This is a genomic window from Acidobacterium capsulatum ATCC 51196 (assembly GCF_000022565.1).
GTDB lineage: Bacteria > Acidobacteriota > Terriglobia > Terriglobales > Acidobacteriaceae > Acidobacterium > Acidobacterium capsulatum.
Genome location: NC_012483.1, coordinates 1209296 through 1266966 on the forward strand (window position 1 = coordinate 1209296; position 57671 = coordinate 1266966).

Annotated in this window: 52 protein-coding genes (2 of these 52 running past the window's edge); 23 read left to right on the forward strand and 29 right to left on the reverse strand. The window is 61.7% G+C overall.

Translation table 11 applies throughout. The features are described from left to right. Nucleotides 1-6, reverse strand: the beginning of a protein-coding gene (locus ACP_RS05000) for a 3-hydroxyacyl-CoA dehydrogenase/enoyl-CoA hydratase family protein (protein WP_015896206.1). It extends 2448 nt beyond the left edge of the window; only the first 6 of its 2454 coding nucleotides appear in the window; the start codon lies at nt 4-6; its stop codon lies beyond the left edge, outside the window. Nucleotides 7-135: 129 nt separating this feature from the next. Here ACP_RS05000 and ACP_RS05005 point away from each other — a divergent pair, with 129 nt between their 5' ends. Together ACP_RS05005 and glmU are read left to right on the forward strand one after the other, a co-directional pair. Next, nucleotides 136-1137, forward strand: coding sequence for a hypothetical protein (locus ACP_RS05005; protein ID WP_015896207.1), 1002 nt, complete (start codon nt 136-138; stop codon nt 1135-1137). Between the two features lie 193 nt (nt 1138-1330). Next, nucleotides 1331-2734, forward strand: coding sequence for a bifunctional UDP-N-acetylglucosamine diphosphorylase/glucosamine-1-phosphate N-acetyltransferase GlmU (gene glmU / locus ACP_RS05010; RefSeq protein WP_015896208.1), 1404 nt, complete (start codon nt 1331-1333; stop codon nt 2732-2734). A 118-nt stretch (nt 2735-2852) separates the two neighbouring features. On the opposite strand, the gene ACP_RS05015 is transcribed toward glmU, so the two are convergent. After that, nucleotides 2853-3416, reverse strand: a complete 564-nt coding sequence (locus ACP_RS05015) for an RNA polymerase sigma factor (RefSeq protein ID WP_015896209.1) — start codon at nt 3414-3416, stop codon at nt 2853-2855. A 203-nt stretch (nt 3417-3619) separates the two neighbouring features. On the opposite strand from ACP_RS05015, the gene ACP_RS05020 reads away from it, so the two are divergent. After that, nucleotides 3620-4732 carry an HD domain-containing phosphohydrolase gene (locus ACP_RS05020; RefSeq protein WP_015896210.1) on the forward strand — a complete coding sequence of 371 codons (1113 nt, stop codon included), beginning with the start codon at nt 3620-3622 and terminating at the stop codon, nt 4730-4732. Between the two features lie 30 nt (nt 4733-4762). Continuing rightward, the gene (locus ACP_RS05025) at nt 4763-5041 is read left to right on the forward strand and encodes a 4a-hydroxytetrahydrobiopterin dehydratase (protein ID WP_015896211.1); all 279 of its coding nucleotides are present in this window, start codon (nt 4763-4765) and stop codon (nt 5039-5041) included. 697 nt (nt 5042-5738) lie between these two features. On the opposite strand, the gene ACP_RS05030 is transcribed toward ACP_RS05025, so the two are convergent. The 5 genes from ACP_RS05030 to ACP_RS05050 all read right to left on the reverse strand — a co-directional run bounded on the left by ACP_RS05030 (nt 5739) and on the right by ACP_RS05050 (nt 10089). Then, nucleotides 5739-6002, reverse strand: coding sequence for a glutaredoxin family protein (locus tag ACP_RS05030; protein ID WP_015896213.1), 264 nt, complete (start codon nt 6000-6002; stop codon nt 5739-5741). 124 nt (nt 6003-6126) lie between these two features. Beyond that, the gene (locus ACP_RS05035) at nt 6127-6717 is read right to left on the reverse strand and encodes a papain-like cysteine protease family protein (RefSeq protein WP_169305918.1); all 591 of its coding nucleotides are present in this window, start codon (nt 6715-6717) and stop codon (nt 6127-6129) included. 341 nt (nt 6718-7058) lie between these two features. Next, a protein-coding gene (prfB, locus tag ACP_RS05040) for a peptide chain release factor 2 (protein ID WP_148215040.1) occupies nt 7059-8214 on the reverse strand; the annotation gives its coding sequence in 2 pieces (ribosomal slippage) (nt 7059-8144 and nt 8146-8214; 1155 coding nt in all). Nucleotides 8215-8297: 83 nt separating this feature from the next. Then, a complete protein-coding gene (locus ACP_RS05045) occupies nt 8298-9137 on the reverse strand; it encodes a YihY/virulence factor BrkB family protein (RefSeq protein WP_015896215.1) in 840 nt (279 codons plus the stop codon). A 94-nt stretch (nt 9138-9231) separates the two neighbouring features. Further along, a complete protein-coding gene (locus ACP_RS05050) occupies nt 9232-10089 on the reverse strand; it encodes a TerC/Alx family metal homeostasis membrane protein (RefSeq protein WP_015896216.1) in 858 nt (285 codons plus the stop codon). 199 nt (nt 10090-10288) lie between these two features. On the opposite strand from ACP_RS05050, the gene ACP_RS05055 reads away from it, so the two are divergent. The 5 genes from ACP_RS05055 to ACP_RS05075 all read left to right on the forward strand — a co-directional run bounded on the left by ACP_RS05055 (nt 10289) and on the right by ACP_RS05075 (nt 16802). Next, nucleotides 10289-11608, forward strand: a complete 1320-nt coding sequence (locus tag ACP_RS05055) for a BON domain-containing protein (protein WP_169305919.1) — start codon at nt 10289-10291, stop codon at nt 11606-11608. A 242-nt stretch (nt 11609-11850) separates the two neighbouring features. After that, on the forward strand, nt 11851-12723 hold the full coding sequence (locus tag ACP_RS05060) for a metallophosphoesterase (RefSeq protein WP_015896218.1): 873 nt from the start codon (nt 11851-11853) through the stop codon (nt 12721-12723). A 155-nt stretch (nt 12724-12878) separates the two neighbouring features. Next, a complete protein-coding gene (locus ACP_RS05065; protein WP_015896219.1) occupies nt 12879-14861 on the forward strand; it encodes a peptidylprolyl isomerase in 1983 nt (660 codons plus the stop codon). A 79-nt stretch (nt 14862-14940) separates the two neighbouring features. Then, nucleotides 14941-16506 (forward strand): 4-alpha-glucanotransferase, encoded by a 1566-nt coding sequence (gene malQ / locus ACP_RS05070; RefSeq protein ID WP_238525657.1) that lies wholly within the window; start codon nt 14941-14943, stop codon nt 16504-16506. 2 nt (nt 16507-16508) lie between these two features. Further along, nucleotides 16509-16802: a DUF503 domain-containing protein gene (locus ACP_RS05075; RefSeq protein ID WP_015896221.1), complete on the forward strand. Its 294-nt coding sequence runs from the start codon at nt 16509-16511 to the stop codon at nt 16800-16802. A 245-nt stretch (nt 16803-17047) separates the two neighbouring features. Here ACP_RS05075 and ACP_RS05080 read toward each other — a convergent pair whose 3' ends face one another. After that, nucleotides 17048-17899, reverse strand: coding sequence for a class I SAM-dependent methyltransferase (locus ACP_RS05080; protein ID WP_015896223.1), 852 nt, complete (start codon nt 17897-17899; stop codon nt 17048-17050). Nucleotides 17900-18063: 164 nt separating this feature from the next. On the opposite strand from ACP_RS05080, the gene rbfA reads away from it, so the two are divergent. From rbfA to ACP_RS05110, 6 genes are all read left to right on the forward strand, one after another. Further along, the gene (gene rbfA, locus ACP_RS05085) at nt 18064-18435 is read left to right on the forward strand and encodes a 30S ribosome-binding factor RbfA (RefSeq protein WP_015896224.1); all 372 of its coding nucleotides are present in this window, start codon (nt 18064-18066) and stop codon (nt 18433-18435) included. A gap of 7 nt (nt 18436-18442) precedes the next feature. Further along, nucleotides 18443-19459 carry a DHH family phosphoesterase gene (locus ACP_RS05090; RefSeq protein WP_015896225.1) on the forward strand — a complete coding sequence of 339 codons (1017 nt, stop codon included), beginning with the start codon at nt 18443-18445 and terminating at the stop codon, nt 19457-19459. Nucleotides 19460-19521: 62 nt separating this feature from the next. Beyond that, complete coding sequence (locus ACP_RS05095; RefSeq protein ID WP_015896226.1) at nt 19522-21297, forward strand: ArnT family glycosyltransferase; 1776 nt, start codon at nt 19522-19524, stop codon at nt 21295-21297. A 102-nt stretch (nt 21298-21399) separates the two neighbouring features. Further along, nucleotides 21400-22410 carry a GNAT family N-acetyltransferase gene (locus ACP_RS05100; RefSeq protein ID WP_015896227.1) on the forward strand — a complete coding sequence of 337 codons (1011 nt, stop codon included), beginning with the start codon at nt 21400-21402 and terminating at the stop codon, nt 22408-22410. Between the two features lie 157 nt (nt 22411-22567). Further along, entirely contained in the window at nt 22568-22963 is a 396-nt protein-coding gene (locus tag ACP_RS05105; RefSeq protein WP_083770517.1) for a YtxH domain-containing protein, read from the forward strand. A gap of 3 nt (nt 22964-22966) precedes the next feature. Then, a complete protein-coding gene (locus tag ACP_RS05110) occupies nt 22967-23476 on the forward strand; it encodes a hypothetical protein (RefSeq protein ID WP_015896229.1) in 510 nt (169 codons plus the stop codon). Nucleotides 23477-23545: 69 nt separating this feature from the next. Here the strand turns inward: ACP_RS05110 and ACP_RS05115 are convergent, their stop codons facing one another. The 5 genes from ACP_RS05115 to ACP_RS05135 form a co-directional block, all read right to left on the reverse strand. Further along, nucleotides 23546-25777 carry a glycoside hydrolase family 3 C-terminal domain-containing protein gene (locus ACP_RS05115; protein WP_238525658.1) on the reverse strand — a complete coding sequence of 744 codons (2232 nt, stop codon included), beginning with the start codon at nt 25775-25777 and terminating at the stop codon, nt 23546-23548. Nucleotides 25778-26561: 784 nt separating this feature from the next. Then, complete coding sequence (locus tag ACP_RS05120) at nt 26562-27173, reverse strand: response regulator transcription factor (protein ID WP_015896231.1); 612 nt, start codon at nt 27171-27173, stop codon at nt 26562-26564. Continuing rightward, complete coding sequence (locus tag ACP_RS05125; RefSeq protein WP_083770518.1) at nt 27170-28369, reverse strand: sensor histidine kinase; 1200 nt, start codon at nt 28367-28369, stop codon at nt 27170-27172. The genes ACP_RS05120 and ACP_RS05125 overlap by 4 nt, the downstream gene beginning before the upstream one ends. Continuing rightward, entirely contained in the window at nt 28366-29157 is a 792-nt protein-coding gene (locus ACP_RS05130; protein WP_015896233.1) for an ABC transporter permease, read from the reverse strand. The genes ACP_RS05125 and ACP_RS05130 overlap by 4 nt, the downstream gene beginning before the upstream one ends. Next, nucleotides 29154-30119: an ABC transporter ATP-binding protein gene (locus tag ACP_RS05135; protein ID WP_015896234.1), complete on the reverse strand. Its 966-nt coding sequence runs from the start codon at nt 30117-30119 to the stop codon at nt 29154-29156. Before ACP_RS05135 ends, ACP_RS05130 begins: the two co-directional genes overlap by 4 nt. A 196-nt stretch (nt 30120-30315) precedes the next feature. Between ACP_RS05135 and ACP_RS05140 the strand changes: the two genes are divergently transcribed. Continuing rightward, nucleotides 30316-30891 carry a PadR family transcriptional regulator gene (locus ACP_RS05140; RefSeq protein WP_015896235.1) on the forward strand — a complete coding sequence of 192 codons (576 nt, stop codon included), beginning with the start codon at nt 30316-30318 and terminating at the stop codon, nt 30889-30891. Then, the gene (locus ACP_RS05145; protein WP_015896236.1) at nt 30860-31042 is read left to right on the forward strand and encodes a hypothetical protein; all 183 of its coding nucleotides are present in this window, start codon (nt 30860-30862) and stop codon (nt 31040-31042) included. The genes ACP_RS05140 and ACP_RS05145 overlap by 32 nt, the downstream gene beginning before the upstream one ends. Before the next feature lie 114 nt (nt 31043-31156). Here the strand turns inward: ACP_RS05145 and ACP_RS05150 are convergent, their stop codons facing one another. The 5 genes from ACP_RS05150 to murC form a co-directional block, all read right to left on the reverse strand. Continuing rightward, entirely contained in the window at nt 31157-32341 is a 1185-nt protein-coding gene (locus ACP_RS05150; RefSeq protein WP_015896237.1) for a penicillin-binding transpeptidase domain-containing protein, read from the reverse strand. Between the two features lie 279 nt (nt 32342-32620). Further along, nucleotides 32621-34093: a cell division protein FtsZ gene (ftsZ, locus tag ACP_RS05155; RefSeq protein ID WP_015896238.1), complete on the reverse strand. Its 1473-nt coding sequence runs from the start codon at nt 34091-34093 to the stop codon at nt 32621-32623. Nucleotides 34094-34111: 18 nt separating this feature from the next. Beyond that, entirely contained in the window at nt 34112-35329 is a 1218-nt protein-coding gene (ftsA, locus tag ACP_RS05160; protein WP_015896239.1) for a cell division protein FtsA, read from the reverse strand. Further along, on the reverse strand, nt 35326-36492 hold the full coding sequence (locus tag ACP_RS05165) for a cell division protein FtsQ/DivIB (protein ID WP_015896240.1): 1167 nt from the start codon (nt 36490-36492) through the stop codon (nt 35326-35328). Before ACP_RS05165 ends, ftsA begins: the two co-directional genes overlap by 4 nt. Before the next feature lie 179 nt (nt 36493-36671). Then, on the reverse strand, nt 36672-38048 hold the full coding sequence (gene murC, locus ACP_RS05170; protein WP_015896241.1) for a UDP-N-acetylmuramate--L-alanine ligase: 1377 nt from the start codon (nt 38046-38048) through the stop codon (nt 36672-36674). Between the two features lie 246 nt (nt 38049-38294). Here murC and ACP_RS05175 point away from each other — a divergent pair, with 246 nt between their 5' ends. Both ACP_RS05175 and ACP_RS18430 read left to right on the forward strand, forming a co-directional pair. After that, entirely contained in the window at nt 38295-38696 is a 402-nt protein-coding gene (locus tag ACP_RS05175) for a hypothetical protein (protein WP_015896242.1), read from the forward strand. A 217-nt stretch (nt 38697-38913) separates the two neighbouring features. After that, entirely contained in the window at nt 38914-39729 is an 816-nt protein-coding gene (locus ACP_RS18430; protein ID WP_238525720.1) for a hypothetical protein, read from the forward strand. Between the two features lie 62 nt (nt 39730-39791). Here the strand turns inward: ACP_RS18430 and murG are convergent, their stop codons facing one another. The 11 genes from murG to ACP_RS05240 form a co-directional block, all read right to left on the reverse strand. Further along, nucleotides 39792-40877, reverse strand: coding sequence for an undecaprenyldiphospho-muramoylpentapeptide beta-N-acetylglucosaminyltransferase (gene murG / locus ACP_RS05190; protein ID WP_015896244.1), 1086 nt, complete (start codon nt 40875-40877; stop codon nt 39792-39794). Further along, nucleotides 40874-41965, reverse strand: coding sequence for a putative lipid II flippase FtsW (ftsW, locus tag ACP_RS05195; protein WP_015896245.1), 1092 nt, complete (start codon nt 41963-41965; stop codon nt 40874-40876). Before ftsW ends, murG begins: the two co-directional genes overlap by 4 nt. Next, nucleotides 41944-43329: a UDP-N-acetylmuramoyl-L-alanine--D-glutamate ligase gene (murD, locus tag ACP_RS05200; protein ID WP_015896246.1), complete on the reverse strand. Its 1386-nt coding sequence runs from the start codon at nt 43327-43329 to the stop codon at nt 41944-41946. The genes ftsW and murD overlap by 22 nt, the downstream gene beginning before the upstream one ends. Nucleotides 43330-43387: 58 nt before the next feature. Further along, nucleotides 43388-44521: a phospho-N-acetylmuramoyl-pentapeptide-transferase gene (gene mraY, locus ACP_RS05205; RefSeq protein ID WP_015896247.1), complete on the reverse strand. Its 1134-nt coding sequence runs from the start codon at nt 44519-44521 to the stop codon at nt 43388-43390. 212 nt (nt 44522-44733) lie between these two features. Continuing rightward, entirely contained in the window at nt 44734-46131 is a 1398-nt protein-coding gene (locus ACP_RS05210; RefSeq protein WP_015896248.1) for a UDP-N-acetylmuramoyl-tripeptide--D-alanyl-D-alanine ligase, read from the reverse strand. Beyond that, a complete protein-coding gene (locus ACP_RS05215; RefSeq protein WP_015896249.1) occupies nt 46128-47636 on the reverse strand; it encodes a UDP-N-acetylmuramoyl-L-alanyl-D-glutamate--2,6-diaminopimelate ligase in 1509 nt (502 codons plus the stop codon). Before ACP_RS05215 ends, ACP_RS05210 begins: the two co-directional genes overlap by 4 nt. Nucleotides 47637-47702: 66 nt before the next feature. Then, nucleotides 47703-50027 (reverse strand): penicillin-binding protein, encoded by a 2325-nt coding sequence (locus ACP_RS05220; RefSeq protein ID WP_148215042.1) that lies wholly within the window; start codon nt 50025-50027, stop codon nt 47703-47705. 68 nt (nt 50028-50095) lie between these two features. Next, on the reverse strand, nt 50096-50626 hold the full coding sequence (locus ACP_RS05225; protein WP_015896251.1) for an FtsB/FtsL family cell division protein: 531 nt from the start codon (nt 50624-50626) through the stop codon (nt 50096-50098). 163 nt (nt 50627-50789) lie between these two features. After that, a complete protein-coding gene (rsmH, locus tag ACP_RS05230) occupies nt 50790-51683 on the reverse strand; it encodes a 16S rRNA (cytosine(1402)-N(4))-methyltransferase RsmH (RefSeq protein ID WP_015896252.1) in 894 nt (297 codons plus the stop codon). A gap of 26 nt (nt 51684-51709) precedes the next feature. Next, nucleotides 51710-52150 (reverse strand): division/cell wall cluster transcriptional repressor MraZ, encoded by a 441-nt coding sequence (locus tag ACP_RS05235; RefSeq protein ID WP_015896253.1) that lies wholly within the window; start codon nt 52148-52150, stop codon nt 51710-51712. A gap of 330 nt (nt 52151-52480) precedes the next feature. Further along, nucleotides 52481-53020, reverse strand: a complete 540-nt coding sequence (locus ACP_RS05240; protein ID WP_015896254.1) for a DUF2127 domain-containing protein — start codon at nt 53018-53020, stop codon at nt 52481-52483. Between the two features lie 257 nt (nt 53021-53277). Here ACP_RS05240 and ACP_RS05245 point away from each other — a divergent pair, with 257 nt between their 5' ends. From ACP_RS05245 to ACP_RS05260, 4 genes are all read left to right on the forward strand, one after another. Beyond that, complete coding sequence (locus tag ACP_RS05245) at nt 53278-53850, forward strand: SRPBCC family protein (protein ID WP_015896255.1); 573 nt, start codon at nt 53278-53280, stop codon at nt 53848-53850. 281 nt (nt 53851-54131) lie between these two features. Then, nucleotides 54132-56132, forward strand: a complete 2001-nt coding sequence (locus ACP_RS05250; protein ID WP_052294687.1) for a tetratricopeptide repeat protein — start codon at nt 54132-54134, stop codon at nt 56130-56132. Next, nucleotides 56129-57274 (forward strand): dGTP triphosphohydrolase, encoded by a 1146-nt coding sequence (dgt, locus tag ACP_RS05255; RefSeq protein ID WP_015896257.1) that lies wholly within the window; start codon nt 56129-56131, stop codon nt 57272-57274. The genes ACP_RS05250 and dgt overlap by 4 nt, the downstream gene beginning before the upstream one ends. Before the next feature lie 203 nt (nt 57275-57477). Next, nucleotides 57478-57671: the 5' end (the start) of a TadE/TadG family type IV pilus assembly protein gene (locus tag ACP_RS05260; RefSeq protein ID WP_169305920.1), read on the forward strand. Its footprint extends 322 nt past the window's final position; the window shows 194 of its 516 coding nt (coding positions 1-194); the start codon lies at nt 57478-57480; its stop codon lies off the right edge, out of view.

Consider the following 57671-nt stretch of genomic DNA (forward strand, 5'->3'; position numbering starts at 1 on the left):
GGTCATGGCAGGAGTCCTCGGGTGCAACTTACACCGGTTGCGTGCATCGTGGCCACTGGGCGCGAGATTTATCACAAACTCTCATGCATCTATTCCTGCAGCCGGGTTACTCTGGACCGGCGAAGAGGAGGATGCATGCGCCGTCCTGTTGGTGTGATTGTTGCGGGGATTCTGTTGTTGCTCTCTGGCCTCTGCGGGCTGCTGCTCATCGCCGTGCAGATTGCCACCATGCTGATCACTCACTCGGCCAACGCCGCCATGGTGCCGCACGGCGAGCTGGTGCTGCTCATCTTTGACGGATTTATCTTCGCCATCTCCGTGCTCTCCGCCTGGACAGGCATTGCGCTCTTCAGAATGCGCACCTGGGCGCGCTACGTGACGCTTGTGCTGGCCGCCCTGGGAGCCTGCTTTACCGGCCTGGCCATGATGGTTTGCCTGCTGCTGCTCAACACCGCGCCGCCCGTGCCCAACCTCGCTCCGGCCACGGAGCACCAGGTCTTCCTCATCGCGGCTCTGGTTTACGGCGTCATGATGCTGATTGCCGTCTTCTGGATCGTGTACTTCAACCTCGCCAGCGTCCGCCAGGCGTTTGCGCAGGCCGCCGCCGCCCGGCACGGCGAAGATGCCTATGGCCATGTGCTGCTTCAGGGCCAGCACGAACATGCCCCGGTCAGCATCGCGCAGATCGTCGTGTGGATCACCGGCGTGCTCTTCTTTCTCGGCGGCTTCTCGATGGTCTTTCTCGCCTGGCGGCAGTTTCCTGGGTTTGTGCTGGGATGGATAGTCAGCGGACTCGGCGCTCTGCTCTTTGATCTGCTGTGGGCCTGCCTGCTCTTCTACGCAGGCCTCGGGCTGCTGCTGCGCTGGCGCGCGGGCTGGATAGTCGCCGTCTTCCTGCAGCTCTATTCGCTGCTCTCGGTCTTTCTGCTGCTTCTGCCCGGCTATCCGGCGCGCATGATCCACGCCATGCAGATCATCTCCTCGCGCTACTCCTCCATGCCCGGCGGAGCCACCGCCTTTTCGCCGGAGACCAATGCCCGCTTCCTGATGGCTGGCTCGGCCCTCAGCGGAGCCATTGCCCTGGTGATCCTCATCGCGCTCGTCTACTGCCGCCGCCGCTATCTGCGCGCCGCCTGAGCCGCCGCTCTGCTGCTGGCGCAGGCTGGTTGCGTACCGAAATGGCTCTGCATACGTCTCTTGATAGGGACGCGGCTGCGTTCCGCCCTTTTCGTGGGGTCATAATGGAAGCTGACGCTGTGATTTTCCTTCCGCATCCCACAGAAGGAAAAAGAGTTAAAAAACCTATCGAGCACGGAGGCACCACCCAGCTATGCAGATCGCAATCGTCATCCTGGCCGCAGGCAAAGGAACCCGTCTGAAATCGAAGCGGGCCAAGGTCCTGCACGAAATTGGAGGCAAAGCGCTGCTGCAGCACGTGGTGGACGCCGCAAAACAGGTCGTGCCGCCGCATGACATCTACGCGGTCATCGGCCATCAGGCCGAGGCCGTCGAAGCTGCGCTCAAGCCCTGCGGCATCAAGTTTGTGCACCAGGATGAGCAGCTCGGCACCGGCCATGCCGTGCAGTGCGCCGAGCGCGCCACCCGCGGCTATGAGCATGTGATTGTGCTGTCAGGCGATGTGCCGCTGCTCAAGCCGGAAACCATCATCGCGCTGCGCGACTTTCACCTTGAGAAGCGCGCCGCCATGACCATCCTGAGCGCGCATCTGCAAAACCCCGCCGGCTACGGACGAATCGTGCGCAAGTCCGCGCACAGCGCCGAGGTGACGGCCATCATCGAGCAGAAGTCGCTCACCGTGCGCCAGCACTCCATCCATGAAATCAACACCGGCATCTACGCCTTTCGCCGCGAGCCGCTCTTTGAGTCCATCGTGCTGCTGCGCAACGAGAATCCGCACAAGGAGCTTTACCTCACCGACATGGCCAGCATCTTCACGCACTCGGGCAAGCATGTCGTGGCGCTCGAAGCTCCCGATCCCGTCGAAGTGCTGGGCGCCAATACCATTCCCGAGATGATGGAGCTGGACCGCGCCATGCGCATGGAAACCGCGCGCCGCTTCATGCTGCACGGCGTCATCATTCAGCGGCCCGACACCGTCGTGCTCGACTCCACCGTGGAGATTGGCCCTGACACCATCATCGAGCCTTACGTGCAGTTGCTCGGCAAGACAAAGATCGGCTCCGACTGCCGCATCCGCTCTTATTCGGTCATCGAGAATGCCACCGTCTGCGACCACGTCACCATTCGCCAGAGCTGTGTCATCGCCGACTCGCAGATCAACTCACACGCTGTGCTCGGCCCCTTTGCGCACGTGCGCCCGGGCTGCCTCATCGGCGAGGGCGCGCACATCGGCAACTTTGTTGAGACCAAGCAGGTACGCATCGGCAAAGGCTCCAAGGCCAACCACCTCACCTACCTCGGCGATGCCGAGATCGGCGCTGGCGTCAACATTGGCGCGGGCACCATCACCTGCAACTACGACGGACAGCTCAAGCACCGGACGCTCATTGGCGACGGCGTCTTCGTCGGCAGCGACTCCACGCTGATTGCGCCGCTGGTGATCGGCAACGGCGCGTATGTGGCCGCCGCCTCCTGCATCACTGAAGATGTGCCGGAAGATGCGCTCGCCCTGGGAAGGCCCAAGCAGACGCTCAAGCCGGACTGGGCCAAGCGCCGCCGCGCGCAGATGGCCTCTCGCAAGAGCACAACGTAAATAAGTTGCGGCGTCCGGAATCAGGGCATGGAATCGGGACGCCGCGCGGCTCTCTCTCCTGTGGGCGATGTTGTGCAAAACGTCGTCCGGAGCTATCGCCGTCAGGCTGCTATCTGGATCAGGCTGCTTCCTGGCGCTTCTTCTGGATTTTGGCCACTGCCAGCCGCAACTGTAACCGGGCATGCACCACCGTCCGGCGCACTTCCTCCTCCGGGCAGCCCATCAGGCGCGCAATCGCTTCCGGCGCATAGCCTTCCACGTCGCGCAGCAAAAACACCATCCGAAGATTCGGCGGCAGCTGCCGCAGCGCCTCTTCAAGGTCGGTGCGGCGAATGCCTTCACTGCTCACACTCTGCCCGTCACGCGTGACCGTGGGCGGAGCGCTTTGCTGCGGAGCGCAGGCCGGCAAAACGCCCGCTTCGCGCAGCTCCTCGAAAAGAGAGGCATCCACGGCCGGGCCGTCTGGCGCGTCCGGAGAAGAAAAAACCCGCGTAAAGGTGCGAATGAGGATCTGTTCGGCCTCCACCTCGTTGCCTGTCATATAAAAAGCGAGGGCAAAGGCACGGTGCCGGTGGCTGTCGTAGACATCCCGCCGCACCTGCTCAAGGGTCTGCCCGGCAGACTGAGAAGCGATCGTTTTGGGGCCCAGTTGATTGAAGATCTGCTTTTCCAGGTCGAGCAAGGTTTCCTCTTACGAAAGTTTAATTTACGTTGTTACTGTTGTACGGTATCGATCAGATTCGAGCGTAATTTTTCAGCGAGCCTCGGCTATGGTAGGAGCAGTCCGGGATTCACTCAGCATTCCGCGATTCCTGACGATACTCCGGGTAAGATACACACATCGCAGCACATAATCTGGGCATACCAGAATGGAGTGAATGCCGCATGGCATCGGGACGAATCCTTGTGGTCGACGACGAGCCCTACATCCGGGCTGTGATCGCGACGATGCTGGAAAAGTCGAATTATCTGCCCGTGCTCGCCGCCAACGGGCAAGAAGCATTGGAGCATCTGGAGCAGGATGCCCCCTACGATGTCGTTCTTTCTGACATCATGATGAACGGCATGGACGGCATCGGGCTGCTCGAAAAGCTGCGCGAAGTCCATCCCGACACCCCCATGATCATGGTAACCGCGATGCACGATGTTAGCATCGCCATCTCGGCCATGCGCAAGGGAGCCTACGACTACCTGCTGAAGCCCTTTGCCAAGGAGCAGTTGCTGGCCACGGTCGGGCGGGCGCTCGATTATCGCCGGCTGGTGCAGCAGAACTCCATGTACCGGCAGAATCTCGAAGAGCTGGTCTCAGCCCGCACCGAGATGCTGCGCCAGGCCATGAATGATCTCGAACGGTCTTATGACATCACGCTGGAGGCGCTGGGCGACGCCCTCGATCTGAAGGACGCCGAGACCGAGGGCCACTCCAAGCGCGTGACGGCCTACACCATCGCGCTCGCCCGCCACATGGGTGTCTCGGCCCAGCAGATGCGCACCGTGGCGCGCGGAGCCTTTTTGCACGACATCGGCAAGATGGCCATTCCCGATGCCATTCTGCTCAAGCCGGGCCGCCTCAATCCCGAGGAGCAGGCCATCATGCGCGAGCACTGCGCGCGGGGCTACCAGATTCTGCGCAAGATTCCCTTTCTGCGCGAGGCCGCCGAGATCGTCTACAGCCACCAGGAGCACTATGACGGCTCCGGCTATCCGCGCGGGCTGCGGGGCGACCAGATTCCCCTGGGGGCGCGCATCTTTGCCGTCGCCGATACGCTCGATGCCATCACTTCAGATCGCCCCTACCGCCGGGCCAACAGCTTTGACTCCGCCCGGGGAGAGATTCGCCGCTGTGCCGGGTCGCAATTTGACCCGGCTGTGGTGGAGGTCTTCCTGAGGATTCCAGACCAGATATGGCGCGACCTGCAGGCTGAGATCAGCCGGCAGACGCGGTTTTCTCCCCTCTTTTTTATGGGCGAGGGATCAGATCTCGTCCTTCCGACATAACATAGAGGCATCTTCTGAGAGGAATCCCCCGTGGCTCAACTGACCCCCAAAGCGATTGAAGAACGCCTGTCCTCCCTGCCTGCGTGGAAGCTGCAAGCGCCCGAGATTGAGCGCGTCGTCGAGTTCTCCGACTTCGTTGCCGCCATGGCCTTCGTCAACAAAGTGGCCGAGAAGGCGGAGCTGGCCGGGCACCACCCGGACATCGACATCCGCTATAACCGTGTGCGGCTGGCGCTGGTGACCCACGATGCGGGCGGGCTGACCGAGCGTGACTTCGACCTGGCCGCCTCGATTGAAGCCCTGCTCTAAAAACATGTGAATCGGGATTCACATATTCCGCGGCAGTGCGACCGTGGATGCAGATAAGCTCTTTATAAAGAATAGCCTGCGGGAACGTGAATGCAGATTCACTTTCGCAGGCTTTTTCTTTCCGACGCACGACGCGTTTCTGATACTCTTCAGCATCCCATTGATAATAAACAGCTTATCTCCCAAGATAAATGTGAACATAAAATCACATTTACAGCTTCACGGGAGGCCGGGCTCGCTCGGATCGCTGCAAGCTGTTCATTGCAGATGACTTATGGAGATGCTGCGCAAGCTGATTCTGCCTGCGTTCGCCGTCCTACTCCTGACTCCATGATACCGGGATGGGGGATAATTCCCGGCAAGCTTGACCGCTAAAGGCTTTGTTTCCAGCATTTTGCAGGTCCCCCGCTATTCTGGAATCGGGGAATGAGATCGAATCGCGCAACAAGCGCGAGATTCCGGAGAAATGTGAATCGGAATTCGCATTTCTTGACCCTTATAAATCAATGACTTGCAGAAATGCCGGCTACCCCGGAGAAAAAACTCCGCAGACGTGAATCCGCATTCACATTTTCTGCGCGGGGCTTGAACTGGTCTCATAAATGGTTGACGCCTGATTGCGGAAAGTGTGAGACCCGCCGCCGAAGCGGGGCTCATGCTGCCGGCCGGAGCCTGGAATCTATATATGAGACCAGTTCTAGGCCTCTTCCTGCACCAGACCGAGGCGCAGGCTCATTTCCTCGTAGAGAAAGCCGCGTCCCGGGCGGTAGGGCTGCACCCATTCGCCATCGATGACGAACTGGGGAATCGCCCGCTTGCCCACGTGGCGCAACACTTCCTCGGCGGCGCCGGGGGCCTCTTCAATATCGATCTCGGTGAAAGGGATGCGGTGCTGCTCCAGGAAGCGTTTGGCTTCCCGGCAGTCCCGGCACCAGCTCGCGGAGTAGAGAACCAGCTTCATGACCGATGATGATAAACACGCAAGGGTATGATTTGCCAGTCTGGAACCAGCGGGAGCGGATTGCGGGTGCGAGATAAAACCCACATCTCTGCGAGATGTGGGGCACCCATGACCGGAACTCGTCCTAAGAACATCGAATGCGGGCTGCGAACTGAATGTTGTACCACTCCTGCGGTGAAAGCACTCTTCTACCGCCATTCGCAGGCCAAGGATCGCGCACTGTGGCTGCAACGACTTGCCACTGGCCAGTTGCCAGATCAATGTTTGAAGTAAGAGCCGTCAGCACCGTCGCGTGGCCGAGAGCCCCCACAATCAAGGGGTGATTTTGTTGTAAATCCTGCACCGCGGTTGCGACATTGACGGTTACCATGTCGCCGGAAGAATGGAAGCGCGTTCCAGCATCATCGGTCCAGCCCTTATTGAGATCGCGAAGGATATCGTCATTTTGTGCGGGCATGTTCTGAATACTGCCCCATGTTTCTGAAACAATTCTCGTCTGCTCTATGGGATGACCGTAATAGGCGAAAACCATACTGATGCTCGCCGCCCAGCACCATTCATCCATCTGCTGATATGCCTGCCTGAAGGCGAAGGATGGAATCCCGGCGACGCACTGCCGCACCTGGTGCATCTGCCATCCGAACGGAGTTGCTACCGGCGTCATCGTAATGGGACCGCAGGTTTGAGCTGCTCGAAGAAATGGTGCAGCAGCCATGCCAGATGCTAGAGAAACTCCCGTTCGTATGAAATCCCGTCTTTTCATGACAGCCTCTGAGAATGCTGACTATATGGGATAGAACATATTGAGAAGAGCAACTGAAACAAACTCGAACAACGGCCAAGCACTACAAGGTGGTTATGGGCGTGCTGACCGATCCTTCTAGCTTGCAGACGCGTTAACCGATCATTCTGCATTTGTCATCCGGATAAGGAACGATAGCTCTGATTGCGGAAAATAAAAAGCTCTCTGGCTTGGGCAGAGAGCTTTGAAGTCTGTTTGTGCAGTATCTATTACTGAGTTTCATAAAAAGGGTGGCGCGGGATGTTATCCGGACGCTACTCCAGATCGTCGTCGGGGGTGACCGAGGCGGGGATGCCGCCGTTGCGGCGCATGGTCAGGTAGCCGCGAATGAAGGGGTCGAGGTAGCCGTCGAGGACGCGGTCTACGTCGCCGACTTCGACCTTGGTGCGGTGGTCCTTGGCGATGCGGTAGGGCTGCAGGACGTAGCTACGGATTTGAGACCCGAAGTTGATGTCGAGCTTGGAGTCTTCGAGCTTCTTGGTCTCGGCCTGCTTCTTCGCCAGTTCGTATTCGTAGAGGCGCGAGCGCAGCATCTTCATCGCCTTTTCGCGGTTCTTGTGCTGGGAGCGCTCGTTCTGGCACTGCACGACGATGCCGGTGGGGATGTGGGTGATGCGCACGGCCGAGTCAGTGGTGTTGACGTGCTGGCCGCCCTTGCCGCCGGAGCGGTAGGTGTCGGTACGGAGCTCGTCGGGCTTGATGTCGATCTGGATGGAGTCGTCGATCTCTGGCGAGACGAAGACCGACGCGAACGAGGTGTGGCGGCGCTTGGCCTGATCAAAGGGCGAGATGCGCACGAGGCGGTGGACGCCGGTTTCGCCGGAGAGCTGGCCGAAGGCGTAGTCGCCGATGATGGTGAAGGTCGCGGACTTGATGCCAGCCTCTTCGCCATCCTGATAATCGTTCATTTCGGTTTTGAAGCCCTGCTGCTCGGCCCAGCGCAGGTACATGCGCATGAGCATCTCGGCCCAGTCCTGCGACTCGGTACCGCCGGCGCCGGGGTGAACGGTGACGATGGCGTTGAGCGCGTCGGTTTCGCCGGAGAGCATGGTGCGCGATTCGAGCTTCTCGACGTATTCGCCGAGGGCGGAGATTTCGCGCGAGAGATCGGCTTCGAGATTCGCGTCAGCCTCGCCGGCAGCTTCGCTCTCGCGGGCCAGTTCGAAATAGGCGTCAATGTCGCCGGAGCGGCGCGCGAGTTCGGTGTCGTAGGCGAGCTGCTCCTCAATGCGCTTGCGGTCGCGCATGAGGGGCTGCGAGAGCTGGGGGTTGGACCAGAGAGCGGGGTCGGCGAGCTTTGTTTCTATGGCAGCGAGTTCAGAGCGAAGGCGGGCGGGGTCAAAGATACTCCCGCAGGTCGCGGACCTGATCGCGGACGGGCGCGTAGGCGAATTCAAGATCGTTCAGCACGATTGGGGACCTGACTTTTTCTTTTCAGTGTATCGGAAAGCCGGAACTGCAGACAGGGCGAGCGGGATAGAGGAGCAGAAGCTTCAGGGCTGGTCGCCGCGTGTGAGCAGCGAGTCGATTTCCCAGCCGGTGAGCACGGCGATGCCAGCCAGATACATCCAGACCATGAGGATGATGATGGCGGCGAGGCTGCCGTACATGGCGCTGTAGCTGCTGAAGTGGCCGACGTAGAAGCGGAAGCCGATGGAGATGAGCGCGACCATGACGGCGGCAAAGATGTTGCCGGGCGAGAGGAATCGGAAGCGAATCCGGGCATCGGGGCCGAAGCGGTAAGCGACGGCGAAGGCCAGCAGGGTGGCGGCGGCGAGAACGATCCAGCGGAGCGTGGCAAAGAAGCCGAGCAGCAGCCAGTTGCGGCCGAGCATGGTGGCCAGCCAGTCCTGCAGCGCGCCGAGACCGATGACGAGCGAGAGCGAGAGGATGGTGACGAGATAGAAGAAGAGCATGAGCAGGATGGCGGTGCCGCGGGACTTCCAGAACGGGCGGCGGTCGGTGACATCGCAGATGAGGTTGAGCTGCTCCATGAGCGAGAAGACGCCGGAGGAGGCTGACCAGAGGGTGAAGATGACGCTGAAGACGAGCAGCGCGTTCCGTTTGTGTTCGCTGAGGTAATCGATGGTGCCGTCAAAGAGGCGCGCGGCCTGGGCGGGGAGCACCTGATGCAGAAGCTGGAGGATAGCCTGCTGCAGGTGCGGTATGGAGAGAAAAGGCAGCAGAGCAAGGATGAGGATCATGGCCGGGAAGACGGCCAGGACAGAGAAGAAGGCCAGCACGGCGGCGCCATCGAGGATGCGATCGTCATTGAATTCGCGCCAGAGGCTGCGAGCGAATTTGCGGGATCGCCAGCTCAGCAGGATGTGCATGCGGTGCCCTTTCTCAAAGATGGGAATGAATGCACTCGTTGAGATGCGGGAGAGTCTGGTGCGCGGAAGGTTCCTGTTTGACCGGACGGAAGGCTCAGGGCCGCGATGGCTGACGCAAGCTGAGCGCGGAAAAGAGCGCGAGAATGCCGAGGATGATGCCGAGAGAGGCGAGCGTGGGGATGGCGATCCAATGGGCGGCGATCATTTTGAAGGCGACGAAAGCAAGGATGAGTCCGAGGCCGTAATGGAGCAGGCGGAAGCGATCGAGCAGGCCGGAAAGTGCGAAGTAGAGCGAACGGAGGCCGAGGATGGCGAAGACGTTGGAGGTCCAGGCGATCATGGGCGAGCGGGTGACGGCGAGGACGGCGGGGATGGAGTCGAGCGCGAAGACGAGGTCAGTGAGTTCGACGGCGAGAATGACGATGAGCAGCGAGGAGAGCGCGAGGCGATGATCGCCTGTGAAGCGCAGGCCGCGGCGGCTGAGCCAGCGGGCGATGCCGGAGGGCTGCTGCTTTTTGCGGTGCGGGCGCAGGAGGCGCAGGGCGGCGATGAGGAGGATGGCTCCGAACAGGTATTGGACCCAGGCGAAGCGCTCGAGCAGGCGCAAGCCGACGACGATGAAGAGGGCGCGGAGCAGGATGGCTCCGAGAATGCCCCAGAGCAGCACGCGATGCTGCTGCTGCGTGGTGAGTTGGAGGGAGCGGAAGAGCAGCAGGAAGACGAAGAGATTGTCGACGCTGAGCGAGAACTCGATGAGGTAGCCGGAGGCGAACTCGAAGCCGGCATCACGGCCGGAGTGCAGGCCGAGATAAACGGCGTAGGAGGCGGCGAGCAGCGCGAGCAGGATGGTCCAGAGAATGGCGATGCGGACGGGAGAGCCCTGGCGAAGGCGCGGGAGGACGGCGATGTCCACGAGCAGAAGGCTGGCGACGATGACGGCGAACAGGATCACGAGCTTGCTTTACCTTCGCATGGGGAGAGCCGGAATGTCATCGGGAGAATGGCCCTTCGCCGCCAGCCACGCAAGAGATCGGCGGGGGATGCTGCATCCCGCGGGAACAACTTTTCGTCTATAGAAGTGTTGATGAAAGCAGCGCCTGGGCGGGAAGTGTGCCCTGATATTGCCGGGCGCAGAGGTTGGATCGATGCGGATGGCGAAGACACTCCAGAATCATGACTGGTTGCGGCGGAGCGCGACGGCGGCGCTCGCGGTTGCGCTGGCGTTTGCGGCCGGGCAGAGCGCCCTGGCGCAGAGCAGCGGAGACTTGCAAGCGCAGGTGACGAGCCGGCTGCAGCAGGACGCTGCGCTGAGCGGTGCGCGCATCACGGCGACGGTGAGCGGCGGGCAGATCACGCTGAATGGTTCCGTGCTGAACGAGAAGCAGTGGCAGGAGGCCGAAACGGCGACGGCGAATACGCCGGGCGTGCGGACGATCGAGAACAACCTGGTGATCACCGGGCCAGCCAATGCGGGCGCGCAGACAGGATGGGCTCCACCGGCGCCGGATATGGATGGGCAGGGTCAGGCCGGGCAGGCTGAGACGGGGCAGGCTGGGCCAGGCGGCGCAGTGGATGCTACGGCGGTGAGCAATGGGCAGGTGCCGCCTCCGCCTCCCCCGGACAGCATGGACAGCCAGACGGCGGCCCCGACGCAGGCGGCGAATGGCGATTCGTATGGGGCGCAGGGCTATGGATATGGTGCGCAGAATGACCAGCCGCAGCGGCCGGGCCGGGGCGAGTACATTCCTCCGGAGCAGCCGGTGAGCGGGCCGGTGACGGTGCCGGCGAATACGGTATTGCAGATTCGTACGGTAGAACCGCTGGACTCGGCGCAGCTTTTGCAGGGGCAGATCTTTGATGCGACCGCGGCGAATGATGTGTATGTGGGGAATGTGCTGGCGATTCCGCGCGGCGCGCAGATGGAGGGCAAGGTGGTGCGGCTGAAGAAGGCCGGGCCGCTGGGCGGCAACACACTGCTGGCGCTGAAGCTGACCGGGCTGAATATGGGCGGGCAGTTTTACCCGCTGGACACCGACATGTGGTGGAACCGGGGACCGAACAAGGCCGGATACACCGCGGGAAACACGATCGCGGGCAGCGCCTTTGGCGCGGTGCTGGGCGGCTTGATTGGCGGCGGCACGGGCGCGGCGATTGGCGCGGGAGCCGGAGCCGTGGGCGGCATGGGTGCCTCGGCGGCAACGAACGGGCCGCATGTGATTTTGCCCTCGGAGACGGTGCTGGCCTTTCACCTGGCGCGGCCGGTGACGGTGCAGCCGGTGTCATGGCAGGAGGCGCAGCGGCTGGCGGCGAGCACGCCGAGGTTGCAGCAACGGCCGGTGTACCGGCGGCCTTATGCGCAGCCGTATCTGTACCCTTACCCCAATGCTTATGCCTACCCGTATCCCTACGCCTATCCGCCGCCGTATTACGGCCCGTCGGGCGTGTATCTGGGCTGGGGTTGGGGTTGGTAAGTCCACGCAGACCAGAAGCTAGAATCACAAGAGCCAGAGTTCACTCTGGCCTCGGATTGCTGGCAAAGCAGAAAAGCATCCCTCAGGGCCTGAAGGCCGATTGATTTTGCTGCTCTTACGGCAGGGCTGAAGGCCTGCCCCTTCACAACCGCGGGTTTGTCACCCCGATCAGGCCAGAGCGAACTCTGGCCTTTTGTTTTTGTGCAGCGGGCCCTTGGCAATCGCTGTTTTAGGATGGAGAGATGGGAGATTCCATCTCGCCGCAGGGTTTTTCACATAAGTGGAGCCGCCGGCAATTTCTGGGTATCGGCGCCGGAACGCTTGGGGCGGCGGTGCTTTATCCGACCGAGATCAGCCGCCACGAGCTGACCGTGGAGAAGCACGAGATCTTTTTGAAGCGGCTGCCGGATGCCTTTCGCGGCATGCGGATTGTGCAGATCTCTGACATTCACTTTGAAGAGTTTGATGAAGCGTGGTTTGTGCGCCACGTGGTGGACAAGGTCAACGAACTGAAGCCCGACATGGTGCTGATGACGGGTGACTTTGTGAGCTACGGGCCGTTTTCGCTGAAATATGGGCAAGAGCGCGCCAATCCTTGCGCGGAGGTGCTTTCGCACCTGGAGTGCCCGTTGCGATATGCCTCGCTGGGGAACCACGATGCGATTGTGGGCAATGCGATTGTTTCAGGCGCGCTGGAGAGCCACGGGATTCACGTGTTGCTGAACCGCTCCGTGCCAATTGAGCGGCAGGGCCGGAGGATGTGGCTGGCGGGAACAGGCAGTGCGTGCGTAAGAGAATGCCATCCGGACACGGCGTTGCCGAAGGCGTCGATTCGCGACCAGGAGACGGTTCTGCTGATGGCCCATGAGCCGGATGTGCTGCCCGAAATGGCGCGGCACGGCGTGGACATGATGTTTTCCGGGCACACGCATGGGGGGCAGATCCGGTTTCCGTTTTTGCCCGCGATGGCCCTGCCGCCTTATGGGAAGAAGTATGTGGAAGGGCTGTTTCGCATCGGCGAGACGCAGCTTTATGTGAATCGCGGACTGGGCGCGGTGCTGATTCCGGCGCGGTTGAACTGCCCGCCCGAGATTACGCAATTCACGCTGATTTAGACGCTGGCGGAGGGATGCCGGGACGAGGCCGCATGGAGTGCGCGCGCGCCTGTATACTGGAAGCGCTCCTGCCAAATCAGGAAGTTCCCTGCCCCTGAGCCGCTTCGGATGTGCCTCAGGCGAGGGGTCTGACTACTAAGGGTTTTTAGCCACTCATGATTCGTTTTCTTCAGAAAGACAATCGGTTCGTCAAAGCCGTCTTCTTCATCATCATCTCGGTGGCCTGCGTCACGATGGTGATCACACTGGTTCCGGGCATTTTTGACACGCAGAGCTCATCAGGCAACGTGTACGCGACGATCGGCTATGGCGGCCCGCTGGGGCGGTTTATGCCGGCGCAGGACACGATCACCATGACCGAGGTGCAGCAGACGGCGGCGCGCATGATGCAGCAGCAGGGCCTGCCGGACTCGATGATGTCGTTTGTGATTCCGCAGGTGGGCCAGGGGCTGATTCAGCAGCATGTGGAGATGATGGAAGCCCACAAGCTGGGTCTGCACGCCAATGATGAGGATGTGCGCCACTTTCTGCATACGGGCATGTGGGGCCAGGTGCTGTTTCCGAACGGCAAGTACATTGGCGACCAGGCGTATGCCGAGCTGATTTCAGAGCACTTCAACATGACTCGCGAGAAGTTTGAGTCAGAGGTGAAGAATGCGATTGTGGAAGACCGGCTGCGCAGCCTGGTGAGTGGCGCGGTGACTGTTTCGCCCGAGCAGGTGAAGCAGTATTACCTGCAGCAGGGACTGAAGATCAACTTCCAGTACGCGGTGCTGGATTCGAACGCGCTGCGGCAGACGATCAATCCCACGGACGCGCAACTGCAGACGTATTTCAAGCAGAATGCGGGCCGCTATGCGAAGGCGATTCCCGAGACGCGGTCGATTCAGTACATCGCGTTCCAGGATTCGCAGATTCCGGGCGGCGCGCCGCAGGTGACCGACGCGGAGATTCAGCAGTACTACAACGCGCACCAGGACCAGTACAAGGTTCCGGAAGAAGTGAAGGTGCGCCACATCCTGATCCAGGTTCCGCAGGGCGCTCCGGCGGCAACGGTGGCCGCGGCCAAGACGAAGGCGCAGAGCGTGCTGGATCAACTGAAGCAGGCTAACGGCAAGAACTTTGCCGAGCTGGCGAAGAAGTACTCCGACGACCCTGGCAGCAAGGACCAGGGCGGCGAGCTGGGCTGGGTGAAGCAGGGCATGACGGTGCCGGCGTTTGACCATGCGATCTTCACAATGCCGGTGGGCCAGATCTCTGATCTGGTGCGCACGCAGTATGGCTTCCACATCATCCAGGTGGAAGACAAGCACACGGCGCATACCGAGGCGCTGAGCGATGTGCGCGCGCAGATTCTCTCGACGCTGACGCAGCAGAAGGAAAATGACGCGGCGGCGAGCTATGCGCAGCAACTGGCGAAGGAAGCAGCGGCCAACGGCCTGCAGAAGACGGCAGCGGCGCATCACCTCTCAGTGACCACCTCGGACTCGGTGCAGCAGGGCGCGAATCTGCCGAACCTGAGCGACAGCTCGAAGCTGGTGACGGCGGCGTTTCAGGCCAAGCAGGGCGCGGCTCCGCAGGTTGCGAGCACCGGCGACGGGTTTGCGGTCTTCCAGGTGAGCAACATCACCGCGGCGCATGCGCCGACGTTTGACGCCTACAAGACGCAGATTCTGTCGGACTATCGCGACGATCAACTGCCGGCACTGCTGGCGCGCAAGACCAATGAACTGGCCGAGCGGGCGAAGAACCTGAACGACCTGAGCAAGGCTGCGAAGCTGATGAACGCGACGGTGATGACCAGCGGGCTGGTGGGCCGCACGGACCAGGTGCCGGAGGTCGGCGAGCTGGAGCAGGTGGCTCCGTCACTCTTCACGCTGCAGCCGGGCCAGATCAGCAAGGCGATCAACACGGGCCGCAGTGGCGTGGTGGCCCAGATCACGGCGCGGCAGGAACCGGATGCAGCCGAGATTGCGGCGCACTCCGAGCAGACGCGTGAGCAGCTTCTGGATCAGCAGCGGAACCAGATGTTTGAGGTGTTTCTGTCAAACCTTCTCGAGAAGTATCAGAAGGAAGGGCGGATTCGCATCAACGCCAAGGCAACGCCGCTGCCGGCAGGCGGCGATAGCGGCGAGTAAGCCGCGAACTCGATTCCTCACCAAAAGGCCCGTGATTGCACGGGCCTTTTGCTTTTCCGGCGCATCTACTCGAAGATCAGTGGAGGAATTTCTCGACATGGCCATGGACCGCTCATCTGGACTCTTGCTGCACGTGACTTCCCTGCCCTCGCACGGCGGAATTGGCGATCTGGGCCCGGCGGCCTATGCCTTTGCCGATTTTCTGGCGGCGGCCAAACAGCAGTGGTGGCAGGTGCTGCCGCTGGGGCCGACGGGCTATGGGAATTCGCCGTATGCGGGGTTGTCGGCGTTTGCGGGCAATCCGCTGCTGGTTTCGCTGGAGTTTCTGGCGGAGTGGGGCTGGATGGACCGGGAACGGCTGGGCGAGTTGCCGGGGCATGACGGGCATGTGGACTTTGAAGCGGTGAGCGCGCGGAAGCTGCCGCTGCTCGAGGAGGCGGCGCGGAACTTTCTGGCGCGGCGGGCCAGCCATGAGGAGCAAGGCGAGCAGTGGGAACGGTTTGAGCGGTTTCGCGCGGCAAACTCAGGCTGGCTGCCGGACTGGGTGCTCTACAGCGTGCTGCGGCGGAAGTTTGGCTATGCCTGCTGGAATGAGTGGCCCGAGGCCGTGGCGCGGCGGGAGCCGGAGGCGCTGGAAGCCGCGCGAAAGGAGCTGGCGGCGGAGATTGCCGTCGCGGAGGCGATTCAGTTTGCCTTTGATGAGCAATGGACGCGGCTGCGGGAGTATTGCGCGGAGCGCGGCATCCGTTTTCTGGGCGACATTGCGATTTTTGTGAACTTCGACAGCGCGGATGTGTGGGCGTATCCGGAGATTTTTGATCTGGATGAGAAGCTGTCGCCGGTGCGGGTGGCGGGTGTGCCGCCGGACTACTTCTCGGCGACGGGACAGCGCTGGGGCAATCCGCTTTACCGCTGGGATGTGCTGGAACGGCAGGGCTTTGCGTGGTGGGTGGAGCGGGTGCGCCGGGCGCGGGTGCTGTATGACGCGATGCGGCTGGACCACTTCAGAGGATTTGAGGCGTACTGGTCGATTCCGGCCGAGGAAGAGACGGCGGTGAACGGCGAGTGGGTGAAAGCTCCGGGCGACGCGCTGTTTGAGACGCTCGCGCGGGAGCTGGGCGAGTTGCCGTTTCTGGCCGAGGACCTCGGCGTGATTACGCCGGAGGTGGATGCCCTGCGGGAGCGCTTTGGGCTGCCGGGGATGCGGGTGCTGCAGTTTGGATTTTCTGGCCGGGGCGCGCACATGCACCTGCCGCATCGCTATGAGAAGAATTCCGTGGTGTACACGGGGACGCACGACAACGACACGACGCGCGGCTGGTGGGAGCATGGTGCGAGCCGCGAAGAGAAAGCGGCGGTCGAGGTGTATCTGCATCCGGGGCTGGATGCGTCGGAACATGGGGTGGTGTGGGCGATGATTCGCGCGGCGGCGACCTCAGTGGCGGATATTTGTTTGTATCCGGTGCAGGATGTGCTGGAGCTGGGATCAGAAGCGCGCATGAACGTGCCGGCGCGAGCCAAGGGTAACTGGGGCTGGCGCGTGGGCGAAGGTGCCTGGAATGACGACGTGGCGGCAAAGCTCGCCCTGCTGACCGAAGTGACCGACCGGGACCGGCTGCCGGATGAGGATTCGCAGGAGGCGTAACGATGCCGGTCGCTTCGATGACGGTGCAGTTGCGCATGGAGCATAGCCACTCGCTGAAGGACCGCCGCCAGGTGGTTCGCAGCCTGAAGGAAAAGCTGCGGCATGGGTTCAATATTTCCGTCGCGGAGATGGATGAAGCTGTGACGTGGCAGTCGGCCACGATTGGCATTGCCGCGGTTTCGGGTTCGCGGGATTATCTCTCGGGGCTGATGCGCGAGGTGGAAGACGCGGCGCAGCGGATTGCGGCGGACCTGGGGGCGGAGGTGAGCGACGCCTGGTGGGAATTGGTGGATTAGATTCGGGGCGGTTGATCCGCATTTCTTTTGGGATGAGAGTCGCGGAGATGAGTACCCCACTCCAGCCAACAGCGGCTTGAATGGGACACCGGGCTGAAGGGGAATTTCCCTCAGGGGCTAAAGCCCGCTTCTTTCTGTAGGCTTAGCGGCACGGCTGAAGCCGTGCCCTGATACAGGAAGCCTTCACACTCCTGCCAGCTCAGCGGCACCGCACTGGAGCCGTGCCCTGATACGGTGCCGGTGGGTCAGACCTGGGCGCAGAGGAGGTGGCCGCCTTTGCCGCGGACCTCGAATCCGTCTGCCCGGTTTTGGAAGTACCGGGCGTTGGTGGCTGGGGGATCAAGATCTTCGATGCCGGTGAAGCCCATGGCGCGCAGTTCCTGGGCGAGTTCCTCTGGGACATAAGAGGACAGGAATGGCTCTCCAATGGCTGCGACGCGCGCGGCGAGCGCCTCGACAGCCTGCCGCTCCTGCTCGCCAAGCAGATGGCGCGGTATGGAGTAGTCAAAGACAACGGCGCTGCCCGCAGGCAGCGAGGCGATGAAGCGCAGTGTGGCGAGGAACGCCTCGCGCGTGAGATAAGGCACCACTCCAAGCCATGAGAAGAAAGCGGGCGCGTCGGTGCGAAAGCCAGCCGCCGCCAGTCCTTCGCCGAGCGTCTGGTGCTCGAAGTCGACGGGAGCGTAGGTGAGGCCAGGCGGGATGGGCAGTCCTGCGTCGGCGACGCGCTGCTGCTTCCATGCCTGCGTGGCGGGGAAATCCACCTCAAAGATGGAGAGGCCGGGAAACGGGCTGCGATAGGCGGAGGTGTCGAGGCCGGCCCCGAGAATGACGTATTGCCGGACGCCGCGCGCCACCGCTTCCGCCAGCTTGTCTTCGGCATAGCGGCTGCGCACGGCCATGCGGAAGCGCATGCTCTGGTGAAAGGGATGGTTCAGATCTTCGGGCGGCGTGGCGCGCACCTCGGCGGCCACCTGCTCGCCCAGGATGGTGAGGGCAAAGGGGTCTTCAAAGACGAGAGGACGATCGAAGAGCTGATGCGCGGCGCGGCGGCAGGCCACTCCGTAGGCGGTTCTGCTGGGCTGCTGGGGCTGCAAATGGTTCTCTCCTCGTCACTTTTTGGGAGCCGGAGAACCGGCGAGCGGCCAAAGCGCCTGCCAGTGCTGCCAAATCCATTTTCTACAGGATTCCGAGAACCAATTTGTGCTTGTTTCGGGTGCATCTTCTGTTATTCTTTTTCGTTTAACCGAAGGAAGTTTTTATGCCGGAGCAAAGAGCACGGAAATATCACCAGGATCGCGTAGCCGAGACGCTGCGCGAGGAGATCGGCGCGATGCTCGAGGGCGAGTTGTCAGACCCTCGCATCAGCTTTGCCCATGTGAGCCAGGTGATTCTGAATCCCGGAGGCAAGTCGGCCCAGGTGTGGGTCGCGGTCGATGGCGGGAACGAAGCCGAGGAGCAGACCGTACAGGGATTGATGGCGGCGCGGGGCTACATTCGCCACGAGCTGCTGGAGCGCACGGGCAAGCGCCGCGTGCCGGAGCTGACGTTCCATGTGGACCGTTCAGACCGCATGAAGGCGCGCATTGATGAGTTGCTGGGGAGATCGCAAAAAAAGCGGAGGAACGCCTAGTCAGCGTATGGCATCAGAAGCATTTTTTCGCCAGCAGATCGCAGGAGCAGGTTTTCCGGGAGGCGAGCCGCAGGGGCTGCACGCCGTGCTGGCGGCGCTGCGCGCGGGCGAGCGGTTTCTGGTGAGCGCGCATGCGCGTCCGGATGGCGATGCGATTGGCTCGATGCTTGCCATGGGCATGATTCTGAGCCAGATGGGCAAGCAGGTGGACCTTGTCTCCTGTGACGGGCTGCCGCTGATTTATCACGGGCTGCCGTGCGCGCGGCAGATTCAGCGATGCTCTGACATTCGGGGCGACTATGATGCGGTGATTCTGCTGGAGTGCGACTGCATTGAGCGCTCCCGGCTCAAGGGCATGGGCGACCGCATGCTGATCAACATCGACCACCACCTGAGCGGGCGGCCGTTTGCGGCAGTGAACTGGATTGATCCGAAAGCGTGCGCGGTGGCGGAGATGGTGTACCGGCTGGCGCTGGCGGCGCGCGTGAAGATCACGCCGGAGATGGCAACGTGCCTGTATGTAGCGGTGCTGACCGATACGGGCTCCTTTTGCTATGACGGCACGAATGAGCATACCTTTGCGCTGGCCTCGGACCTGGTGCGGCATGGGGCGAAGCCGTCAGCGATTGCGCAGCAGGTGTACTTCTCGAATCCTGCATCAAAGATGATGCTGCTGGGCGCGGCGCTCTCAAACCTGCGGCGCGACGGACGCATGGCGTGGCTGTGGGTGACGCACAGTGACATGCTGCGCACGCAGGCCGCGGAAGAAGACTGCGAAGGCGTGGTGAATTATGCAATCGGCATCGCGGGCATTGAAGCGGCGGTGTTTTTGCGCGAACTGACCAACCGGCGGGTGCGGCTGTCACTGCGCAGCAAAGGCCGCGTGAATGTGGCACGGCTGGCCGAAGAGTTTGGCGGAGGCGGCCATCAGCATGCCGCCGGATGCACGCTGGAGGGTCCATTGCCGGTGGCGACTACGCTGGTGCTTGAGAAACTGCGGAGCGAACTGCAAACGCGAGCCTGATGCGGAAGTGGCTGGAGGCATTCGCTCCGGCAGCCAGCATCTGTTAGCCTGAGACCGAAACCGTGGCTGAAAATAAACCCAGTTCCTCAAGTTTTTCTCCCTGGATTCGTGCGTTCAAGTATGCGCCGAGCCGGCTGACTTCGCGCTACCCGGTAGTTTCGACGGTGGCGGAAGTGGCCACCCTGATTTCACTGACCATCTTCTTTCTTTTCTATGGGCTGGTGCCGCTGTTTGGCGGCGATGGCCTGGGCCTGGTGGGCGCCGATGAGCCGCGCTATGCGCAGGTAGCCCGGGAGATGCTGCAGCGGCACGACTACATTACGCCGTTCCTCTGGGGGCATCCGTGGCTGGAGAAGCCGGCCCTCTACTACTGGCGCGCGATGTTCTCGTTTATCGAATTTGGCGTGCATGACTGGTCAGCGCGACTGCCCTCGGCCAGCTTTGCCTTTACGCTGATTGTGCTGATCTATCTGCACATGCGGCGCTTCCGGCGCGGGGGGCAACTGGATGCGGCGCTGATTACGGTTTGCTGCGCGGGTATTTTGAGTTTTGCGCGCGGCGCCTCGACCGACATGCAGCTCGCCGCGCCCTTCTGCATCGGCATGCTGGGCTGGTATGCATGGTATGAGACAGGCAGCAAGTTCTGGCTGTTTGACCTGTACTTTTTCAACGCGACGGCGACGCTGGCCAAAGGGCCGGTGGCTCCGTTTCTGGCGTTGCTGATTCTGGTGGTGTTTGCAGCGCTGCGCAAGGAATGGTCGGTGCTGCGGCGAACGATCTGGTGGCCGGGCATTGCCCTGTATTTTGCGATTGTGCTGCCGTGGTACATCGCGGTTCAGCGACGAAATCCGACCTTTTTGAAATCGTTTTTTCTGCAGCAGAACCTGGAGCGGTTTGGCTCAAACCTGTACCACCATGAGCAGCCTTTCTGGTACTACGGGCTGGTGATGCTGCTGGCGCTGACGCCGTGGGCGGTGATTGCGGTGACGGCCTTTGCCGATGCGGTGCGCACGTCAGTGAACGAGTGGCGCGCCCGGCGGCGCAAGAATCGCTACGTGGGCCACATGCGCGCGGGCGATGCCTTTCCTGAGTTTCTGGTGATCTGGGCGCTGATTCCGATTGTGTTCTTTTCGCTGTCGCAGTCGAAGCTGCCGGGATATGTGCTGCCTTCTGTTCCGCCGCTGACCATTCTGGCGGGCGATTACCTGAACCGCATTCGCGAACGCGGGCTGAAGCCGTGGCTGCTGATTGCCCATGCCGTTCTGACGGGCCTGCTGATGGCCTTTGTGCTGGTGCTGCCGCTGCACCTCTTGCACCCGAAGCAGCTTCCGCCGGGGCGCGCGCTGATTGCCGGAGGCATGACGGGCTTTGCGGCGGTAATCTTTATCCTCATCATCGTGGCGCAGTACGGGGTGAAGCGGCTGCGGATCGCAACGATGATTCCGATGGTGATTCTGCTGTTCTACATCTTTGGCGTGGGACCAGTCTTCGGGCTGGGGCCGATGCCGAACACGAAGCGGAATATCCAACTGATCGATATGACGTTTTCGGCGCGGCCGCTGGCGCACATCATCGAGCACATTACTCCGCCGGATGAGATGGTGGCCGTATTTGATGTGCGGCGCGACATGGAGTATGGGTTGTCGTTTTACCGCGACAAGAAGGTGTGGAATTATGGCGAGCAGGGCGTGCCGGATGCCGAGCATCTTTTAGTGGTGCGGAACAAGGCGGCGGATATCGACCATCTTCGGAGCATGCTGAAAGGCAGGACATATGAGCCGCTTTTCGAGTATCCTGCACAAAATCTGGTAATTTATCAGGTTTCCGCAAAACACTGAAACTCTGCAGCGCATTTCTTCTGAAGCATTTTCCGCACGATCTGGAAACGCGAGGCAGAAGTGTATCCGCAGGGACGAACCGGGAGGCCGGAGCAGCGAGCGATGACGCAGGCGGTACAGGTCGACATTCTGGATCTGCGCCACTTTTCGGCGTCGAGCCTGAAGCCTCTGCTGGACGTGGAGAACCAGGCGTGGAGCCAACGTCTGCGCTGGAACTACCGGACCTCGATTGACCTGATTCTGCAATACCTGGACTCGCGCGTGCTGCCGGGGTTTGTGGCGGTGGAAGGGACGCGGGTGATCGGCTATGTCTTCTGCGTGTATGAAGACTCGAAGGCCGTGATTGGTGATGTGTTCTCTACGGGCAGCAGCGATGGGCGGCTCCCGGCGCAGGAGATCGAGCGACAACTGCTGGAGCAGTTGATCCAGATGCTGCAGAACTCCCCGGGGACCGAGCGAATTGAGTCGCAGCTTCTGCTGCATCCTTCGGGGCGGCTGGCGCAGGTGTTTCGCGCCCATGATTTTCAGGTGTACCAGCGGGACTTCATGGAGATGAAGCTGACGGCGGCGACGGCTCCGGCGGGGATTACCGTGCCGGTGGGTCTGCGGATGCGCAGCTGGGCGGAGGAGGACTTCACTCCGGCGGCGCACCTGATTTCAGAGGCCTATGCGGGGCATCTGGACAGCCGCATCAATGACCAGTACCAGACGATTCCGGGCTCGCTGCGCTTTTTGCATAACATTGTGCGGTTTCCGGGATGCGGGCTGTTTGACGCGGCGGCTTCACGGGTTCTGGTTTCAGAATCGACGGGCGAGATGGCGGGCGTGCTGCTCTGCTCTCGCGTGCAGGAAAAGATCGGGCATGTGACGCAGGTGTGCATGGCTCCAAGATGGAGGCGGCGCGGTTTGGCGGCCAGCCTGCTGCAGGACTGTGCGCATGATTTGCGCAAGCGGGGTTTTGAGCTGCTCACGCTGACGGTGACACAGGCCAACCACAATGCCGTGCGGCTGTATGAGCGACTGGGCTTCACACGCCTTCACAGCTTTGACGCCGTGCTGTGGGTGCGCGGACTGAGTGCGTATGGCGGGAGCGTGCCGGGCACAGGATTTTGAGCTTCTCGTAGCGCGATGGCTGCGCCCGGCGGCCTCGGTGCAGCGCGAAGCGGCAGGAAGGCATCTACATGAAAGGGCGAGTGAGGGCAATTTGCTCCCCTGCACCGGGTCTGGTAATCTGCTGACGCCCAAACCCTGCAAAAATAAGGAGATAACAATGTCTGATCGAACGAATGGATTCAGTTGGTTCCTCGCGGGTCTTGGCCTTGGCGCGCTGGTGGGAGTGCTATATGCCCCCAAGTCGGGCCGCGAGACGCGGGAAGAGATTTTGAGCAGCGCCCGGGAGGGTTCTGAGTATCTGCGCGACCGCAGCCGTCAGGCCGCCGAGCAGGTTGGCGAGTATGCCGACCGCAGCCGCGCGCGCGTGAACGAGTATGTGGATCGTGGGCGCACGCAGTGGAACAGCTACGTGAACCAGGGCCGCCAGTTTGTGCATGAGCAGACGGACAAGGTGACCGCGGCAGTCGAGGCTGGCAAGCAGGCTTACCAGACGGCGGCTTCCGGCAATGCCGGAGGATTCCACGAGGTGGAAACGCCCGAAGGCCAGGCGTAAACCATGCCCCATGCCCCTCACAGCTGGTACCTGATTACGACAATTGTGATGGTGGTTGCCACCCTGATGCAGGCAGCCGCGATGTGCGCGCTGGCGGCAGTTGCCTTGAAGGCCCGCAAAGAGCTGTTGCAGATGAAGAACCGGATGGACCGCGAGGTCATGCCGTTTGTGAACCAGACAAAGGCCGTGATCGAAGAGGCGACTCCGAAACTGAAGCTGGTGACCGATCATCTGCTGGACATCACGAGCACGACGCGCCTGCAGGTGCGGCACGTGAATGAAACCGTGAACGACGTGGTGGATCGCACGCATGCGCAGGCGAAGCGTGTGGACCAGATTGCCACCGCCACGCTCGACAGCGTGAGCAAGGCGGCCGACTCTGTGCAGCAGGCAGTTGGCCTCTCGGCGCGCCAGATTGTGGCCGTCGTGAGCGGTATCCGCGTGGGCTATGACGTGCTGCGCCGGCGCCGCCGTATGTCGCACTCGGCGGATGACGGCGAGAACTTCATCTAGCTCTCTCTGACAAGAAAGCCCGCATGCTGAAGTGGCATGCGGGCTTTTTGTTTGTGCCGATGACCTTTATTACTCCACGGTGATCTCGGCCTTCTGGCGAATATCCGCGGAGGATGCGCCGATGCGAATCTGCACATGATCGGGCTCGACGCGGAAGGCGTGCGTGTTTTTATCCCAGTAGGCCAGCGCCGAAGCCTTGAGCGGCAGGGTGACAGTGCGGGTTTGCCCCACGGGAATGGAGACGCGATCAAAGCCCTTGAGCGCTTCGAGGGGGCGCGAGACCTTTGAGTCAAGGTGCTTCACATACATCTGGACCACCTCATCGCCGTTGTACTTGCCGGTGTTGGTGACATCGACGCTGACGGTGAGCTGGCCGCCGGCGGGCAGCGTGTGGCTGCTGAGCCGCAGGTTGGAGTACTTGAAGGTGGTGTAACTGAGGCCGAAGCCGAAGGGATAGAGCGGCTTTGACTTGAGATACATGTAGGTGCGGCCGTCGCGGATGTTGTAGTCCATCATGGGCGGAAGCTGGCCGATGGACGCGACCCAGGTCTGGGCGAGGCGGCCGGCGGGATCGTAATCGCCGAAGAGAACATCGGCGAGCGCGGTTCCCTGCTCTTCGCTGTTGTGGGCCATTTCGAGAATGGCGGGGATGTGGGCCTGTGTCCAGTCAGTGGTGTAGGGGAAGCTGGTCTGCAGGACCACGACAGTGTGGGGATTGGCGGCGTAGACGGCCTTGGCGATGGATTCATCGGGCAGATTGAGCGCCGTGCGGTCAAAGGCCTCTTTGCCTTCGCTGGGCAGCGCGCACTTGCCCCATCCGGCATCGCAGGTGGGGTGATTGCCGATGATGACGATGGCCTCGTCAGACTGCTTTGCCAGCGCGGCGGCGGCCTGCAGGTTGGAGCCATCGTTGAAGGTGACCTTCACATCGGGGCCGACGCGCTGGCGGATTCCCTCAACGGGAGTGACGCCGAAGGGCGGCGTGCCACTGTACCAGTCAAGCGCGACGATGTTGGCCCAGGGACCGATGACGGCGATGGAGTGAAGCTTCTTTGCGTCGAGCGGCAGGGCGTGGTTCTGATTCTTGAGCAGCACGATCGACTCGTCGGTGACTTTGCGGTCGAGCGCAATGTGAGAGGGCCAGTCCCACGGATCGCCCTTGGCGGGATTGTCGTTGGTGAGGCCGATCATCGAGTAGGGGCTCATCGAAGAAGGGTCCATGAGGCCGAGACGCAGCACGACGCGATAGACGCCCTTGAGGTCCTGATCGATCTGCTGTTCGGTGAGGAGCTTCTGCTGGAGCGCCTCTTCGACGGGCTGCTGATAACGGTCGAGGAATTGATTGATGCCGGCGTGGACGGCTCCGGCGGCGGCCTCGGGCATGGTCTTGTAGTAGTGGAAGTGAGTGACCATGTTGCTGAGCGCGCCGGCATCGGTGCAGATGATGCCGTTGAAGCCCCATTTTTTCATGACGACGCTTTTGAGCACAGGATTGGCGGTCATGGGAATGCCGTTCCACGCATTGTAGGAAGTCATGAAGGCGTCGGAGTGGCCCTGCTCGATGCCCATGCGGAAAGGCACGGAGTAGTACTCGTAAAAGAGGCGCTTGCCGAAGTTGGAAGAGGAGCCGTCGCGGTTGGCCTCATTGCTGTAGGCATCGAAGTGCTTCATGAGAGCGGCGGTTTCCCAATAACGGGGATTGTTGCCTTGCAGGCCCTTGATCCAGGCGACGGCCAGCGTGCCGACGAGATAGGGGTCTTCGCCGTAGGACTCTTCGGTGCGGCCCCAGCGGGGATCGCGAGAGAGATTGGCGTTGGGCGCGCGCACGATGAGGCCTCCATCGTGATATTTGTTGACGGCCCAGCGGGTCTCATATGCCTCGACGTTGGCGGCTTTCTGCAGCAGCGCGGGGTCCCAGGTCTGGCCGAGGCCGTGATTTTGCGGGAACTGTGTGGTGGGCACAACGGCGCGTCCGCGGCCCTCCCAATGCGCGGGGCCGCCGATGGCCGCGCCGTGCAGTCCTTCTTCAGTGAGCGCGCCAGGAATGCCGAGGCGCGGCACGCCGGGATCGTCGCCGAGGGCCTGAATCTTTTCCTGCAGGGTCATGCGCGAGAGCAGGTCATCGATGCGCTGATCGGGCGAGAGTGCTGGATTCTGGAATGGATATTGATACTTGGCTCCTGAGGGAGCGGGCGCGGGAGGATGCGGCGCAAGATGCGGATTGTAAACCGGCATCTGCGCGGTAGCGGCAACAGCCGTGGACGCGAGCGACAGAGCAAGCAAAGGCAGGCGGAGGCGCAAATTGGAACTCCTTTTGTTACGGAATGGAACTGGATGGCCGGGATGGGACTAGGGGCCAGAATGCATCCAGAAAATCGATTGAGTGGATGGTACTACAGCGGAGTCAGGGTTGGCTTGGGGAGGCGGCAGGGCTTTCGGCATGGCTGAAGCCATGCCCTGATACAGGAGGTACGGGCAGTGTAAGAAATGCAGCTCCCTCCGCTGCCCACTCCACGAACGAAGACCTGTTCGTGGGGGCCCGGTTCACTTCGTTCGGTCGGGATGACAAGAAGTGAGAGCGCCCGGTCGATTTGGCCGGGACGATAAGAGGGCGGGCATGGTGGGAGAAACTCCGGGCGATGTTTGGCGACCGTAAGATCGCCGGGATTCTTCGCTCCGCTCAGAATGACGCCTTCTGCATTGTGTGCTTTCCCTCAGGGGCTAACGCCCCTTCTTTTGTGGGCGGCTGGCGGCATGGCTGAAGCCATGCCCTGATACAGGAAGTACGGTGGAGGATCGCGGGGCGGGCGAGAGCAGTGACAACCCTACTCAAGCCAACGACGGGCTTCGATGGAGCACCGGCTGAAATTGTGATTCTGATTCCGCAGCTCCCGGGTCCGAACAGACGGACCCGGGGCACCCGTGTTTTCTTGAGTTCGCGGGTAAGAGCAGACGGACCCGGGGCACCCGTGTTCCTTTGGATTTCGGGGGAAGCACACACGGATCGGGGCACCCCAGTTTTCTTGAGTTCGCGGGTAAGAGCAGACACGCGCGGAGCACCTGAAGAGCGGCCGGGCGCCTGGATTCAGAGCCAGCCTTTGGAGCGGGCGATGCGCGCGGCATCGACGCGATTGGCCGCGCCGAGTTTGCTGATGGCCTCGGAGAGATAGTTGCGCACGGTGCCTTCGGAGAGATGGAGTTCGGCGGCAATGTCCTGACTGGCTTTGCCTTCGCCGGCGCGCCACAGAATCTGGCGCTCGCGCTCGGTGAGCGGATCGGGTCCGCTCTCCCACGCGTCGGCGGCGAGTTGCGGATCGATGACGCGCAGCCCCTGATGCACGCGGCGCACGGCGTCGGCGAGTTCGGCGGCGGGACGGTCTTTGAGCAGATAGCCTTTGGCTCCGGCGTCGAGCGCGCGGCGCAGATAACCGGGGCGCGCGAAGGTGGTGAGGATGATGATCCTGGTGGAGGGGTAGCGCTCGCGGACTTCGGCGGCGAGGGTGAGACCGGTCATCTCGGGCATTTCAATGTCGGTGACCAGCACGTCGGGCTGGTGGTCGGCGACGGCCTTGAGGGCGAGGCGTCCGTTGACGGCGCGGGCGCAAACGGCGATGTCCGGCTCGGTCTCAAGCAAGGCGGCGAGCGCTCCGAGGACCATGCCCTGATCTTCGGCGACGATGACCTGTATCTTCTTCATGCATGCACCTGTGCCTGCACGGGGATCTGGGCGGAGACCTGCGCGGGCAGGTCGATGGAGATGCTGGTGCCCCGCGTGGAGTCAAGGCGGAAGCGGCCGCCAAGCATCTGCACGCGCTCGCGCATGCCGCGCAGACCGTTGCCCTCCTGACGGATGCCGCCGCGGCCATTGTCAGTGACGGTGAGGCGTTCGCCCTCGGAGGTACTCGTGAATTCGAGACGTACCTCGGTGGCTTGCGCGTGGCGCAGAACATTCGTGATGGCTTCGCGCAGGATGAGCGAGAGCACGCTCTCTTCCGCAGGGCCGAGACGGCCGGGGCGCGTCATGCAGGTGAGCTTGATGCCGGCGGCAGCAAGCGAGCGTTGCGCGTTGTCAACCTCAGCATCGAGCCCCTGCATGCGAAAGCCGGTGACGGCTTCCCTCACCTGCTGCAAGGCCTGGCGGGAGATGGACTCGACTTCCGCAATCTCCTGCCGGGCGCGCTCGTGGTCGCGGTCAAAGTAGCGGCCGGCGAGCTCGGCCTTGAGCACGACGACGGAGAGTGTGTGGCCGAGCAGGTCATGCAGGTCGCGGGCGATGCGCTCGCGCTCGGCGACCTTGGCGAGTTGGGCGAGTTCCTGATGAGCGAGCATCAGCTTCATTCCGGAGCGCTTCTGCTGCGCCATGACCATGTTGCCGCAACCGACGGCGATGGCCATGAAGAGAATGATGCCCCAGGTCCAGGGGCTCATGTGAAAGTAGTAGCCTTCGATCGCTGCTCCGGCGCAGACGCCACCGATGGTGAGCAGGCAGACCCAGACTGATTCTGTGGCAAAGGGCAGAAAGGCTGCAATGTAGATGAAGATGCCGCAGGCGGATTGGTTGATGGGCACATAAGCAAAGCCAAGCACGGCCATCGCTATAAAGAGCACCACTTGCTGGCGAGTGTTGCGGGCAAAGACGAGGCCCGTATAAATCGCAAGGAAGATGGCGTAGGCAATACCGAATTCGATCCAGGGCTTTGCCGACTTCTGCTGAATTGGCTCAATGAGAAAAAAGATCGAGTAGATGAGCCATACAAAGTCGATGGCGCGGCCCTGGCGGCGCATTCCGCGGAACCAGTTCGTGAATTCGGAGGAGGATGCAGGGGGATCGTCGAGCCGGCCGCAGGAGGATGCGGGCACGGCTCTCGATTCGGATTGGGATGGTGTTGTCATGCGCGCGTCTCGCTGCGGGAGAAGATCCACCACGCTGCCCCCAGCATAAGGCAAGTGAAGGTGGCGAGCGCCTCCCAATGCGTGGCGGCCGGGCCGGGCTGAGCGTAGCCGAAGATGCCGAGCGCCAGTTGCCCATAATGATAAGCCGGAAGCACGGGGGCGAAGTTCTGGAGCCAGTGGGGCATGTATTTGAGGGGCATCCATAGGCCGGAGGCAAAGGACATGGGCAGATAGATGAGGTTGATGATGGCGGGCGCGGCGTTGGGCGGCACGAGCAGGGCGATGAGAATGCCGAGGGCGGAGAACGGGATGGCTCCGGCGAGGGTGACCCCGTAGAGCGCGAGCGTCTGCGTGGGAGTGATGTGGACTCCGGCGAAGGCGAGGCCGAGCGCGAGCAGCAGCGTGACGATGATGAGCGCGAAGGCGGCGCAACTGACCAGCTTGGCGACCAGATAGGACCAGCGCGGCATGGGGCTGGCCATCTTGAGATCGAGCCAGCCCTGCATGCGCTCGTGGGAGACTCCGACGCCGATGCCGAAGAGGCAGGCGCCGATCATGCCAAAGCAACTGTAAGTGGCGACGAGATAAGTGGCGTATGGGGTGTGGCCATTCATGAGGCCGAAGAGCGCGTAGAACATGACCGGAAAGCCGATGACCGAGAGCGAAAAGGCGCGCAGACGCATGCGGCCGATGAATTCGTAACGCGTCTCCTGGAGGAGCGCGCGGAGATAGTAGCCGAAGCTGAGCGGAGCGGGCGGGCGGGCAATGGTTGCGGTGGTGGCGTTCATTGGAGCACCTCCTGAGAGTTTGGGGCGTGGCTTTGGGTGATGGAGAGGAATGCGTCTTCAAGGCCGGCGCTGGTGATTTCAAGACCATGCAGCGAGGCGTCGGCGGCGAACAGTTCGCGGAGCACCGGCTCGGGCGCTTCGGTATGGATGAGGAGCGCTTCGCGGTCCTGCGTCACGCTGGCCACGCCGGGAAGGGTGCTGATCCATTGAGCATCGAGCCGCGTGACGCAGCGGATGCGGCGGCCGCCGGTCTGGTGCTTGATCTGCGCGGGGGTTCCGTGCGCGACGTCTTTGCCGTCGCGGATGACGACGATGCGGCTGGCAAGCATGTCGGCCTCCTCAAGATAGTGCGTGGTGAGCAGCACGGCCTTGCCGGCGGCGGAGAGCGCGCGGATGCGGTCCCAGAGGGCGCGGCGGGATTCAATGTCCATGCCTACGGTGGGCTCGTCGAGGAAGACGAGATCGGGATTGCCGCAGAGCGCGAGGCCGAAGAGCACGCGCTGCTTCTGGCCGCCGGAGAGCTTGCCGAAGAGCCGGTTTTCAAGGCCTTCGAGCTGCGCCATGCGGACGATTTCTGCCGCGGGCAGGGGGTGGGAGTAATAGCTGCGGAAGAGATCAATGTGCTCGCGGACGCGCAACATTTCAGGCACGCGCGAGACCTGCAGCATGGCTCCCATGCGCGTGCGGGTGAGATCTTCGCGAGGGTCGCCGCCGAGGACACGCACCTGGCCCGCGTGGGGCGAGAGCAGGCCGAGCAGCAGACGCACGGCGGTGGTCTTGCCGGCTCCGTTGGGGCCAAGCAGGGCGACGACTTCGCCGGGGTAGAGTTCGAGCGAGAAACCGTCGAGGGCAGTGACCTTGCCGTAGCGGCGTGTGACCTTGTAAAGCTGCGCGATGGGCTGCCGGAGCGGAGCGGGGACGGCGGTGATCGGATGCGCGGCGGGAGAAGCAATTGTGGACATCGGGTGCCTCCTGGCCCCGGCCGGTGGCGGGGACAGATTGAGGATCGCGCGGGAGGAGCCCGGTTCCCAGTTGGGTTTGTCAGCAATCGGATGTGACAGATGTCATGCGGGAGGAATTTTAGGAGGATTTGCGAATCCGATGCGGATTTGACGCATCTTTGATATATCATAAGATATATCTTGATAGGAGAAAATTATGTTTTATAGAGGACACGATCACGAAGATCATCCCGGGAGGGAGCGCCATCGCGGCCGTCACGGCGGGTTTGGCGAGTATTTTGGCAATTTTGAGCGCGGGTTTGGCGGCGGACGCGAGCGCATGTTCGACAACGGCGAGCTGCGGCTGGTGATTTTGCAGATTCTCGCCAAGAAGCCGAGCTATGGCTACGAAATCATCAAGGAAATTGAGGAGCAACTGGCGGGCGCGTATTCACCGAGCCCGGGAGTGGTTTACCCCACGCTGACGATGCTCGAAGAGGAAGGCTACGCCGTCGTGGCCTCGACCGAGGGCAACAAGAAGCGGTATGCGGCGACAGAGCAGGGACTCGCGTACCTGAAACAGAACCAGGGCATTCTGGAAGGCATTGGCCATCGCATGGAGAAGATGGGCAAGGCCTACGGACGGGAGCGCGCGCCACAGATCATGCGAGCCATCATGAATCTGAAGTTTGCGCTGAAGGTGCGCGCCCGCAGCGGCAAGCTGAGCCCCGAACAGATAAGAAAAATTGCGGAGGCGATTGATGCCGCAGCTCGCGTCATCGACGAGGTTTGAGGCGGCGAAGCCGGTAGAGGCTTTGCAGGAAGAAGAGCGGGCGGCGCTGGAGCAGCGCTGCCGTCAACTGGAAGTGCTGGTGGGCGAACTGCTGTTGAAGAATGAGACGCTGCGCATGCGGCTGGCTGAAGGCAGAGGAGAGGACGCATGAGCTTCACAGATCCGAAGCGGTAAGGAGCGACCCTCGGCGGCTAAAGCTGCGCTCATTGCGTGAAGTTTGTGGACGAGCGAGAGCCCGTCTCCTTGAGCATGCGGAGCCACGAGGTCAGAGGCCGTCGCCAGAAGCGGTATGCGGGGCCTGGCGGCGGGCGGTGAAGTAGTTGTTGTTCCAGAGGTCGCGGTAGAAGTAGCCGGTGAGTTTTGCGGCTTCGGGGCCGTAGGTCTGGCGACCGCCTTCGAGGAAGACGACGGTGACGATGCGACCGTAGGGGGAATCCGCATAGGAGGCGAACCAGCCGAAGCGGGTGCCACCGTTGGAGCAGGTTCCGGTTTTACCCATCACAGGAAAAGCGTTGAAGCTGGCGCGGAGAGATCGGGCGGTGCCGTATTGCGTGACGGCATGCATGCCCACCTGAATCTCAGGGATGAGCGGACCGATGTTGAGCTCGCGCTTGATGCGGGGCTTGAAATCGGCCACCTGCGCGGGTGTGGTGGGGTGCTGGAGGTAGTAAAGCGTGCCGCCGTTCGCAATGGCGGAGACGAGCGCGCCGAGTTGCAGCGGCGTCATGGAGACGCTTTCTCCAAAAGAGCACATGCGGCCGACGCCGCCCATGGATTCGGGCAGCGGATGATCGGGATATTTGCCGAGATGCTCGCCGGCGATGTGCCACCCGGCCAGTTCGCCGAGGCCGAACTCGGTGGCGTAGTAATGGACGCGTGCAAAGCCGAGGCGGCGACCCAGGGTTTCAAAATAGAGATTATTGGAGTGGGCCAGCGCTTCGGTCATGTTCACGAAATAGTGGCCGCCGAGGTTGACGGGCGTGTCTTTGGTGACGATGCCCTCTTCGAGCGCGGCCAGCGCAACGGAGAGCTTGATGGTGGAGCAGGGCTCGGCGCCGCTCGAAAGCGCGAGCTTCTGATTGACCATGGCGAGGATGCGGCCATTGGCGGGATTGATGACAACGACGGTGCCGTTCATGTTGCCGAGGGCGTCAATGGCGGCCCGGCGCACAACGGGATCTTCTCCGGCGGTGATGTCGCCCGCGGTCAGATCAGTGGTGGCGAATGAGTCCGCAGTGAAGCGCTCGTAGTAGCGATGGTGCACCACGCGATGGCGATAGGCCACGGTGGAGTGATGCACGAGCCTGCGGCGGCGGAGATGGCGCGTGTGCCGGTAGTGATGGATGGGATGTTTGGTGCGGTGGGTGGTGACGGTCGCCGCGTGCGGACTGAGAGGGAGCAGCGCAAATGCCAGCGTCACCAGAAGAGCAAAAAGACGATTCCCGCGCATCCTCACCACCAGAACAGAACGTCGATTCCTGCCGGACGCTACCCGCCGGGGAATCTAGCTTCTTTATATCTGAAGATTCCCGGATTGGGGATTGGCGAGGGGCGCCCCTCGCGAATGCCGATGACGCCCCGCTTGAGGGCGTCATCGGCTGCGGGAAGGTTTACATGAGAGATGAAATCTTGCGAACTGCAGGTCCTTCGACTCCGTTTGCCGCAAAAGACGGGGCAAACCTCGCCCAGGATGACAAACTCGACGGACCTGAATCCATGACTCAGAACATTAGCGTCCGCTCTGGCGCATGAAGGCTGGAATTTCGAGATCATCGCGGTTCTCGAAGGAAAGCTCTTCAAAGCGGGCGGGGGACGGAATGGGCGCCGGGTCGGGGAAGAATGCGTTCGGCTCGGGCGCGGGCGGCTGCTCCTGCTGCGGCTCCTGCCAGGCAGGTTCCGAAGCAGGCTGCGCCGTCACGGGAATGGCCTCATAGCGCGAGGAAGACTGAGGTGCCGGGAAACTCTCGACGGCCGGCTCGGCGATGGGAGCGGATTCGATGACCGGCTCGGTGGCTTCGACGGTATTTTCCGGCTGCCGGGTGGGCTGGCGGAAGACCGAGAAGACATCCTGCACGGTGACAGGAACAAGTTCCGGCGTGGAGGCTTGCTCTTCTTCCATCTCGCTGGCAAAGCGGGGGCGGCTGGGCTGCGCGTCCTCGGCAGGAGCCTCGGCCACGGGCACCTCGACGGGCACGGTGGAGAGCATGCGCTGGCGGCGCTCGGCGGACTCCTGACGGAAGCCGGTGGCGATGACGGTGATCTTGACCTCGTCGCCCATGTCCTCATTGAGCACGGCGCCGAAAATGATGTTGGCATCTTCGTGGGCGGCGTTCTGAATGAGAGTGGAGGCCTCGTTGACCTCGCTGAGCTTGAGGGAGCTGGAGCCGGTGATGTTGATGAGGATGCCGCGCGCGCCGTCGATGGCGCCGTCTTCGAGCAACGGCGAGGCCATGGCGGCCTGGGCCGCCTCAATGGCGCGATTGGCTCCGCCACGCTGCGCTGTGCCCATGACGGCGTAGCCCATGCCGGCCATGGTGGTTTTTACGTCGGCGAAGTCGCGGTTGATGATGCCGGGGATGGTGATGATGTCAGAGATGCCCTGCACGCCCTGCCGCAGCACGTCGTCAGCGATGCGGAAGGACTCGAAGAAGCCTGTGTCCTTAGCGACGGCGAGCAGCTTTTCGTTGGGGATGACGATCATGGTATCGACGCTGTCGATGAGCTCCTGCATGCCGCGCTCGGCCTGCATCATGCGGCGCTTGCCCTCAAAGCCGAAGGGGCGCGTGATGACGGCGACGGTGAGCGCACCCATTTCGCTGGCGAGCGAGGCGATGACGGGGGCCGCTCCGGTGCCGGTGCCGCCGCCGAGACCGGCAGTGACAAAGACCATGTCCGCGCCTTCGAGAGCCTCGATGATCTTCTCGGAGTCTTCAAGAGCGGCGCGGCGGCCGACGTCGGGATTGGCTCCCGCGCCGAGGCCGCTGGTGAGCTTGGTGCCGAGCTGCAGCTTCACGGGCGCGTGCGAGAGCTGCAGCGCCTGACGGTCGGTGTTGGCCGCGATGAATTCGACGCCCTCGACGCGGGCCGCGATCATGCGGTTGACGGCGTTGCCGCCGCCGCCACCGACACCGATCACCTTGATCTTTGCGCCGCGGGGAACCTCGTCCTGATACTGGATACGAATTTCTTCGGATGGATGCATGGTCAACTCCGGGCCGGGCTATACGCTTCCGGCAAAAATGGCGCGCAGCTTGGCGCGCAGACCCTGGTCTTCCGCCGCTCGCACCATACGCGTGCGGTGGGTGTATAGAAGCAAGCCCACCAGCGCCGCATGTTCGGGCACAACGAGTTCGGCAGGCATTCGAGAAATAGGTACTGGCGTAGCGATGCGGGCGGGCACGCGTAGCAGACTCTCTGTGGTGTCGAGCATTCCGCCCAGCCGGGACGCACCGCCGGTGAGGACGCAACCGGCACCGAGCGCCTCAAGGACGCCGCCCTGGCGCAGATTGTCGCGCACCATCTGGAGGAGCTCTCTCGCGCGCGGCTCGAGGATTTCGCTGAGGTAACGCTGGCGCACCATGCGCGGCTCGTGACCGGGCATGCCGGTGAGCTGAATCTCATTGACAGCCGGCACGGATGTGACGACGGCATGTCCGTACTGGCACTTGAGCCACTCGGCCTCGGGCGGCGTGACGTGCAGACCCGCAGCCAGATCGTTGGTGAAGTGGTCGCCGCCAATGGGAATAACGCCGGTGTGCTGCACGGCGCCCTCAAAGAAGACGATGATTTCCGTAGAACCGGCACCAATGTCAAGCAGGCAGACGCCCAGTTCGCGCTCGTCTGCCGAAAGCGTGGATTCAGCCGCGGCGATGGCTTCAAATACAGTGTCTGTGACTTCAAGACTGGCGCGGTTGGCGCAGGTAACGAGACTCTGCACCGCGCTGGCCGAGGCCGCGACGAGATGCAGATTGACTTCGAGGCGATTGCCCACCATGCCGATGGGGTCGGCGATGCCGGGCTGCTCATCGAGGATAAACTGCTGTGGCAGGAGATGAAGGATTTCACGATCAGCAGGCAGGGAGACGGAGCGGGCGCGCTCGACGGCGGCGCGCACGTCTTCGCGCGTGATTTCGCGCAGGCGTGTGCCCATGGTGATGCCGCTGCGGCTGTTGACGCCGCGCAGGTGCGGGCCCCCGATACCGATGACGAGGCTCTCAATGACGGCCTGGGCGCTCACCTCGGCCTGCGTGGCGGCCTGATTGATGGCAGCCGTTGCCTTTGAAAGATCAGAGATGATGCCACGACGCTGCCCGGCAGAGGGAGCCTCGGCGAAGGCGCGAAAACGTAGCGCTTCCTCATGCAGCTCGGCGACCATGACACGCACCTTGCTGCTGCCGGCGTCGAGTACGGTGATGAGGTTAGAGTTCTTCTGGCTCATCGTGCTCTCCGGGTGGCATGGTGAGTGGGATGCGCATGACGGATCACGCGGCGGACTTTATGGTGCGCGGCTTTTCTGCCGTGCGAGTGAGCCGCTGGGCTGGCGGGTTTCGCGTCGAGTTTTGCGGGGGGCGCGGGCGGCGTGGCCATGCGGAGCACCACCTGATCGTCATAGCGCAGATCGATGGAGGCGAGCCTGGGATAGAGCTGCTCCCACGTTTGAATGTGCGAGGCATAGTTGCGGTAGCGCGCGGCAAAGTTGGTGTAACCAAAATGCAGCAGCAGCTCATGGCCGCCGTAGTTGAAGGTGGCACGCACGTCCTCGGGATCGGCGAGGTCAATTTCGCTGACCTGATCGATGACGTGTTGGCTATCGCTGTTCAGAGCAGAGAGGAAATGAAGGTATAGCTGCATGCGCTGGGCGCGCATGGCGAGCGGAATCGCAGGATCAATGCCGGTGATGACCGGGAAATCGAAGTGATGCTTCGCCATCAGTTCGGGCGTCATGTCGAGGACGACACCCTCGGCGTCGATGAGGGAGATTCTGCTGCCGATGCGCAGGAAGGCGACCGGAGTGCGCTCAACGATGGAGACGCGCAACTGGTCAGGAAGAATCCGCATGACGGTGGCGTGCTTGACCCAGGGAATGCTCTCCAGTTGCGCGGCGCGTTCGCCGAGCGGAACGAAGAAGATATTGCGCCCGATATCAGAACCGAAGACCGAAAGCAGATCGGCGCGAGAGAGTTCACTGTTGCCCATGGTCTGAATGGAAGCGGCCGAGCTGATCTCAAAGCGCGGATCATGATCGAGGAAATGACGCACGGCGAGCACCACAAAGAGAATGAGACCGAGAGCCAGAAGGAACAGGGACGCCAGCAGGATTTTGCCCCAGCGATGCTTGGTCCATGAAGGCAACGGACCGCTGCGCACGGGCACCCTGCGGCGCACGCGCAGAAATGGCTCCTCTTCAAGGCCGGAATCTTCTGGCGAGGGAGGGAGCGGGCGCCGGGTGCGGGCTTGCGCACGAGGGCCGGGTTCCGCGGCGCGCAGGTTCGCAGCCGAAGGAACGGGCGGCACCGCGTCTTCAAACTCGTCGAGAAAATCTTCCTCGACGAGGGTCAGGCCGCGCTGCGAGTCCGAGTTGTGTCGTGTTGTTTTCGCCACGGCCGAGCCAGGTCGTGAGAATCGCCTTCTCGCACTATATCGCGGGGAGCGCAGTGGAAGCCGCCGGATTTCAAGGGGAACCAAGAGAGGGAACAGCGGGCGAAACCGGCTGTGAACCGGATAAAAGCAGGAGAAAACGGGAATGGCGCGCGGACAGGGCTTCTGAAGGACCGTGTTTCTTACGCTGGAAGACGGCTTTGCAGACGCTCGACCAGCAGAGGGGCCAGTTGCGAGACGTTGCCTGCGCCGAGCGTCAGGATGAGATCGCCGGGTGCGGCGCGGTCAAGGATGGCGGTCACGGCCTCCTCAGTGGAAGCGGCATAGCGAACGCCGGGCTGCCCGATGCTCTGGACCAGAGCGGCTGAGGTGATGCCGGGGAGCGGCGCTTCGCTGGCCGCGTAGATGTCAAGCATCTCGACCGTGGATGCATCGGCGAAGCTGGTCACGAACTCGTCGAGCAGGTCGCGGGTGCGCGAGTAGCGATGCGGCTGGAAGAGGACGTGGATATTCGCATAGCCGCAATCGCGCGCGGCGCGCAGGGTGGCGCGTATCTCGGTGGGGTGATGGCCGTAGTCGTCGATGATGGTGATGCCATCGACGACGCCCTTGAGCTGGAAGCGCCGGTCCACGCCGCGGAAGGACTTGAGCCCCTGCACGATGGCCTGCTCTTTCAGATCAAGCTGTACGGCGATGGCCACCGCCGCGGCTGCGTTGAGCACATTGTGGATGCCGGGCACATGAAGATCAAAGGGACCGAGCACACTCTGGGCGGAAGCAATCTCAAAACGGGAGCGCACCTCGGGAGCGGGCGGCAGCATGCGCACGACGAAGTCCGCGCCAAGCGAGGTTCCGTAGGTGAAGACGCGGCGGCGCACACGGGGCAGAAGGGCGGCAAGCTGCGGGTTGTCGATGCAGGCGACATTCGCTCCGTAGAAAGGCACGCGGTTCATGAATTCGAGGAAGGCATCTTCGACGTCGGCCATGTCGCGGTAGCAGTCCATGTGCTCGCGGTCGAGATTGGTCACGACGGTGAGGATGGGCGAGAGCTTGAGGAATGAGCGGTCGCTCTCATCGGCCTCAGCGACAAGATAGTGCGAGTTGCCGAGCCGGGCGTTGGAGCCGAGAGCGTCGACGCGGCCACCGACGACGACGGTGGGATCAAGCTCACCAGCGGCAAGCACCGAGGCGATCATGGAAGTGGTGGTGGTTTTGCCGTGCATGCCGGCGACGGCAATGCCGTACTTGAGGCGCATGAGCTCGGCGAGCATCTCCGCGCGCTGGATGACGGGAATCTTGCGGGCGCGGGCCTCGCGGACTTCGGGATTTTCTTCATCAATGGCGGAGCTGACCACGACGACACCGGAGCCGATGACGTTGGCCGCCGCATGGCCCTCAAAGAGGACGACGCCGAGAGATTCCAGGCGCGCGGTGATGCTGGTGCGGCGCAGATCAGAGCCGGAGACCGCGTAGCCGAGGTTGAGGACGATTTCGGCAATGCCGCTCATGCCGATGCCGCCAATACCAATGAAGTGGACGCGCTGCGCCTTCGCGAACAAAGAATCTCTCTCCTCTGGCACTACTGTAACAATCGCCGTACTCTTCCGCATCCCATGCTTGCGCTGCGCGTTTCCGGGTAGAAATTACGTGTCGCGCGAGCATATTTTTCCGGCTGCCATGTAAGTGAGAAGGCAGTCGTGGAAGGTGGATGACGTTTGATTCATGGAGGGCACCATCGCGAAACTTTCGCAGGATTTCGCGTGTCAGATGGCGTAGATGTTGGAGCGGACTTTTAAGGAGGTCCCATGAAAAACGTACTTCGCGCAGCTATTTTGACCGTGATGATGGGAGCCGCGACGATGGCGGCGCAGGCCCAGGTGAGAGTGTTCTTTGGCATTGGAACTCCGGGGCCGGTGGCGGTGCCGGCGTATGCTCCTCCGTGCCCAGGCGCGAACTACATCTGGGCTCCGGGCTACTACTACGGACAGGTGTGGGTACCGGGCCGCTGGATGGACAGGGACGACTATTACCGGCGCGGCTATTACGGATATGACCGGGACCATTATTATGCTCGCGGCGACTGGGATCACCGGGATTGGGACCATAGGGATTGGGACCACAGAGACGGAGACCGCGGAGACTGGGGTCATGGCGATCGCGGACGCGGATGGGGCCATGACCACGGCCATGGCTGGGGGCGCCACTAACTAAAACTTTCATGGGAGCGCATTTGGGTCTTCGGATGCGCTCCCGGAGACCTCAATCCTCATGCGCAGGCTGCTGCCGATAAGATTTTCGCAACTTTTTTGGCGCTTTGAGGGTCATAACTGATAGCTGAAGACCCGCACGGTATCTGCCGAGGCAGCCATGCGGTGACAGTGGAGGTGCAGGATGCGTACATGGCGTCCCCTTTGGCGATCATGGATGATCGCCGCTTTACTCGCGATCCCGCTGGGGATGGCGCGGCCCGCAAATGCCCAGATCTCGGTCGCGATCGGTATCGGGCCGGTGGTGGGTTATCCCGCGCCTGTGGCCGTGTATGGCCCTCCGAGCTGCGAGTGGGGCTATTACCCTTATTACCCTTATGCGTGCGTGCCCTATGGCTACTATGGGCCGGACTGGTTCTCTGACGGAGTTTTTATTGGCGCCGGGCCGTGGTTCCAGGGATGGTATGGACGGCCCTGGGGCTGGGGTTATAACCGCATTGGCTTTTATGGCTGGGGCGGTTGGTATGACCATGATGGATGGTATGACCGGGGCGGCTGGCGCGACGGAGACGCATGGCGCGACCGAGGCGGATGGCGCGGGGGCGAGGGATGGCGTGGCCGTGGAGACCGAGGGTACTACGGTGGCGGATATGACCACCGAGGGTACGCAGGTGGACCTGCGCGGCTGCAGGGCGGCTATCACGGGATGAACGGATTCCAGCATGGAGTTCGTCCCGCTCCTTACGGCGGCCCGGTGAATGCCTATCGTGGCGGATACAACGGCTTCCATACGGTTGGACGGCCGGTTTACGGTGGTCATCCGGTTCAGGGATTCCGAGGTAGCAACTTCGGGGGCGGATTCCATGGCCGTCCGGCCTTTGGCGGCGGGGGCTTCCATGGCGGACCGGCCTTTGGCGGCGGGTTTCATGGAGGTGGCGGGTTCCACGGTGGTGGAGGCTTTCATGGTGGCGGCTTCCATGGCGGTGGAGGCGGTTTTCACGGTGGAGGATTCCACGGTGGCGGACATCACTGATCATTAGGCTGAATGAAATAGCCCCTGCATTTGCAGGGGCTTTTCTTTTGTCTGGAATAACTTCAGCGGGCGATCTGGCGAATCATGCGCGTGATTTGTTCGGTGGCGTCGGGATGGGCCAGGGTGCGCGCCTTGTCTGACATTTGGGCAAGCTGAGCGGGGGCGGCGAGCAGGTGTGCGAGTTCCCTGCCGAGGCGGCCCGGCGTCAGGTCGGCCTCAAGAACCATGGCGGCGGCGCCGGCTTGCGCCATGACCTCGGCATTTTTACGCTGATGGTCGTCGGCGGCTTGCGGAAACGGCACCAGCAGTGCGGGCTTGCCAGCGGCGGCGAGTTCGGCAACGGTGCTGGCTCCGCTGCGCGCCAGGATCAGAGAAGCCTCGGCGAAACGCTGCGGCATGTCATCAAGAAACGGGGCGACGCGCCAGCGCGACTGGTCCGCGCCGCTGGCCTCATAGGCCTGCTCGGTGGCTTCGGCATGGCGTGCTCCGGCCTGGTGCAGAATGGTCAGGCCAGGCACGGCGGCCAGCAGTTCGGCGGCAGCCTGAGGCATGTAGGTGTTGAAGACGCGCGCGCCCTGGCTGCCTCCAAAAACAAGCAGTTGCGGCGGCTGGTCCGCAGGACGAGGCGGAAGAACAAAGAACTGCTTGCGGACTGGGATGCCGGTGACCTGAGCATGGCGAAAATACTGCGCGGCGGGCGCGAAGTTCACTGCCGCCGCGTGGACGCGCTTGCCAATGAGCCGGTTGGCGAGGCCGGGAATTGCATTGGGCTCGAAGGCCAGCGTGGGAATGCGCAGCAGTTGCGCGGCCAGCATGGCAGGACCGGAGGCGTAGCCGCCGACGCCGACCACTGCATTGGGGCGGTACTTCCGAAGCATCCGCATGCAGCCCATGACGCTCAGAGGAAGATCGAGCAGGGTGCGTACGCGTGTGAGCAGCGAGACGTTGTTGAGCTGCCCGACTTTGATGAGCGAGAGCGGATAACCGGCCTGCGGCACGAGCTTTGATTCGAGCCCGCGTGGAGTGCCGATGAAGAGGATCTCAGCCTGGCTACCGGCGGCTTCGCACTCGGCGGTCAGTTGATCGGCAATGGCGAGGGCCGGGATGATGTGGCCTCCTGTGCCTCCGCCGGCGATGACGAGCTTCATTCGATCTCCCGCGTGATGCTCAATAGAACGCCCATACAGGCCAGCATGATGATGAGCGAGGTTCCTCCGTAAGAGATGAACGGCAGCGTGATGCCCTTGGTGGGAACCAGCGCCACGACCACGCTGATGTTGAAGAATGCCTGGATCAGAATGCCGGCCGTGAGCCCGAAGGCCACGATGCGGGCGAAGGGGTCGCGCGAGAGAATGGCGGCGCGGAATCCGCGATAGGCGATGAAGACGAAGAGCGCTACGATGGCGATGGTCCCGATGAGGCCAAGCTCTTCGGCGATGTTAGCGAAGATGTAGTCGGTCTGTGGCTCGGGCAGATAGAAGAGCTTCTGATGGCCTTCCATGTAGCCAACGCCGAAGAATCCTCCACTACCGACGGCGATGAGGGACTGGATGATGTGGAAGCCCTTGCCCAGCGGATCAGACCACGGATTGAGAAACGCAAGCAGGCGCTCACGCCGCCAGGCCACGCGGAAGAGCATGAAATAGAGCACCGGCGTAGCGGCAATCGCCGCGAAACCAAGCCACTTGGTCTGCATGCCCGCGAGATAAAGCAGCAGCGCCGTGACGACCACCAGTACCATGGCGGTGCCCAGGTCGGGCTCCTTCAAAATGAGCGCCGTAAAGATGAGACTGGGCAGCGCGGCGGGCAACAGGGTGTTGCGCAGATCATCGATGCTTTGCATGCGGTCTTGCAGGAACCACGCAAGAAAGAGTACGACCACGGGCGTCGCCAGCGCGGATGGCTGGAAGGAGAAGACGCCGAAGCGTATCCAGCGATGGGTGTTGTGCGAGTCGCGCATGAAGAAGGCCGCGAGCAGGGCCAGGGTGGTGACGCAGACGGCGGGCAGCACGATGTTGGGGCGATTGAGACGCCGATAGTTGATCTGCATGAGCACGGTCATGGCGGCAAAACCGATGACGGCTCCGATGGATTGACGAATCAGGAAGGTGTAGGGCGAGCCGTAACGGACTTTAGACAAGACAGCCGAGGCGCTGAAGACCATCAGCAGGCCGACGACGACCAGAATCAACGTGGCGCAGAAAAGTGACTTGTCTACGCCGACGCGTTTTGCCATGCTGCTGCTCCCCGATGGGCCAGAACGAGATCTTTGAAGACCTGACCGCGCTGTTCGTAGTTTTCAAACTGGTCAAAGCTGGAACAAGCCGGGGCCAGCAACACGACGTCGCCAGGACTCGCCGCTCCGCCTGCGAGATTGACCGCGAGATCAAGCGTGCCGGCGGCGATGAGCGGCACCGCGCCGTCAAGATGGGTCATGATCTTCTCGGCCGCGGAGCCGATGGTGTAGACGGCCTTGACGCGCCCGGCCATGAGCGGGCGCAGCGTGCGGTAATCCGAGTTTTTGTCCTTGCCGCCGAGAATGAGGTGAATGCCGCCGGGGAAGGCTTCAATGGCCTTTCTGGCTGCATCCACATTGGTCGCCTTGGAGTCGTTGTAGAAGCTGACGCCGCCAATTTCAGCGACGAATTCGAGGCGATGCTCGACGGCGCGGAAGTCGCGGACGGCGTCGCGGATGGCTTCGGCGCTGACTCCGGCGAGGCGTGCGGCGCAGACAGCGGCCAGCACGTTCTCGACGTTATGGGCACCCTTGAGGGGAATCTCTGAGAGCGGCAGGATCGGCTCGGTGGCTGCGTCTTCAGCGGCGCGAAAGAGAATGTTGCCCTCGTGAACGAATGCGCCCTGGCGGATCACCCGATTGCGGCTGAACCAGAAGATGCGCGAGCTGGCACGGGCGGCCGCGCGGGAGGCGGCGTCATCATCGGCGTTGAGGATGAGAGCGTCGTCGTGCGTCTGGGCGGCGAAGATACGCTCCTTGGCGGCGACGTAATTCTCAAAGCTGCCGTGGCGGTCGAGGTGATCGGGCGTGATGTTGAGGATGACGGCGATGCCGGGGCGGAAGCGCTCGGTGGTCTCCAACTGGAAGCTTGAGATTTCAAGCACCGACCATCCGTCGTCGCGCGAGTCGTCGACCAGCGCGATCACGGGAAGGCCGATGTTGCCGCCGACCTGCACGTGCTGGTGTGCCCTTTCGAGGATGGCTCCGCAGAGGCTGGTGGTAGTGGTTTTGCCGTTGGAGCCGGTGATGGCGAGCGTTTTGCCCTTGAGGAAGCGCGCGGCCAGCTCGACTTCGCCGATGATGGGCAGGCCAAACTTGCGCACCTGCACGAGCTCGGGCGTATCGAGCGGCACGCCGGGGCTGACGACGATCAGATCTTGCCGGCGAAAGGTGAGGAGGCCGTGGCCACCGGCCTCGACCGCAATGCCCTGCTCGATGAGCGCGGGAATGTCTTTGCTAAGCGCCTCGGCGCTGCGAATGTCAGAAACGGTGACCTGCGCGCCGCGGCGGCGCAGAAAAAGAGCAGCGGCTAATCCGGACTTGCCCAGACCGACAACGAGAACTTTCTTGCCTTTGAGTTCCATGGTGATTCCTAAAGCCGGCGTACGGGCCCAGACACGATTTTCCCACGCACGGCTGGGGTTAGCGAAGTTTCAATGTCGTCAGTGCAAAGAGTGCAAATACCAGGGCGGCGATCCAGAAGCGCACGATCACCTTGGACTCGGACCAGCCGATCAGCTCGAAATGATGGTGCAGAGGCGCCATTTTGAAGATGCGCTTTTTGCGTAATTTGTAGCTGCCGACCTGCAAAATCACCGAGAGGGCCTCCAGGACGAAGATGCCGCCGATGAAGGGGAGCAGCAGCTCCTGCTTGATGACGACCGCCACCGTGGCGATGGCGCCGCCGAGCGCGAGTGAGCCAACGTCGCCCATGAAGATTTGCGCCGGATGAGCGTTGTACCAGAGGAAGCCGATGGAGGCCCCGACCATGGCTCCGCAGAAGATAGTGACCTCGCCGACCATGGGCATGCGCTGCAACTCAAGGTAGTCGGCGAAGACGGCGTGGCCGCTGACGTAGGTGAGCACGGTGAGCGCTCCGGCGGCGATGATGGTGCAACCGATGGCGAGGCCGTCGAGGCCGTCGGTGAGATTCACCGCGTTGCTGGAACCCACGATGACGATAATCACGAAGATGACGAAGGGGATAAATGCGAAATACGCCAGATGCGGAACGTGCAACAGGGCTGGGATGCTGAAGCGGGGCCGCAGGGATTTGGCAAACGGCACCATGAGATCAGTGCTGTAGCTGCCCTGGCCCTGCAGGACGACCAGCGCCACGCCGATGGCCGCGGAAGCCAGAATCTGATAGGTCATTTTGGCGCGCGCGGTGAGGCCCAGATTGCGGCGATGGACGACCTTGATGTAGTCGTCGGCAAAGCCGATCGCCCCAAATGCGAGCGTGGAGAGCATGACGATCCAGACGAAGGGATCGGACAAATCAGACCAGAGCAGCGTGGGCAACAGAATGGCGATACAGATGAGGACGCCGCCCATGGTTGGGGTGCCGGCTTTTTTCTGGTGCGCCTGCGGGCCCTCTTCGCGAATGTACTGGCCGATCTGAAACTCGCGCAGCTTCTCAATCACATACGGCCCGATGAGCAATGCAATCAGCAGCGCGGTGAGCGAGGCAAAAGCCGTGCGAAAGGTCAGGTACCGGAAGATACGGAAGGGTCGAAAGTACGGAAATAGCTTTTGATAGAGCAGCCAGTAGAGCAAACTTCCTCCGGCGAGGGAAAAGAGTGTCGCTCGTTATCTTAGAGCATTTTCACAGATACTGTGCTTCAACCGGCGTCCTCTTCGTGCAGCCAATCTTCGATGGATTGGCTGCGTAGAGGGTAGAGGCCGTAGCATACACCATCTGTGAAAATGCTTTAACGCGGTTGTGTGACAGGTCGCGGCGGGTATTTGCACAGGGGGAACCGGCAACGCTACGCCAGCGTGCCGGAATCCTCTGCCTGCAACACATCGAGCGCACGCTCGAGGCGAACGCCGCGCGAGGCCTTGAGCAGCACGGCATCGCCCTCACGCAGGTTTGCCTTGAGCCAGATGCCCGCGTCTTCCGGCGTTTCGACGTAGACGGCATCGGCACCGGCGCGACGGGCGGCATCGACGATCTGCGAGGCTGCACCTCGGACGCCCACGACGATATCCACCTTGGCGGCTGCGGCAGCCTCGCCACAGGCGGCGTGCAGGGCCGGGGCTTCCGCGCCGAGCTCGAGCATTTCGCCAGCCACCAATATATGACGGTTGCCGGGCATGCCCATCAGCGTGGCAATCATCGCTTTCAGTGCCTCAGGGTTGGAGTTATAGCAGTCGTTGACAATGGAAGCGCCCCGCCACGGAATGATTTGCCCACGCTTCTCATCGGCTCGCAGCGATTCGAGGGCACGCGCGCCGATCTCGAGCGGAATTTCAGCCGCAAGGCCGACGGCCAGTGCCGCCAAGGCGTTCGAAACATTGTGCTCGCCCAGCAGATGCAGGTGCAGCGTGGCGCAGCGGCCCTCGGCGGATACGGTAAGACGTGTGCCCTCCGCACCGAGATTTTCCAGTTGCTCTACACGCAGATGGGCGCAGGGGCCGCGGCCAAAAAGGATGACGCGCCCGTGAAAGTCGCGGCCAAATTGCGAGACATAGGCATCATCGCAGTTCAGAAATGCGATGCCCTCGGCGGGCAATGCCTGCACCAGCTCATATTTGGCGCGGGCCACCCCGGCGATGCCATCAGTGAAGTTTTCGACATGCGCCTTGCCGACGTTGGTCACGACGCCCCAGTCGGGCATGGCGATGCGGGCAAGAGCCGTGATTTCACCGGCATGATTCATGCCCATCTCAATGACGGCGATTTCGTCTTCGGTGTCGAGACGCAGCAACTGCAGCGGCAGGCCAAAGTTGTTGTTGAGATTGCCCTGCGACTTGAGGACGCGGTAGCCTGCGCCAAGCACAGCGGCAATGGCCTCTTTGGTGGTGGTTTTGCCGGCTGAGCCGGTGACGCCGACCACGCGCTTGCCCCAGTGGCGGCGCACGGCTGCGGCGAGCTGCTGCAGAGCCGCGAGCGGGTCGTCCACCAGAAGGAGCGATGCGTGATCGATCAGCGGCAACAGCTCTGCCGCGCGAGCACGCGAGACGACTGCGCCGACGGCCCCGCGATGGATGGCTGCCGCGACAAAGTCGTGCCCATCAAAGCGGTCGCCCTTGACGGCGAAGAAGAGATCGTCCGTCGCCAGCGTGCGCGAATCGATCGAGTAGCCGGTGGCCGGACGAGCGGGCTGCGAGGATCGCAATTCCGCAGAGCACCAGCGGGCAATCTGTTCGAGCGTCAGTTTCATTGAGAGGCTCCGGCGAATCTCATCTCACGCAGCACGGCTGCGGCCACGGCAACATCGTCGAATGGAATCGTACCGTGCCGGAGCGTCTGTGTCTTCTCATGCCCTTTGCCGGCCAGCAATACGATATCGCCGGGCTGGGCAATCTCGAGGGCCATGCGAATGCCGCGCGCGCGGTCGGGCTCCAGCATGTACCAAGTGCGCGGCACGGTGAGGCCGGGCAGCACGTCGGCCAGAATGGCTTCGGGATCTTCGCTGCGCGGGTTGTCGGAGGTGAGCACCACCACGTCGCTGCCCTCCGCAGCAGCCTGCCCCATGAGCGGGCGCTTGGTGCGGTCACGGTCGCCGCCGCAGCCAAACAAGGTGATGACGCGCCCCTTATGCTTGTGGACCAGGTCGCGGGCCAGCGCAATCAGATTGCGAAGCGCATCATCGGTATGGGCGTAATCCACGACCACGGTGAAGGGCTGGCCCTCATCGATGGTCTGAAAGCGGCCGGGCACACTGTGCAGGTGAGCCACGCTTTCGACCACCTGGTCAAAGGCGAGTCCCCGGGCGAGGGCCCCCGCGCTGGCGGCGAGCAGGTTGTAGACGTTGACGCGGCCGATCAGCCTTGTTGTGACCGGCGCGTGACCAAAGGGTGTGTGCCAGTGGAAGCGCATGCCACCGCCGCTCAACTGCACGTCTTCGGCGCGAAATTCTCCCGTATTGAACCCATAGGAGTAGATTTCGCTGCCGTGCTCGCGCGCCGTGAGGGCCAGCTCTGCCCCGTGCGGATCTTCAAGATTGAGAACAGAAACACGCGGCGGCTGGCCAAGGCTTGCGTCGAACAGCATCCGCTTAGCGGCGAAATACTGCTGCATGCTGCCGTGAAAGTCCAGATGGTCGCGGGTGAGATTGGTGAAGATGGCCACGTCATAAGGGATGCCGTAGACGCGCCCCTGCGCGAGCGCGTGCGAGGAGACTTCCATGACGGCTTCGGTGACACCGGCATCGACACCTTGACGAAAGAGTGCGAGCAGGTCGCGCGACTCCGGCGTGGTGTGCGGCGAGGGCAGCACCTGACCGGCCAGATGATATTCGATGGTGCCGACCAATGCAGTTTTGCGCTGCGCATGCTGCAGCAGGCTTTCCAGGAGAAACGTGGTGGTGGTTTTGCCGTTGGTTCCAGTGACGCCGCTGACGGCCAGTTGGCGTTCCGGATGCCCGAAGAAGTTTGCCGCCACGAGCGCCATGGCCTGGCGACCATGCGGCACCTGCGCGATGGCGACATCGGTCCGCAGCGACCATGTGGCCATCGCTTCAGCAGAATCGGTGAGGATGGCGCCTGCGCCTTTTTCAATAGCGGCGCCGATATAACGATTGCCATCCACAGTTTCTCCGCGCATGGCAACGAAGAGCGCGCCGGGGGTTACGCGGCGCGAATCATACTCGACTCCGGTCAGTTCCGGGTCGGGCCCGGAGCGAGCGGTGGTGTCGACTCCGGCAAGGGCCTGACTGAATTGCATGCGTTCAGAAGAACGAATTTACATGCGGTTGCGCAAGTGGAAATCGATTTGCCTGCATTTTTTGCGCTACGGCTGAAAGCTGACAACAATTTGCGTGCCTTCAGGTACCCGAGTACCGGCGGCAGGCACCTGCTGGTGCGCCAGTCCTGAGCCGAGCACCTGCACGCCGAGTCCAGCAGCGCCCGCCTGTTCAATCACCTCGCGCACTGACTTGCCGAGGAATGAGGGCACGATGACCTTGTCGCGCGCATTGACCGTGATGCTGCCTGGCGCTCCGGCGGGCTGGGCGGATGGGGGAGGCTGCTGCGCCGCGGCAGGGGTTTCGGAAGCAAAGGGTGGAGCCGGATGCATGCTGCCATCCGAATCAGAGGACACGGGCACATCGGGCGGATTGGATTGCCCATCGACCGGCGCGCTGCCCGGAGGATTCTGCTGGCGGAGCGGATCGTCGGGCGGCAGATGATTGACCTCGTTGAAGAGCGAGTTCATATCGCCCAACTGCTGCTGCGGCTCTTCGACCGGGGCGCTCTTGATCTCCTGCGCGATCTGCTTTTTGGTCTTGAGGGGCTGGTCGTGCGGCACTCCGAGATATTCGAGGACTTCTTGCGCAAGCTGGCGAAAGACGGGAGCGCTGGCCAGGGTTCCGAAGTGGTACTTGTGCTCGGGCGAATCCATAACAACCGCGATGGTGACGGCTGGATCATTGACCGGAGCATAACCCACGAACGAGGCGACGAACTTGGTTTTGGAGTAGGTATGGGTGCGCGGATCGATTTTCTCTGCCGTGCCGGTTTTGCCGGCGGCGCTGTATCCATCCAACTGAGCCGGAATGCCGGTGCCATAGAGCACGACGCCTTCCATCATCTTGCGCATTTCGGCCGAAGCCATCTCAGAGATGACGCGGTGCGCGCCGGGAGGCAACGGGTCTGGCAGATTGTCGCCGGGATGAAAGGCGGCGGCGGCCAGGCCTGTCTTGGGGGTTTGCTGCGTCTGCTCGAGAACAATGTGCGGCGGCAGGTATACGCCGCCATTGGCGACGGTGGATGCCATGGTGACGAGTTGCAACGGGGTGACGCCAATCTCCTGCCCCATGGGGATGGAGCCGATCGTGGTCGGCTGCCAGCGGCTGGGAGGCTTGAGCAAGCCGCGGGTCTCGCCGGGCAGCGAAATGCCGGTGCGCTGGCCGAAGCCGAAGGCGCGGATGTAGTTGTAGAAAGAGTCTTTGCCCATGCGCTCGGCAAGCTCAATGGCCGCCACGTCGCTGGATTGCCACAGCGCCTGGCTGGCGGTGAGCACATTGCCGCGCTGCGCCTCATAGCGGATGGCATCGTTGTCGTCATGGACGATGCGGCCCGAGACATTGATGTGGCCGCCAAGGGTGGGAATCATGGATTCGGGCGTGATGATGTTCTGCTGCAGAGCCGCGGAATAGACCACGAGCTTGAAGGTCGAGCCGGGCTCATAGACGTCGCTGACGGCCCAGTCTTCCAACTGCGCGGGGTTGTCAAAACGATAGTTATTCGGATTGAAGGTAGGGCGGTTGGCCAGCGCGAGAATCTGCCCGGTGTGCGGGTCCTGCACGACGATGGTGCCGTGCTCGGCGTGGGTGCGCTCCATATTTTCATCGAGCGCCTTCTCGGCCATGTACTGGATGTTGGCGTCAATGGTCAGGACGAGATTCTCGCCCGGCTTGGGGTCGCGCTCCTGGCTGCCCAGCACATGGCGGCGCGCGTCAAGGGCCGTGAGCATGCGACCGGGGACACCCCGCAGTTCCTTATTGAACTCGTATTCGAGGCCACCGAGCCCCTGTTCATCGGAGCCGACATAGCCGAGCACCTGCGCGGCCAGGGCCTGATCGGGGTAATAGCGCTTGAATTCGCGGACGAAATAGACGCCCTTGAGATGCAGAGCCTTGACGCGCTGATAAACACTGGGATCCAGCCGGCGGGCCACCCAGGCGAAGTCCCGCGACGCATTCATCCGCGCCTGAATAGCTTTGGCCGTGGTGTAGCGATCATCTGGATTGGTGTGGACGATCTTTGCCAGAAGATCGGCGTCGGCCGCCTTATCGGTGACGTCGTAAGGCACCGCGTAGGCAGACTCGGCGTAGACGGAGACGGCCAGCGGGTGCAGATCGCGGTCGTAGAGGATGCCACGGCGCGGCGCGACCTCGAAGGTGCGCTCCTGCTCACCCTTGGCCTCCTGCACGAACTTGTGGTGATCGACGACCTGGAGCCAGAAGAGGCGCGCACCGATGATGGCGGCCCAAGCCGCAAAAAGGGCAAGAGCGACAACAATACGTATGCGCCGCATCGGCGTAGCGAGCGGCGCAGAGCGTGTGTTCTTTTGTGTGGCGGCGGAACGGGTTCGTGGAGCAACCGGTGTGCTCATGACAGGAGGAACGGCCTCCTCACCCAGCGCGCCTTGCAGTACAACTCAGTCAACAGCAGCCTCGCTGCCTAGTGTATGACCGGCGGGGTGGCCTCGGCCAGCACCGGAGCATTGGGATTGCCGGTAAGCATCGTGCTGCCATCCGGGTAAACGACCTGGCCAGGCTGAGGCGCCTGCAGACCCAGGCTGTTGGCCAACTGGTCGATGCGGGCCGGGCTGTTCAACTGCGCCTCGGTCAACTGCAGTCCGCGATTTACCTCTTGCAACTGACGCAACTGCTGCTTTTCCGCCTCGATGTGATAGCCGTACTCAATGGCGCTGAAGTGCTGCCATCCGTAGATCAGAAGCAGGCCCAGGAAAAGAGCCATGGCCGCGGCGAAGGAGCGCATTTCGCGCGCACGCTGCGGATCAGCGGCCTTGACCAGGCGGCTGTTGTCAATCTTCTTGGTGAAGAGAACTTCAGGCGTGGGGCCGCGGCGCGCACGCTGCTGCGCGGCGAGCAGGGACAGATTGCGCTCCCGGAAGCGGTCCGCGCTGCGATCCTGATCGCGGCGTCCGGTTTCGATTCCAAATTGTCCGGTGATGACTTGCGTCGCCATGCTAGTTCTCCTGAATCCCTTGCCTGCTTTGCCTTTCCTTTACGACCGGGCCGGGGCCGCTATGAGGAAAGGATGTGTACTGCGGGTCGTTACTGCGTATGTTTCGTTCAAGCTTTTGCCGTTTACTGCGGTGGGACGACCCCGGGCCCGATGCTGCGAAAATCTACTTCTTTTCCGCGGCGCGCAGCTTGGCGCTGCGTGCGCGGGGATTGCGATCCGTTTCCTCTTCGCCAGCGGTGAGCGGCTTGCGCGTGAGCACCTCGTAGATGCCCTGCTGCCCGCCCTCGCGCAACGCGTCTTTCGCAATGCGGTCTTCGAGAGAGTGGAAGCTGATGACCACCAACCGCCCACCCTTGCGCAACAGCTTTGGCGCGACCTTGAGCAGCGCCTCGATTTGCCCCAGTTCCTGATTCACATAAATCCGGAGGGCTTGAAAGGTTCTTGTCGCCGGATGAATCCGCTCGGATTTCATCGCCGGGGCCGCGGCCGATACAACCCGCGCTAGCTGCGCAGTGGTACTGACCGGCCGCGCCCTGACAATGGCTCTGGCGATTCTCCGCGACCTCCTTTCCTCTCCGAATTCGTAAATCAGGTCGGCGAGCTCTTTTTCGCCGAACTGGTTTACCACCTGTGCGGCAGTCAGTCCCACTCGCGGATTCATCCGCATGTCGAGAGGGCCGTCTGCCTGAAAACTGAATCCTCTGTGTGCTTCGTCAAACTGCAGCGAGCTCACTCCAAAGTCGGCCAGCAGGCCATCGAGGCTGCCTGGTTCAATCAGGTCTTCTGCCTCGCTGAACTCAGTGCTGTGCAGAATGACCTTCGGCATTTCGCTGCCCAGCTCCGCGCGCAACGCGTCGAGCCTGGACTTGGCCAGCTCCATCGCTTCAGGGTCGCGGTCAAACGCAATCAGCGTGCCGCCGGGCCCCAGCAATCGGGCAATGGCCGAAGAGTGACCTGCAAGTCCCAGGGTGGCGTCTGCATACGTGCCGCCCCGGCGCACATTCAGGTATCGGATCGCATCCTGTAAAAGAACCGGCACATGACGCTCACGCTCCATGTGCTCCCCCTTGGGGGTCTTTGCCGTTACAAACCAAATTCAGCCAGCGCCTGCTCATCTTCCGCCGTCATGGGATTGAGCTCCATGTTCTGCTTGAAGGCCTCGTGGTTCGCGACCTCGAGGTAAGACTGCATGCCGAAGACGACCACATCGCCTGTGACCTGAGCCGACTCGCGCAGAATCTGGGGCAACAGCACCCGGCCCTGCGCGTCCATTTCCACCATCTGGCCGTAGTAATTGACCCGGTCCAGAAACTTCTTCTTGGCAGGATTCATGTTCGGGATCTGGGCAAGCTTCTGCTCAACCTTTTCCCACTCCTGCAGCGGATAAATCTCGGCGACCTTTCCATCCTTGCTGGTGATGAAGAACTGGGAGCCGTACTGCTCGTCGATCCGGCGCTTGAAATCCGCCGGCAGCTTGAGCCGCCCCTTTTCATCAACCCGGGTTGGGTGGTTGCCGCGAAACATCGTTGATCACCCTGGTCCTTTGGGGCTGATTTCGCCGTTCGGACCTCAAATTTACCTGCTACCCTGTTGCTTCTATCGTCAGCGGCCAGAAAATCATAAGTAACACTCCACTTCTGACCACTTTTGTCCACATCCTACCCCACCCCGGGTATGTGTCAAAGCCAAAAAATCAATGGTTTATGAGGAAAAACGGCAAAAGGCGAAGGGGTGGCGAAGAGAAGATTAGAGAAATCTACGAATGTGGGGTACCACTATGGATTACCCAACCTGTTGTGGTTAATCAATTTGATTCCGGCAGGGCGATTAGGGCTTGCAATGCCGAGAAACCACCTACAGACCGGCCTCTTTTTCTGTGCGACGCAGCATGCGCCGTCTGGCCTGCTCCTGCACAACCCACAACAGATAAAGCACCATGAGGACATTGGCCAGCGCGAGGCCAACTTTGAACCAGGTCACTCTCCGGATCAGCTCATAGATCTCCCAGGGGAGAAATGCGGCGGAAATGATGAGGGTGACATACTCAGCCCAGACTTTCTCCAGAACAAGTCCTGTACCCTCAATGAGATCAAGCGCGGCATAGGCAAAGATCGCGGCGCTGATGAGGCGGAGCTGGTGGGGGCCGATGAGCGCGGTTTTGGTAAGCAGGAGGCCGACAAAGTGGCTTTCCGGATCAAAATGCAGGTCGAGAACGACCCAGTGGGTCACCATATCCACCAGGTCTTTGTGCAGGAGCCGCAGTGCGCCAAAACCGAGCAGGATGCAAAGAAAGCCTTTGAGGAGTTTCAATGCTCCAATGATCACCAGCCATTGATGGTGCTCTGCGTGTGCTCTGGGGGTTCCGTGATCTGCCTGCTTCCCCGCGCGATGCATAAAGAGTCCGATGCGACTTTCTCCTGCCCCAAGGTTCTCAGAATAGCGGAGATGGACCAGGTTGCAAGTGGCGGGTAACGATTTATGTCCTGAGGGTCTCTATCCATTTATTTATGTAGGCGACAGTTGAATAGGGGATACTGGCATTCGCATGCAGACCAGCGCCTGTACCGTATATGTTTTGCTGCGATCAACACCAGCGGCGAGGACTTTCGCTGCTCACCCCAATCGATCTGGAACTTCCGTAAGGTAAGCATATGCGCCATCACTATCGCAGCAGCCAATGGCTTCCCTACCCCGTGGAACTGGTCTTCGCATTCTTTGCGAATCCTCAGAATCTGCCTCCGCTCATGCCGCGCTGGCAGAAGGTCAGGATCGAGGAGCTGCGTCTGACGCCGCCTCCGCCGCGTCCGGAGCAGGAAGAGCGGCTGAAGCTGCGCAGTGTGGCGGCCGGAGAAGGTACGGAGATGGTGATCAGCTTCCGGCCCGTTCCCTTTTGCCCTGTCCGGCTGCCCTGGGATGCACGCATCACGGAGTTTGTGTGGAACGAGCATTTCTGCGACGAGCAGGGGCGGCGCGGTCCCTTCCGCTCCTGGAAGCACTGCCACTGGGTGGAGGAGGAGGAACGCGACGGAAAGACAGGTACAAGAGTCACGGACGATCTGACTTTTTCCATGCGGATGGGAGTGCTGGGCGAGATTGGGTACTGGATCGCCGCGAAGGAACAGATTGCGTCGCTGTTCGATTACCGGCAGAAGACGGTCGCAGAGATTCTTGCGCGCTTTCCGTTGAAAACCGGCGATGGACAAGGGCCGGCGACGGCGCGGTAACAGGAGCCTGTCTACAGCCTGTCTACGGCCCGCATGCGAACAGGGGTACAATCTTGGGTAACGAAGGCACTTCGGCCAGGCGCACCCAGAGCACGCGGCCAGCCGGTTGTACTCCAGTAAGGCCCAGGGAAAGGTCCAGGTTACAAACCCCTCGCATGCGTCGTTCTTTTCTTCGTAACGCCCCGCTTTTACTCATTGCCAGCCTTGCGCTTTCGTCTGCCGGTTGGGCGCAAAAATCCAATGCACCTCAGACATCGAAAGCAAAAGCATCGCCCGCACAGATGAGCGGCAAGAGCGCAGTGGATGGTTCGAAGAGCGCCAATGTGGCGGATGCTTACTACCATTACATGCTGGCGCATGAGTATGAAGAGATGTCGTCGGTGTACGGGCGGCCGGAGTATGCGGAAAAGGCCTCGCAGCAGTACCACCAGGCCTTGGCGGAGGACCCGGACTCAAAGTATCTGAAGAGCCATCTTGCGGAGCTTTACTTCCAGACGGGCCGCATCAAGGACGCCATTGTCGCCGCACAGGAAGAAGTGAAATCGAATCCTGATGATCTGGAAGCGCACAAGCTGCTGGCCCAAATTTACCTGCAGTCCATCAGCAATGATCAGCAGGACAATCAGATGGCGCAGCAGATGCTGAATCTGGCCATCGGAGAATATCAGAAGATCACCGCGCTCGAGCCGGGCAAGATTCCGGATCACATCATGCTGGGCCGCCTGTATGCGGCGAATCATCAGATGGATAAGGCCGAAGCAGAGTTTCAGAAGGCCTACCAGATTGATCCCTCGTCTGAGGAAACGATTCTGAGCGTAGCCCGCTTCTACAGCGAGCAGGGAGACAACGCCAAAGCCATTGCCACGCTGAAGAGCGTTACAGCGGCCGACCAGACGCCACGCATCGAATACGCTCTGGGCCTCAGCTACGACCAGTTGAAAGAACCAACCAAAGCCATTGCCGCGTATCAGCGGGCGCTGCAGCTTGATCCTGATAACCCTGAGATTGAAAAGCCACTGGCCAAAGATCTGTTCGCGGCCCACCAGTTTGATCAGGCCCTGCAGGTGTATCAGGACCTGGTATCGTCAGAGCCGAACAATGGCAAGGCCTACCTGCGCATCTCAGACATTGAGCGCCACGATGGGCGTTTTCAGCAGGCCTATGACAATTTGATGAAGGCAAAGGCAATCACGCCGGACTCGGTAGAGATTGCTTACGACCAGGGGCTGCTGGCGGATGCGCTGGGCCACTTTGAAGAAGCTGAAGGAATCTTCAAGAAGCTGGTTGCGATCTCCGATCACCCGAGCAATATCTACTCGCCCGACGAGAAGAGCGACCGCTATCTGTTTCTTGACCGGCTGGCCAGCGTGTATCGCGAGCAGAACAAGGTGGATCAGGCGATCGCGGTCTATGAAAAGATGGCCCTGCTGGGCCATGACTATGCCGAGCGCGCCTATCAATCAGAAGTAGACACCTACGGATCAGCCCATCAGTACGCCAAAGCTGAAGGGGCCGCGCAGGAAGCGGTGCAGAAGATGCCGAACGACCAGGCAATGAAGCTGCTGCTGGCGGGCGAAATGGCGGACAACGGCAAGGTGCAGGATGCGCTGAAGCTGGAGAAGTCTCTTCTGACGGGCAAGCCGGATGACCGGGCTGTTTACCTTTCAATGGCGCAGATTGAGACCCGTCTTAATCATTGGAAGCAAGCCTCAAACGACCTGAAAAAGGCGGAGAAGCTCGCAAAAACCAATGACGATAAAGTCTACGTCGACTTTCTGCGCGGAGTGCTCGAAGAACGCGAAGGACACATGGACAATGCGGAGGCGGAGTTCCGCAAGGTGCTCTCGATTGATCCGACCAACTCCATCACGCTGAATTATCTGGGCTACATGATGGCCGACCGCAGCGAAAATCTGCCGCAGGCGCTCGCCATGATTCAGAAGGCAGTGAAGCTGGATCCTTTGAACTATGCCTACCTCGATTCGCTGGGCTGGGCCTATTTCAAGATGGGCAACTTCGCCGAAGCAGAGAAAAACCTGCGGCAGGCTTGCGAACGCGACTCCACTGACCCGACGGTGCATGACCATCTGGGCCAGCTTTATGAAAAGACCGGCCATCTGAAAAAGGCCGCCGAGCAGTGGGAGTTGTCGCTGACGGAATTTGCTCATACGCTGCCTGCCGACGCCGAACCGGGCGAGTTGAGCAAAGTGCAAAAGCGGCTTGACCGGGTGAGAGTGCGACTGGCGAAGGAAACGCCCTCTCCTACAGTGACTCCTCAGTGAAACTGCTGCCGGATGCCTGCGCAGTGCCCGACAGCGGGCCTTTGACAGCGCGCCGCGTCGAGGAATCAGCACACGCTTACCGGACTCCTTTTGAGCGGGACCGTGCGCGCATCATCCACTCGCGCTCTTTTCGTCGTCTTGCTGGCAAGACGCAGGTCTTCACCGAGCGCTTCTCTGATCACTTCCGCAGCCGCCTGACCCATACTCTCGAAGTGGCGCAGATTGCCCGCAGCCTGGCGCGCGCGCTGGGGCTGAATGAAGCACTCACCGAAGCGCTGGCGCTGGTGCATGATATTGGGCATCCTCCCTTTGGGCACGCAGGCGAGCGAGCGCTGGACGAGGCGATGCGAGCGTATGGGCTGCGCTTTGACCACAATCTGCACGCGCTGCGCATTGTGGACTACTTTGAGGTGCGCTACCTTCGCTTTCGCGGACTGAACCTGACGCTGGGCGTGCGCGAAGGCATCGTGAAGCACTCGCGCGATTATGCGCTTGAAGAGCATCCGGAGTTGAACGAGTTTTTTCTGGACCAGCGGCCACCGCTGGAAGCGCAGCTCATTGATTTGGCGGATGAGATTGCTTACCTCACGGCAGATATGGACGATGGCATGGAAGCCGGCATCCTCACGCTGGGTGGCGTGCGTGCCGAAGTATCGCTTTTTGAGCGCTACTATGCCCCCCTGGAACGTGCCTATCCGGATGCACTGGCGAAGCTGAAATTCAACGAAGCAGTGAAGAGCATGTTGAATGCCCTGGTGACTGATCTGGCCGAGACCACTGCCGCCCACGTCGAGACGCATGACCTGCGCACGCTGGATGCGATTCGCCACTGGCCCGAGCGTATTGGCACATTCAGCCCGGAAATGGAAGCACTGCGGCTCGAAGCCAAGCGCTTTCTCTACCAAAATCTCTACCTGAGTGAAGATCTGGCAGGGTCTCATGATGAGGCCACCGAGGTTGTGCACCAGCTCTTCCACTACTGGATAAGCCACCCGGACGCATTGCCCGCCAGCTATACGGCGCAAATTGAAGAACAAGGTGCGCCACGCGTCATTGCGGACTACATCGCGGGCATGACGGATTCGTTCATTCTGCAATTACACCGGGAGCTGTTTCCGGGGGCAATGCAGCCTCGGACCTAGCCCGTTCGTAACAGGTAATAACACTCTTTGGTCATACCCTCCCGCTGACTCTAGGACTAGGCTGATGCTTTGCAGGGTGAACGACAACCCTGCTGCCTTGGTTCCTCATGCATCTGCCTTCCCCTGGACGCGAGCAGCGGTTACTGCCCGGGGCACAGCCTCGCAGGGCGGGTGCGCTATGTCGCGACACTCAGGGGCAAAGCTTGCTGGAGACAGCCGTCATGATGGTCGTGATGACGCTGCTCATTATCTATTCGGTCGATTACGGTTACTTTTTCATTGTGGCCGCCAACCTGACCTCAGCCGCGCGCAATGCCGCGGAATTCTCGATTCAGGGCTATCAGTCTCCGGGACAACAGAGTCTGCCTTTGGCCGGGCCGCCAAGTACGGCTGATAC

What these genes read in the sequence shown, in the direction of transcription:
- ACP_RS05005 (WP_015896207.1), top strand. Translation starts at nt 136, where the DNA reads ATGCGCCGTCCTGTTGGTGTGATTGTTGCGGGGATTCTGTTGTTGCTC.
- glmU (WP_015896208.1), top strand. Translation starts at nt 1,331, where the DNA reads ATGCAGATCGCAATCGTCATCCTGGCCGCAGGCAAAGGAACCCGTCTG.
- ACP_RS05020 (WP_015896210.1), top strand. Translation starts at nt 3,620, where the DNA reads ATGGCATCGGGACGAATCCTTGTGGTCGACGACGAGCCCTACATCCGG.
- ACP_RS05030 (WP_015896213.1), bottom strand. Translation starts at nt 6,002, where the DNA reads ATGAAGCTGGTTCTCTACTCCGCGAGCTGGTGCCGGGACTGCCGGGAA.
- ACP_RS05035 (WP_169305918.1), bottom strand. Translation starts at nt 6,717, where the DNA reads ATGGCTGCTGCACCATTTCTTCGAGCAGCTCAAACCTGCGGTCCCATT.
- ACP_RS05045 (WP_015896215.1), bottom strand. Translation starts at nt 9,137, where the DNA reads ATGCACATCCTGCTGAGCTGGCGATCCCGCAAATTCGCTCGCAGCCTC.
- ACP_RS05055 (WP_169305919.1), top strand. Translation starts at nt 10,289, where the DNA reads ATGGCGAAGACACTCCAGAATCATGACTGGTTGCGGCGGAGCGCGACG.
- ACP_RS05060 (WP_015896218.1), top strand. Translation starts at nt 11,851, where the DNA reads ATGGGAGATTCCATCTCGCCGCAGGGTTTTTCACATAAGTGGAGCCGC.
- ACP_RS05065 (WP_015896219.1), top strand. Translation starts at nt 12,879, where the DNA reads ATGATTCGTTTTCTTCAGAAAGACAATCGGTTCGTCAAAGCCGTCTTC.
- ACP_RS05075 (WP_015896221.1), top strand. Translation starts at nt 16,509, where the DNA reads ATGCCGGTCGCTTCGATGACGGTGCAGTTGCGCATGGAGCATAGCCAC.
- rbfA (WP_015896224.1), top strand. Translation starts at nt 18,064, where the DNA reads ATGCCGGAGCAAAGAGCACGGAAATATCACCAGGATCGCGTAGCCGAG.
- ACP_RS05090 (WP_015896225.1), top strand. Translation starts at nt 18,443, where the DNA reads ATGGCATCAGAAGCATTTTTTCGCCAGCAGATCGCAGGAGCAGGTTTT.
- ACP_RS05100 (WP_015896227.1), top strand. Translation starts at nt 21,400, where the DNA reads ATGACGCAGGCGGTACAGGTCGACATTCTGGATCTGCGCCACTTTTCG.
- ACP_RS05105 (WP_083770517.1), top strand. Translation starts at nt 22,568, where the DNA reads ATGTCTGATCGAACGAATGGATTCAGTTGGTTCCTCGCGGGTCTTGGC.
- ACP_RS05110 (WP_015896229.1), top strand. Translation starts at nt 22,967, where the DNA reads ATGCCCCATGCCCCTCACAGCTGGTACCTGATTACGACAATTGTGATG.
- ACP_RS05120 (WP_015896231.1), bottom strand. Translation starts at nt 27,173, where the DNA reads ATGAAGAAGATACAGGTCATCGTCGCCGAAGATCAGGGCATGGTCCTC.
- ACP_RS05125 (WP_083770518.1), bottom strand. Translation starts at nt 28,369, where the DNA reads ATGACAACACCATCCCAATCCGAATCGAGAGCCGTGCCCGCATCCTCC.
- ACP_RS05130 (WP_015896233.1), bottom strand. Translation starts at nt 29,157, where the DNA reads ATGAACGCCACCACCGCAACCATTGCCCGCCCGCCCGCTCCGCTCAGC.
- ACP_RS05135 (WP_015896234.1), bottom strand. Translation starts at nt 30,119, where the DNA reads ATGTCCACAATTGCTTCTCCCGCCGCGCATCCGATCACCGCCGTCCCC.
- ACP_RS05140 (WP_015896235.1), top strand. Translation starts at nt 30,316, where the DNA reads ATGTTTTATAGAGGACACGATCACGAAGATCATCCCGGGAGGGAGCGC.
- ACP_RS05145 (WP_015896236.1), top strand. Translation starts at nt 30,860, where the DNA reads ATGCCGCAGCTCGCGTCATCGACGAGGTTTGAGGCGGCGAAGCCGGTA.
- ACP_RS05150 (WP_015896237.1), bottom strand. Translation starts at nt 32,341, where the DNA reads ATGCGCGGGAATCGTCTTTTTGCTCTTCTGGTGACGCTGGCATTTGCG.
- ftsZ (WP_015896238.1), bottom strand. Translation starts at nt 34,093, where the DNA reads ATGCATCCATCCGAAGAAATTCGTATCCAGTATCAGGACGAGGTTCCC.
- ftsA (WP_015896239.1), bottom strand. Translation starts at nt 35,329, where the DNA reads ATGAGCCAGAAGAACTCTAACCTCATCACCGTACTCGACGCCGGCAGC.
- ACP_RS05175 (WP_015896242.1), top strand. Translation starts at nt 38,295, where the DNA reads ATGAAAAACGTACTTCGCGCAGCTATTTTGACCGTGATGATGGGAGCC.
- ACP_RS18430 (WP_238525720.1), top strand. Translation starts at nt 38,914, where the DNA reads ATGATCGCCGCTTTACTCGCGATCCCGCTGGGGATGGCGCGGCCCGCA.
- murG (WP_015896244.1), bottom strand. Translation starts at nt 40,877, where the DNA reads ATGAAGCTCGTCATCGCCGGCGGAGGCACAGGAGGCCACATCATCCCG.
- ftsW (WP_015896245.1), bottom strand. Translation starts at nt 41,965, where the DNA reads ATGGCAAAACGCGTCGGCGTAGACAAGTCACTTTTCTGCGCCACGTTG.
- murD (WP_015896246.1), bottom strand. Translation starts at nt 43,329, where the DNA reads ATGGAACTCAAAGGCAAGAAAGTTCTCGTTGTCGGTCTGGGCAAGTCC.
- ACP_RS05210 (WP_015896248.1), bottom strand. Translation starts at nt 46,131, where the DNA reads ATGAAACTGACGCTCGAACAGATTGCCCGCTGGTGCTCTGCGGAATTG.
- ACP_RS05215 (WP_015896249.1), bottom strand. Translation starts at nt 47,636, where the DNA reads ATGCAATTCAGTCAGGCCCTTGCCGGAGTCGACACCACCGCTCGCTCC.
- ACP_RS05220 (WP_148215042.1), bottom strand. Translation starts at nt 50,027, where the DNA reads ATGAGCACACCGGTTGCTCCACGAACCCGTTCCGCCGCCACACAAAAG.
- ACP_RS05225 (WP_015896251.1), bottom strand. Translation starts at nt 50,626, where the DNA reads ATGGCGACGCAAGTCATCACCGGACAATTTGGAATCGAAACCGGACGC.
- rsmH (WP_015896252.1), bottom strand. Translation starts at nt 51,683, where the DNA reads ATGGAGCGTGAGCGTCATGTGCCGGTTCTTTTACAGGATGCGATCCGA.
- ACP_RS05235 (WP_015896253.1), bottom strand. Translation starts at nt 52,150, where the DNA reads ATGTTTCGCGGCAACCACCCAACCCGGGTTGATGAAAAGGGGCGGCTC.
- ACP_RS05240 (WP_015896254.1), bottom strand. Translation starts at nt 53,020, where the DNA reads ATGCATCGCGCGGGGAAGCAGGCAGATCACGGAACCCCCAGAGCACAC.
- ACP_RS05245 (WP_015896255.1), top strand. Translation starts at nt 53,278, where the DNA reads ATGCGCCATCACTATCGCAGCAGCCAATGGCTTCCCTACCCCGTGGAA.
- ACP_RS05250 (WP_052294687.1), top strand. Translation starts at nt 54,132, where the DNA reads ATGAGCGGCAAGAGCGCAGTGGATGGTTCGAAGAGCGCCAATGTGGCG.